The 57,671-nt window shown below is 72.5% G+C and carries 14 protein-coding genes and 5 pseudogenes (1 of these 19 only partly in view); 13 read left to right on the forward strand and 6 right to left on the reverse strand.

Annotated features, from left to right (window positions below):
- Nucleotides 1-269: 269 nt before the first annotated feature.
- The gene (locus K9S39_RS40950) at nt 270-770 is read right to left on the reverse strand and encodes a metallophosphoesterase family protein (protein ID WP_248868354.1); all 501 of its coding nucleotides are present in this window, start codon (nt 768-770) and stop codon (nt 270-272) included.
- A 368-nt stretch (nt 771-1,138) separates the two neighbouring features.
- Between K9S39_RS40950 and K9S39_RS40955 the strand changes: the two genes are divergently transcribed.
- The gene (locus tag K9S39_RS40955; RefSeq protein WP_248868355.1) at nt 1,139-2,500 is read left to right on the forward strand and encodes a M64 family metallopeptidase; all 1,362 of its coding nucleotides are present in this window, start codon (nt 1,139-1,141) and stop codon (nt 2,498-2,500) included.
- A gap of 459 nt (nt 2,501-2,959) precedes the next feature.
- A complete protein-coding gene (locus K9S39_RS40960; protein WP_248868356.1) occupies nt 2,960-3,649 on the forward strand; it encodes a maleylpyruvate isomerase family mycothiol-dependent enzyme in 690 nt (229 codons plus the stop codon).
- A gap of 71 nt (nt 3,650-3,720) precedes the next feature.
- On the opposite strand, the gene K9S39_RS42235 is transcribed toward K9S39_RS40960, so the two are convergent.
- The 5 genes and pseudogenes from K9S39_RS42235 to K9S39_RS40980 form a co-directional block, all read right to left on the reverse strand.
- Nucleotides 3,721-3,846: a hypothetical protein gene (locus tag K9S39_RS42235; protein ID WP_283113352.1), complete on the reverse strand. Its 126-nt coding sequence runs from the start codon at nt 3,844-3,846 to the stop codon at nt 3,721-3,723.
- Between the two features lie 188 nt (nt 3,847-4,034).
- A pseudogene (locus tag K9S39_RS40965) lies at nt 4,035-4,209 on the reverse strand (IS256 family transposase); the annotation flags it as partial.
- Nucleotides 4,210-4,215: 6 nt separating this feature from the next.
- Nucleotides 4,216-7,146, reverse strand: a complete 2,931-nt coding sequence (locus K9S39_RS40970) for a helix-turn-helix transcriptional regulator (protein ID WP_248868360.1) — start codon at nt 7,144-7,146, stop codon at nt 4,216-4,218.
- A 548-nt stretch (nt 7,147-7,694) separates the two neighbouring features.
- Nucleotides 7,695-9,074, reverse strand: coding sequence for an amidase (locus K9S39_RS40975; RefSeq protein WP_248868361.1), 1,380 nt, complete (start codon nt 9,072-9,074; stop codon nt 7,695-7,697).
- A complete protein-coding gene (locus tag K9S39_RS40980) occupies nt 9,071-9,268 on the reverse strand; it encodes a hypothetical protein (RefSeq protein WP_248868363.1) in 198 nt (65 codons plus the stop codon). The genes K9S39_RS40975 and K9S39_RS40980 overlap by 4 nt, the downstream gene beginning before the upstream one ends.
- A 299-nt stretch (nt 9,269-9,567) precedes the next feature.
- On the opposite strand from K9S39_RS40980, the gene K9S39_RS40985 reads away from it, so the two are divergent.
- The 11 genes and pseudogenes from K9S39_RS40985 to K9S39_RS41040 form a co-directional block, all read left to right on the forward strand.
- Entirely contained in the window at nt 9,568-10,599 is a 1,032-nt protein-coding gene (locus K9S39_RS40985) for an acetylserotonin O-methyltransferase (protein ID WP_248868365.1), read from the forward strand.
- Between the two features lie 4 nt (nt 10,600-10,603).
- A complete protein-coding gene (locus K9S39_RS40990; protein ID WP_248868367.1) occupies nt 10,604-11,398 on the forward strand; it encodes a dienelactone hydrolase family protein in 795 nt (264 codons plus the stop codon).
- A 21-nt stretch (nt 11,399-11,419) separates the two neighbouring features.
- Entirely contained in the window at nt 11,420-14,446 is a 3,027-nt protein-coding gene (locus K9S39_RS40995) for a condensation domain-containing protein (RefSeq protein ID WP_248868368.1), read from the forward strand.
- 62 nt (nt 14,447-14,508) lie between these two features.
- Complete coding sequence (locus K9S39_RS41000) at nt 14,509-23,934, forward strand: type I polyketide synthase (RefSeq protein WP_248868371.1); 9,426 nt, start codon at nt 14,509-14,511, stop codon at nt 23,932-23,934.
- A gap of 19 nt (nt 23,935-23,953) precedes the next feature.
- A complete protein-coding gene (locus K9S39_RS41010; RefSeq protein ID WP_283113359.1) occupies nt 23,954-34,393 on the forward strand; it encodes a type I polyketide synthase in 10,440 nt (3,479 codons plus the stop codon).
- A 143-nt stretch (nt 34,394-34,536) separates the two neighbouring features.
- Nucleotides 34,537-37,032 (forward strand): annotated as a pseudogene (locus K9S39_RS43425) (type I polyketide synthase); the annotation flags it as partial.
- A gap of 183 nt (nt 37,033-37,215) precedes the next feature.
- A pseudogene (locus K9S39_RS43430) lies at nt 37,216-39,240 on the forward strand (type I polyketide synthase); the annotation flags it as partial.
- 210 nt (nt 39,241-39,450) lie between these two features.
- Entirely contained in the window at nt 39,451-40,104 is a 654-nt protein-coding gene (locus tag K9S39_RS43435; RefSeq protein WP_454896521.1) for a phosphopantetheine-binding protein, read from the forward strand.
- A 10-nt stretch (nt 40,105-40,114) separates the two neighbouring features.
- Nucleotides 40,115-44,896 (forward strand): annotated as a pseudogene (locus tag K9S39_RS41020) (SDR family NAD(P)-dependent oxidoreductase); the annotation flags it as partial.
- Between the two features lie 72 nt (nt 44,897-44,968).
- Nucleotides 44,969-50,482: pseudogene (locus K9S39_RS41025) on the forward strand (SDR family NAD(P)-dependent oxidoreductase); the annotation flags it as partial.
- An 80-nt stretch (nt 50,483-50,562) separates the two neighbouring features.
- Nucleotides 50,563-57,671 carry the 5' portion of a type I polyketide synthase gene (locus tag K9S39_RS41040; RefSeq protein ID WP_283113362.1) on the forward strand. It continues 8,011 nt past the right edge of the window, so only the first 7,109 of its 15,120 coding nucleotides appear in the window; the start codon lies at nt 50,563-50,565; its stop codon lies off the right edge, out of view.

Here is a 57,671-nt window from a genome sequence, read left to right on the forward strand (position 1 = left end):
TCGGGGTCAACTGCGAGGTGTTGACGACCCCGAGCTCACCGAGGACGTCAGGGCAACTGCCCGGCCGTAACAGGCGGAGGCGCGTCCGATGCCCCCACCGAAAGCCCCCGTAGGCGTACGCGCAGACGCAGACGCAGACGTCGACCCTGACGATCGTCCTCCGGACGGGGCGGCTGGGGCTGTCGCTGAATGTGTGACACGGCCCGGATCAGTCCGTCCGCGCCCTGCGTCGCGTGTGGGGCTGCCGGAACATTCGACAAGCCCCCACGCTACCCGCGGGGCAGACGATGCAATTCCACCGCTCCGAGCCGGCCCCCGCTGACCTCCGCCGTCATATACGTGCAGTACGACTGTCGTCGGCGGTCGGTCGGCGAACCGGGATTCAGCAGCCGCAGCCGGTCGTCGGCGAGGGAGTCCCAGGGGATATGGCTGTGGCCGAAAACCAGCACATCGAGCCCGGGGAACCGCTCGGCGCAGCGGCGTTCACGCCCCTGCGCAGGCCCGGTCTCGTGCACCACACCGAGCCGCACGCCCTCCAGTTCCGCGTACGCCACCTCCGGCAGCCGAGCCCGCAGTTCCGGTCCGTCGTTGTTCCCGTACACCCCGATCAGCCGCGAAGCCCGAGCCTCCAGCAGTTCCAGTGTGGCGGTGTCAACCCAGTCACCGGCGTGTACGACGATATCGGCGCGCGCCACTTCGTCGAGCAGCTGCTGGGGCAGCGTCTTGGCGCGCTTGGGAAGGTGGGTGTCGGAGATCAGCACAAGTCGCACGAGGCCGACCGTACCCGCCTGACGTCCGAACCTGTCGCGTCCTGTACTCGCCGCGCCGATGCCCTTGGAGGCGCCTGCCGTCTGCGCCGTGGTCCCGACAGCCGCTTCCGGCCAGTCACCGCGCCGCTGCCCATGCTGCCCGTGGCGCCCATCGCGTCCTCGTTCCTCATGCTCAGCCGATCCATACGGACCTCGCACGTCCACCCCTGTCGTGCTCTGAACCCAGTCCCCACCGTCCCGAATTCGTCTGCCCCAGCACCCCCTTGGACACCAACCGTTGCCTGGTGCCTCCGAAGCCTTTACGTTGAGCCGCGCCTGAATCCGACTCAACCGTCGTCGGCGCGACGGGCTTCGGAAGGAAACCCCCCATGGGCAAACACACCCCCATACGAACCGCCTCCACCCCCACCCCCAGACGCCTCTCCATACGTACCGCCATCTCCGCCGGCATAGCCGCCGCGGCACTGCTCGCCACCCCAGCGGCCACCGCGGCCACGGCCCAGGACGCCACCCGCACCCCGGTCCCGCCCCAGCACAACCAACCCACGCAGCAGGTCGAGTACTTCACGGGAGCGGGCACTCACCCCCGACACACCACCGTCCCGGCCCCAGAGCCGCTTTCCCCGTCCGAAAAGGCCGCGATCGCCTCCGATGGCGACGTAACGCCCATCGTCCAGAACGGTCCCGTCGAGACCAAGCTCGACGTCGTCTTCATCGGCGATGGCTACACCGCCGCCCAGCAGGAGGACTTCCACGACGACGTCCGCGCCAAGTGGGCGAAGATCAGCGCGGTCGATCCGTACGCCTCCTACACCACCCTGTTCAACGTCTGGGCCGTCGACGCCGTCTCCAACGACTCCGGCGTCTCCGGCGACCCGACACAGGACGTGGTCCGCGACACCGCTCTCGACTCCGCCTTCTTCTGCAGCGGCATCGAGCGACTGCTCTGCGTCGACACCGGAAAGGTCGAGTCGTACGCCTCCAAGGCCCCGGCCGCCGACCTCGTCGTCGTCCTCTCCAACTCCACCAAGTACGGAGGCGCGGGCTACAACGACATCTCCTCGCAGCTCGGTTACGACGGTATCGCCACCGCCTCCTCCGACAATGACCGGTCCGATCAGATCGCGGTCCATGAGACCGGCCATTCACTGGGCAAGCTCGCCGACGAATACGACTACGGCCAACCGGGCACTTACACCGGCCCCGAGCCCGCCGAGGCCAACATCACCACCTTCTCTGCCGACGAGATGACCGCCCGGCAGCAGAAGTGGTACCGCTGGATCGGCGAGCAGTCACCGGACGGCGGCACGGTCGGCGCGTACGAGGGCGGCGGCTACTACCGGTACGGCCTCAACCGTCCCACCGAAAACTCGCTCATGCGGACGCTCGGCCGCGAGTTCAACCTTCCCGGCCGCGAGGCGATGATCGCGGGCTTCTACCGTTACGCCGACGTGCTGACCAGTCCGGTGGCCACCGACCGCATCCTGACCGGTCAAGACCGCATGCACGTCACAGTGCCCGCCTCCGTACAGGTCACGTGGCTGATCGACGGCCACGAGACCAAGTCCTCCCGTGGCAGGACAACGGTCACACCCCGCACCCTCGGCGTCCCCGCCGACGGCCGCACCCACACGGTCACCGCCAAAGCCATCGACCGCACGCACGCGGTCCGCGACCCGGCATTGCGCAAGCTGCTCTCCGGGTCACTGAAGTGGCGGGTGGCTCGCTAAGCAGTTCTTGGATGAGCAGGGGAGATCGCCGTTGCCAGGCACCGCCCGGCGACGGTGATCACCCGCCGGCAGAAGCGACCACCGCCACCGAGGGCGGCGGTCGCGGCGCGCAGTCCGGTGTCGTCGCGGCCGACTTCCCGTTCCGTGTCACGGCGAGTGATCGAGAGTCTTCGTGGTCACGCCGGGAGCACCCCGTCTCCTAGGGCGGCTGGAGCCGGACCGGTGCCGTGGGCGGCAATGGCACCCTCACGATCGACCACCGCCCGAGGCCCTTCCTGTCCGCTCGGTGACCTGCGACAGCCCGACGCTCCGGCCGGTGGGATTCGTCGGCGGTGCGCAAACTCGTCGTGTCTCCGTGGGTGTTCGCGTTCGGTCGTGCACGTCCAGGGCGTGTACCGGAAGTGGATCAAGGGCTGGGCTGCGACAGCGGTCAACTCGCACATAGCCCCTGATGAACTGGTGCCTAGAGTCTCGCGAGCGCATGCCCGGGTCCTGGCACTGCTCGATCGTCTCGTTGACCGGCACAAGGACGCAGACTCTGCCCTGCCCGGGTGGACCCGCGGGCATGTTCTCAAACACCTTGCGGACAACGCACGTGCCTTCGACAGGCAGGCACGGGCCGCTCTGCAAGGCCAGGTCATCGATATGTACGACGGCGGCCGGAGCGGACGTGACCGGTCCGTCGACGAAGGTGCCACCCGGCCCCTGGCGCAGCTGCGTGCGGAACTGAAGCTGGCCCAGCAGGCTCTGGAAGACACCTGGAGCGGGCTGACGGCAGAGGTCTGGACACGCAGGGTCCGGTTCCGCCATGCCACGGTGCGCGATACCGCGCTGGCACGGTGGCGAGAGGCAGAGATCCACGCCGTCGATCTCATGGCCGGCTACCGCCCCCGCGACTGGCCGCTGGACTTCGCCCTGCACGCTGTGGAGTTCTTGTCCACTCGTGCTCCAGCGGGCACCCGGCTGGTCTTGCAGGCCACCGACCACGAGTTCACCCAGGCCATGGGTACCGGAACGACAGTCGAGGTCTGCGGAGCCGTACGTGACCTCGCGGCCTGGATGGCCGGCCGCACCATCGACGGCCACCTGCACACGAACACTGTCCACCTGCCGGAACTCGGTCCGTGGCCCCCCGACCCGGCAGACTGACCAGACCGCCCACGCGGACCTGAACCGGTGCGGCACCCGCGCGACGAGCAGCGCGGAGCCTGCGGAGCCGCTCAAGGCATGTCGGTCATCGAGTCGGTGAACTGCGCACGTCCTACGGCGACCGCGCCGTCGTCGACGGTGTCTCCTTCACCGTCCAAGAAGGCGAGCGATTGCCGGCCCCACGCTTGAGGCACCATCCCCGAAACCGGGGCCGACTCCTACCGCTTCGTCGGCATTCCGAGCCGTGGCCGGTCTCCGGCGACGGAACCACATGGGGTATGTCAGCGTCCGCCCGGACGTCCCCAAGATCGTGAACGCTGACAGAGGGGCTCGCCCATGACGGGAACGGCTGCCCGCTCCGGGACACGTCGACCTCAACCGGGCCGAGGATCCTCTTCGTCAGCTGCTGCAGCAGCCCGCCCCTCGCCGGACAGTCTGCTGCCGTCAGCTTTCGCACGGTCCACCAGCCGGCTGAGCAGCTGGTCGTCCAGAGCATCCGGCTTCAGCTCGGTCGGCTTGACTTCCTCCACGGCCTCAGCCGAGACGGCCACGTCTGTCATCGGGTGTCATTTCCCGTTCGGAGACCCACCGTTGACCCATACAGACCCACAGAAGGCGGCCGTATGCATACTGTCGTCTGTGTGGGCTCCCAGCGCGAGAGGGCGGGGATCGTTCTGCGCCGTTCGATCACGCACACGCGCGCGAGGGTCCTCCAGATCCGCGAGAAACCGCGGCAGCTCCGAACGCTGCTTCACGTTCAACTTGCGATAGGCGCGGGTCAGATGCTGCTCGACGGTGCTGACCGTGATGAACAGACGGCTCGCGATCTCGCGGTTGGAGCATCCGGTCGCGGCCAGCGCCGCGACCCGCCGCTCGGCGTCGCTCAAGGGTTCCATCCCCTCGGCCTCAACGGTCTGAGGGCTGTCGAGTAGGCCGAGGGTGTGGCGCGCCAGTCGGTGCGGGCGCTCTGCCCCGCACTCCTGGGCGGTTCGCAAGGCCTCCAGGCCCAGCGTCCTGGCTGCGTGGAACGAGCCCAGCTCTTGGTGTACGCGGCTGAATTCGGCCAGAGCGCAGGCGAGTTCCGCCTGTTCGCCGCACGACCTGAGCAGGCCGACCGCCTCGTTCAACAGCGCCGGGCGGTCCTCGATGTCCTCGGTGGCAGCCAGTACCCGCAGCGACATCCCGCGAATGCGAGGGCCGTTTCCGCCCGGCATGGAGAGCTGTTCGAGGACCAGGGCTCGTGCCTCGTCCCTGCGGTTGAGATGGATGTGGGCCTGGGCCAGGTCGCTGCGCCATGGAACGATCTCTGGAAGGTCGAGCGACCACTTCTGCATGAGCTCACCGCACCGGTGGAAGTCCTGGTAGGCATCCTGCGGATTGTTGATCGCCAGATGGTGGTGCCCGCGCGCGTGCAGGTACCGCAGTCCGGACGGGCACTCGAACATGCCGTTCGGCACGGCCTGGCGGAGCAGCCGTTCCCCTTCGTCGTGCCGCCCAAGGCCGGTCAGCGCCAGCAGTTGAACGGAGAAGGGGAGGCCGATCGTCACGCCCCAACTGCGGGTCGACAGCAGACGGAGTGCCTGCTGGGCCAGGTCCACCGCGTCCTGCAGGGCGCCTCGACGCAGGGCTATCGTGGCCTTGGTCGCGGTGAAAAGCCCTTCCCAGGTGGTCGCGCGACGAGCGCGCGCCTCGTTGAGAAAGTACTCGCAGTGGACCTCGGCCTGGTGCGGCCGGCCCACGTGGATGAGCGTGGAGAGTGCGAACTGGACATCACCGAGAGTCGTGTCGGACAGCCGGAGGGCGGCCAGCGCCTGCCCGGCCCATTCGGCCGCTTTGTCGTGCAGGCCGTCGCGCAGGGCCGAGTTCCCGTGGGCGAGTGCGGTGACCCAGCCGGGTGTGGTGACCCAGCCGGGTGTGGTGGCGTTGGGGTCGCTCGCCACGCTGGCCGCGGTCAGTCCCCAGCTCGGCACCTGGATGCCCGTGTGCAACCACTGCTGGAAGTGCTCCAGTGCCGTCTGGTGCGCCGCCTCGTCCGATCCGGGCGCACCGGAGGAGGACTGGAGTCGCGTCAGGAGTTCGCGGGCCTCCTCCGATCGGTTGTGCCAGAAGAAGTAGAGAGCCACAGTGAGCGCGTCCTGCCGCTCCAGGAATCCGTCGCGCACCGCCTTCTTGAGGGGCGTGAGGTGGCGCGCGGCGGCCGAGGGGTCCCGATGCCACGTCTCGCGTGCCAGCGAGAGGGTGAGGGACGCGCGTAGCGGTTCTTGCCGGCATTCGCGTTGTGCCAGTTCGAGGCACTGAAGGGCGAACTCCACCCGGTCATCGGCGCATGCCTGGGTGCCGGCGCTGTGCAGGACGGAGATGGCCCACTGCCCGGGGATCTTGTCGGCGACGATCAGGTGCTGGGAGACCTCGGTGGCGTCCGCGCCGTTGTCGTGCAGCAACTGGGCCGCGTGCAGGTGCATGTCCAGCCGGTCCTCCAGGGGCTGGGTCTCCAGTACGGCGGCTCTTATGGCGGGGTGCCGCAGTCGGCCGTCGCACAGTAGCCGTGACTGGACGAGGGAGCGCACGATCCGTTCGACCCGTGCCGGCCTGATGCCCACGAGTTCCCCCACCAGCGCCGGATCGGCCCTCACACCGAGGACGGCGAGTGCCCGGGTCACGGCGATGGTCCGGTGGCCCCAGCGGTACAGACAGGCGAACACAGCCTGACGGAACGATTCTTCGGTGCGCGGAGTGGGGGGCAGCGCCTGCTCGTCGCCGACCGCGTGCAGCAGACCGTCCTCGACGAGCCCCCTCAGCAGGAGCGGGTTGCCGCCGCAGACTTCGTGGTAGGCGGGTGCGATCCGGGCGGCGGTGGGCTCATCCACATGCTCGGTGAGCACCTCGGCCACCTCGGCCACGGAGAGCGGCTGAACGAGGATGCGGTGGCAGTTGGGCTGGCGCAGCAGCTCCGCCCGGAAGGTGGGGTGGGCGGGTGACGTCACGATCCACTCGCTGATCAGCACGAGCAGCTTCTCGCTCCTGAATCTGCGCAGTAGGTAGAGCAGGATCTGGAGAGAGGGGGCGTCGGCATGGTGTACGTCGTCGATGGCGATGACGATGGTCCGGCCGGCGGCGCGTTCCTGGAGTGCGGAGCACAGCGAGCCGGCGATGCGCGCGGTGGTCTGTCGCATCGGCACGGGCTCCTGGTTCGGCGTGTCCTGGCTGAGCAGCGCGGTCACCTGGCTGTCGGCCCAGGTCCGTAGTTCCCTGTCGTGGACGCCGTGGCACAACTGGCTGAGCACCCCGAAGGGGTGGGTGCGTTCGGCACGGGAGCCGATGGCGGTGAGAACCAGCGCCCCGGAGGAGCTGATCTCTTCGGTGAAGCAGTGCAGCAGGGTCGTCTTGCCGCTCGCCACCGCCCCTTCGACGATTACGATCTGAGCCTTCTGCTGCTCGGACTGTGAATAGAAATCGGTCAGCAATCCTGCTTCGACCTTCCGTCGCGCAAAGCGCATTCGCCTTCCCCTTACGCAGGAAGCGCCGGCGCCATATTTTAGGGATTCTTTGGCTGTGGTTGAGTTTCCCTTTTATTTCTGTGGTGCGGGTGGCGCTCCGTATGTCCTTGTTCGGCAATCTACCTCATTTACCTGGGAGGCGATCCAGTCAATGTGGCCGATTTCATCCTGGGAAGTCCCGAGGGTTTTTCGGCTCGCCGACCGCGGGCGGTTCGTCTTGTGGCGTGGCGGAGTGGCTTGCCGGCAGGGCTGCCAGTGAGCTCGCGTTACGCAATATGAATTCTCGGTAAATCGTTGAGCTCGTCGGCAGCAGGTGCCGGCGTGCGTCCGGCCGGTCGTGCGACGGTGGGAGAAGACGTGGCCAAGCCTTGGGGGCGATACGACCGCGCCTGCGGAGGCCGCGGCAGATCCGGCCGCCGTGACCTGGCCCGGCGGGACGGGCCCGGCGGGACGGGGGAGCCGTTCCTGGGCCGTACGAACGTGGTGAGGCCGGCCCTCGGCGGGGGTCCGAGGGCCGGCCGGCTCTGGTGACGTACTGCCTGGTCGGCTCAGGCTCCACTGGCGGTCGGCAGCGAGTCCGAGGTGGCCTGTGGCCAGGGGCCGCCTGCCAGTGTCTCGATCTCGTGAGCCACGGCGACGAGTGTCTGCTCGTCGTGCGGACGGCCGAGCAACTGGAGGCCGAACGGCACGCCGTCCTGACTGGTCCCGAACGGCAGGCTGACGGCCGGCAGTCCCGTGAGGTTCGCGAGGTGCGTGAAGCGCGTGTAGGCGAAGGGCGTGAGGTCGGTCCGGCCGTCCTCCATCGGCAGCCAGAACTCCCCCCGGGGCACGGCGGCCACGGCCGTCGTCGGCATCAGCACGGCGTCGACGTCCTGCCACGCCTCGCGCCACGCGTGGAGCACCTTGGCACGGAACCGCTGCGCGTCGATGTAGTCCCGGGCGGGCACCAGCGAGCCCTCTTCCAGACGCTGCCGAACTGTCGAGCCGTAGGCGTCGAACTGCTCGGCCATGTAGGGCCGGTGGAAGGAACTCGCCTCGGACATCATGATGATGCGGACCGCGTGGCTGACCAGTTCGGCAAACGGCAGCTCGATCGGCGCCACCTCGACGCCTGTCTTCGTCAGCAGCCGCCGGGCCCGCTCGACGTTGTCGGCCACCTCGCCGGAGACCTGGTTGAACAGCGGCCCGGTGGCCAGGCCCACGCGCCGGCCCGCGAGAGTCGTGCGCGCGGCGTCGGGCAGTGTGGTGCCGGACAGGGCGCCGATGACCGTCGCGCAGTCGCGCACCGACCGGCCGAGCGCTCCGACATGGTCGAGGGACCAGGACAGCGGCACCATCCCGGTGGTGCTGATCGTCCCGTAGGTGGGTTTGAAGCCGACCGCGCCGCAGTGCGCGGCCGGGATGCGTACCGAGCCGCCGGTGTCGCTGCCGAGGGCGACGGGGCTGACGCCCGTGACCACCGCTGCGGCGGCTCCACCGCTGGAACCGCCCGTGTCGCGTTCCGGCGCCCTCGGGTTGGTCGTCGCCGGACAGTCGACGCCCAACCCGAACTCGTCCATCCGGGTGGTGGCGAAGATGACCGCGCCGGCCTCGCGGAGGGCGGCGACGGCGTCGGCGTCCCGCTCGGCCGCCGGGCCCGTCCGCACCGCGGAACCGGCGGACGTGGGCAGGCCGGCGACGTCGTAGAGGGACTTGACGGTGAGCGGAATGCCGTCGAGCCGGCCTCGGCGCTCACCGCGGGCGATCCGCTTCTCGGCCTGCTCCGCAGCCGTGAAGGCGGCGTCGTCGAACCGCGCGGCCAGGACTCCGCACTTCGGGTCGACCTCGTCGGCCCGGTCCAGGAACGCGCGCAGCAGCTCGGTCGGGCTCAGGTCGCCCCGCGTGAGGGCCTCGTCGGCCTGCGTCAGCGTCAGCTCGAAGAGGCTCATGTGCCGCTACCCCAGGAGGGGCTGAAGGAGCCGGCCACGGGGGTGCGTCCGAGGTCCACCCGGCCGAGTTCGGTGGCCGACCACAGGAGCCCGGCCCGCCGCATGTCCAGTGCCTCCCAGCGCTCGCGGGGAATGTCCAGTCTGGCATTCGCCAGCAGTATCGCCAGGCCTTCTTGAGGGTCGTCGTCACTCACCCATTGCTCCTAGCCTCTGGCCTCGGGGAAGGCGTGTTCGCCGATGCCATGACGCTACGATCCGGCGACCGCGCCGACCAAGCGCCACGATCCCCTATTCCTTCCCCTATTCCTTCCATGGCCCCGGCTAGGGGCCGGTAGGGGTTGAGGCCGGGCCCCTCGCTTTCCTTATCGTTCCAAGCACGGTTTCCCCGTCGGGAACCAACCAACTTCAGCGAAGTCTCCCCCGGACCCTTGCATTCGCCAGTAGCGCGCTGAATCTCCGCAAGGACCGAGAACGCCGAAAGGATTCGTACCCCATGGACCTGGACCTGATGCAGCTTTCCGGGATGGGCTGGTTCTCCAAAACCCTTGAGGCGGCAGCCAGGTTGCAGGTGGCCGACGAGCTGGGTGACAGCACGATGACCTATCAGGAAATCGCGGAGCGGGTCGGCGCCGACGCCGACGCCCTGCAGGCGATACTGCGTTCGCTGTCCGCGCTCGGCGTCTTCGCCCACCTCGGCGACGGGAAGTTCGCCAACAGCCCCCTCTCGCACCGGCTGCGCGACGACCACCCGCAGTCGATGCGCCACTACGTCATCCTCGCGGCCGGCCTGTACACCGACACCTTCGGCAACGTCCTGCACACCGCGCGCACCGGTGGGTCGGCCTTCCGCGCCCTGCACGGCACGAACATCTACGGCTACCTCGAAAAGCATCCGGAGGACGCCGACCTCTACGACAACGCGATGGAGGACCTCACCCGGCCGGTCTCCGCCGAACTGGCGCGGACCTACGACTTCTCCGCGGTGCGGTCGGTGATCGACCTCGGTGGCGGCCGGGGGGCCCTGCTCAAGGGCCTCCTGCTGGCGCACCCCCATCTGACCGGCATCGTGGGGGAGCGGGCCGACACCTGCGCGCGCGCCGCGGCCGATCTGCGGCGGATCGGCAGCACGGACCTGCTGGAGCGGCTCTCCTACGTCGAGACCGACATCCTGAGCAAGGTCCCGGGCGGCTACGACCTCTACACGCTCAAGAACGTCCTGCACAACTGGAACCCCGAGTCCTCCGTGCGGATCCTGCGCAACATCCGGGCCGCCCTGACCGGGACGGCCGAGCAGCCGGGGGGCCGGGCCCCCCGCCTGCTGGTCATCGAGCCGCTCATCGAGCAGGAGGCCGACTGGATGCGCGCCCTGTTCCAGATGACCGTCTCCCAGGACGGCACCGAGGGACGCACCGAGGAGGGCCAGATCGCCCAGCTCGAAGAGGCCGGGCTGACGGTGGAGCGGGTCATCCGCCTCGCCACCGGCCACTCCGTGTTCGAGAGCCTCCCCACCACGAGCGAGCGCTGATCCGATGACAGAAGACGGCACGTCCACCTGGCGCCCGCTGCGTTCGGCTCCCGGCGCCGACACCTTGGTGCTGGCCGTGGACTACGCGCTCACCGGACGTCCGGAGGCCACGTTCAGCGACCTCGCATCCGTCCTGCCCTCGTCCTGGGCGGTGTGGGAGACCCGCCAGCCCGACACCGGCCGACCCGACGCCGAGGGCTACCTCGACTTCTGGCTGTCCGACCCGGGGCTCTCCGGTACCAGGGTGGACGCGGTGCTCGGGTACTGCATAGGCGGCGTCTTCGCGGCCGAACTCGCCGAGCGGCTGTCCCGGGCCACCGGCGAGCCCGTTCCGGTCCTGCTGTTCGACCCCGAACCGCCCCTCGTCGACGGCCTGGCGACGGACGCCCGGTCGGCTGTCGAGGGCCTTGGGTCGATGCTCACCGCGGAGCAACTGCGCGACGCTCTCGACCGGCTCGACACGTCCGAGGCCGCAGCCGCCGACGTCCCCGACCTGGCGGGGGAGCTCCGGGGCATCTACACGACGGCGGCCCGCACGGCCTGCCGCTCCTCGGGACTCGACGAGGACATCGCGGACCAGCTGACCTCGGCCTTCGTCAGGTATCTGCAGTACTCCAGCGCGGCCGGCCGCCTCTTCGCCGAACCGGCCTGGAGCCGGGCGACCGTGGTCAGCTCCGCCCAGCCCACCCGGTGGGCCGACTGCGGCGCCGACCGCGTCGACTGCCCCGTACCCCACGCACAGCTCCTGGCCAGTGCCTGCGCCGCCGACGCGGTGGCCGGCGCCGTGGAGCTCTACTGAGTGCCCCCGAGAGGAGCCATCATGCCGACCGCTGAGCAGGACACCAAGCGTGCGTACGACGCGGCCCGTGCGCTCGGCCTGACCCGCAGGCGCCGTCTGGACTCCGCGAGCAAGAAGGAGTCCGCGCTGTGGCTTCTCGACCAACTCGTGCCCGGCGGCGGCGTGAACAACGTACCGACTGCCGTCGCGATCGACGGAGACCTGGACCCCGGGCTGCTGCAGGCGGCCGTCGACGCAGTGATCGCCCGGCATCCGGCGCTGCGCACCGTCTTCCACCACAAGCACATCGGCCTGGTCAAGGAAGTCCTCGAACCGGGCGACCACAAGGTCGTCGTCCAGGACCTCCCGGACGACGACGAGGCGCTGCGGGCGTTCATGGAGGAGCCGTTCGCACTCGACGGCGGCACCCTGGTGCGGGTCGGCCACCGGCGCGCCACGGGCGGTCGGCAGGCGGTCCTCTGCGTCGTCGTCCACCACCTGGTCCACGACGCGGCCTCGGCGCAGATCATGTTCCGCGAGCTGATGGAGGCCTACGACGCCGGCCACCGCGGCCAGACCCCGGTGACCACGGAAGTGCCCGCCTTCACCGAGCCCGCCCCGACCGAGGAAGGCACCCGGTACTGGTTCGAGCGGCTGACCGGATTCGACGCCACCCGGCTGGGTCTGCTCATCGGCGCCCCCGACCCCTGCCGGCCCAGCCTGCGTGGCGGACAGGTCTGGCGGGAGTTCCCCGAGGCCACAGCGCTCGCCGTAGAGGACCTGGCCACCCGGCTGCGGGTCCCGGAATCGGCGATCCTGCTCGCCGCCTACTTCACGCTGCTGGCCCTGCACGGCGCGGGGCCGGACATCGTCGTCGGCTCCCCGCTCAACATGCGTGACCGGGCGCACGCCGGCGCCATCGGCTACCACGTCAACACCGTCCCGGTGCGTGCCAAGGTGCGCTTCGCCGAGCCGTTCTCCGCGCTCGCCGCCCGGGTGGCACAGGCCCACTTCGGCGCCCTCGAACACGGGAGCACCTCCATCGACGACGTCTCCGCCCGGCTGGCCGGCTCCACCTCCAGCTGGCGCAACGGCATCTTCCGGCACATGTTCAACCTGGTGCCGTACGAGCAGGCCGACGACGCCGCCATCGGCGGCCTGCGGGCGCGTCCGCTCACCGCCGAGAACGGCTACAGCAAGTTCGACCTGGAGTTCTTCCTCTCGTACGCGCCCGGCCGGCTGCGGCTGCGCGCGCTGCACTTCGTCGACGTGCTGTCCACCGAGGACGTCGAGTTCCTCGTCGACCGCTACCTCACCGTTCTCGACGCCGTCACGGCCCACCCGGAGGCGACGGTCGGGGAGATCCGCCCGTGGGCGCAACGCGACGAGGAGATCGTCCCGGCCGGTCGCGAGGGCGTGCTCCGGCTTCCCGGCCCCGACCCGCTGGGCCGCTTCGCCGAGGCCTGCCTCCGCCACCCGGCCCGCCCGGCCGTCGTGGACGACCACGGCAGCGTGACGTACCAGGAGCTACGGGCCGCGGCCGGGCACACGGCGACGGTGCTGCGCCAGGCCGGGGCGGAGCCCGGGAGCAGCATCGTGCTCACCGCCCGGCGCGGCCCGCGCGCCGCGGCCGGCCTGTTCGGCGCCTGGCTGGCCGGAACCCAGGTGCACCTGGCCGCCCCCGGAACGCCCGACGCCCCCGAGGGGACGCTCCTGCTCACCGACGACGAGGCCCTCACCGGCCCCCGCGTGCTGCACATCCCGCAGGTGGGCCCCGCCTACGACACCGAGACCGATGCCTCCGCGCCCGCCCCGGACGCCGTCACCCTGCGCACTCCGGACACCGCCGCGGCCGGCGGCGCGCACGCCTCCGTGCTGACCTGGGCCCAGCTCACGGCCGGCATCGCGGAAGCGGAGCGGCTCCTGGGCGACGCCGGGAGCGAGCGGGTGCTGTGGTCGGGGGAGCCGACCCTGGCGACCTCCGTCGTCGAACTCCTGCTGGCCGTGTGCGCGGGCGGCACCGCCTACGCCGCGGACGCCACCACCGCGGCCGACCCGCAGGCCCTGGCCGATGTCGTCGTCGGCCATGACCTGACCGTCCTGCAGGTTCCGGCACCGCGCGCCCGCGCCCTGGCCGAGCGGCTCGGCGAGAAGATCGCCGGCCGGCGGTTCCTGGTGACCGGAGACGCTCCCGCGCCGTCGCTCGCCGAAACCGTGACCCGCGCCGGAGGCACACTCGCCCAGACCCTCGCGCCGGGCGGCCCGGTCGTGTACGCCGCCTCCGCGGAGGACGGCCGGTTCGTCGCCGCCGAGGGCGCCGCCCTGACGGTGGCTTCCAAGGGGGGCCGCGAGTATCCCGCGCTGGTTCTCGGCGAGTTGTGCGTCGTCGGCACCGCGGGCGGCGAGGGCACCCGGGCCCATCGCGTCCGGCATCCGCGGCACGGGGCGATGCACAGGACCGCCGTGCACGGGCGCCGCCTGGCCGACGGCGGCCTTGAACTGACCGGCCGCGCCGCCCCCAAGACCGTGGTCCGGGGTGTGCAGCTCCGCCTCGATCTGGTCGAGGAAGCCCTGTGCGCGACCGGCGCCGTCACGGCCGCGGCGGCCGACGTGGTCCGCGTCGGCGAGGAGGCCCGGCTGGTGCTCGCGGTCACCGACGGCGGCGCGAGCGCGGCGGAGGCGACCGCCGTCCTGCGCCGCCTCGTCCCCGTGCCGCTGGACGCGTTGTGCGTCCATGCCTGCCCGGCAATCCCCACCACCCCGTACGGCACCGTCGACCGGGCAGCCGTCGCCGAACTGGCCCGTGCGGCCGTACGGCAGGACGAGCAGCCGTCCGCCGCCGAGGTCACCGACCCCACGGTGCGCACGCTCGTGGCGCTCTTCGAGGAGACCACCGGCACCAGCGGGCTGCACCCCGCCTCCCACTTCTTCGACAGCGGAGGGCACTCGCTGCTGGGCGCCCGGCTGCTGCAGCGGATCGAGCAGGAACTGGGCGTGACGCTGAAGTTGGCCGACCTGTTCGGCGCGCCCACCCCGGCCGCCCTGGCGCACGAGATCGACCCGCCGTGAAGCACGCGCACGGAAAGCGGACCACGGAGCGATCAGTCCCAGGTGGAAGGAAACGACAGGTCATGACGCGCCCCCTCGCATCGACGAACCGGCACGACGCGGGCACCGACCCGCGTCACCAGGTCGCCGTCATCGGCATGGCCTGCCGCGTCCCGGGCGCCGGATCGGCGGCGGAACTCTGGGAGTTGCTGGCGGGCGGTGGCGACGCGGTCGGCGAGGTCCCCACGGACCGCTGGTCCCCGGACGCGGTCGACGACGGGTCCGCGCCGGGAGCGCGCTTCGGCGGATATCTCGCCGACGTCTCCGGCTTCGACGCCGACTTCTTCCGCATCGCCCCGCGCGAGGCCGCAGGCATGGACCCGCAACAGCGCCTGGCGCTCGAAGCGAGCTGGCACGCCGTGGAGGACGCCGGCATCGACCCGGACACCCTGCGCGACACCCGGACCGGAGTCTTCCTCGGCTGCACCTCCGCCGACTACGCCGTACTGCTCGGCGGCGGCGCCGACACCCACGCGATGAGCGGGCTGAACCGGGGCATCATCGCCAACCGGATCTCGTACTTCCTCGGCCTGCGCGGCCCCAGCATGGTCCTCGACACGGCCCAGTCGTCCTCCCTCGTGGCCGTGGACACCGCGGTGAGCGGGCTGCTCGCGGGGCAGATCGACCTCGCGCTCGCCGGCGGTGTGCAGCTGAACCTCAGCCCGGCGGGCGCCGTCAACGCCGCGCGGATCGGCGCCCTGTCGCCGTCCGGGAAGAGCCGGGCCTTCGACGCGGCGGCCGACGGATTCGCCCGCGGCGAGGGCGTCGGGGTCGTCCTGCTCAAGCGCCTGGACCTGGCGCTGCGCGACGGCGACCCGCTGTACGCGGTGATCCTCGGGTCCGCCGCCAACAACGACGGCGGCGGGCACGGTCTGACCACCCCCGACACCGACGCCCAGATCCGGCTGCTGCGCGCCGCCCACCGCGCCTCCGGAGTCACCGGCGCCGAGGTGCAGTACGTCGAGGCGCACGGCACCGGGACCCGGCTCGGCGACCCCGTCGAGGCGGAGGCGCTCGCCGCCGTCCTCGGCCGCCACCCCGAGCGCACCGGACGCCTCGCCATCGGCTCGGTCAAGACCAACATCGGCCACCTGGAGGCGGCCTCGGGAGTCCTCGGCCTGATCAAGACCGCCCTCTCGATCAGCAAGCGCCGTCTCGTGCCCAGCCTGCACTTCGCGCAGCCCAACCCCGCCATCGACCTCGGGGCGTCCGGGCTGTCGGTAACGGTCGCCGAGGGCCCGTGGCCGCGGCCCGAGGAGCGCTTGGTGGCCGGCGTCACCTCCATCGGCCTGGGCGGCACCAACTGCCACGTCCTCCTCGCCGAGCGCCCCGCCCCGGCCCGGTCGGCGGACGCGGACCCGGCCCCCGGCCGCACCACGGAGGGCGCCGGGAAAGGCCTGCCCGTACCTCTGGTCCTCACCGCCCACAGCCGGCCGTCCCTGCTCGGCCAGGCCGACCGTCTGCTGACCCACCTGCGCACCGCGCAGGACTCCGACCTCGGGGCGACGGCCGCGGAACTCCTCGCCGGACGCGCGGAGTTCGACCACCGGGCGACGGTCCTCGGCGACACGGCAGACGAGGTCCGTGAGGGTCTGGAGGCGCTGCGCGACGGGCTGCCGTCCGCCCGCGTCGTGACCGGGCGGGCCACCGAGGAGCCCGGCGCCGTCGCGTTCCTCTTCAGCGGCCAGGGCAGCCAGCGGGCCGGCATGGGACGCGAACTCGCCGCCCGCCACCCCGGGTTCGCCGCCCACCTGACCGCGGTCTGCGCGGTCATGGACCGCTACAGCGATCTGTCGATGACCGAGCTGTTCCTGGGCTCGGGCGCCGGCAGCGAACTCATCGACCGCACCGACTGCACCCAGGCGGCCCTCTTCGTCGTCGAGGTCGCCCTGTTCCGCACCGTGGCCGACTGGGGCGTCACCCCCGACCGGGTCGCGGGCCACTCCATCGGCGAGCTGGCCGCCGCCTGCTGCGCCGGCATGCTCGGCCTGGACGACGCCTGCCGCCTGGTCGTCGCCCGCGGGACGCTGATGCAGCAGGCCGGGGCGGCCGGCTCGATGGCGTCGGTACAGGCCGACGAGGACGAGGTCCGGACGGCGCTCGCCGAGTACGCCGGGACCGTCGACGTGGCCGCGGTCAACGGCCCCGCCTCCGTCGTCGTCTCCGGCCTCGACGAGACCGTGCGCGAACTGGTCGCGCGCTGGACCCGCGAGGGCCGCAGGGCCCGACTGCTCAACGTCGGCGTCGCCGCGCACTCGCCGCTCCTCGACGCCATGCTCGACGACTTCGCCGCGATCGCGCGCACCGTCGAGAACCGGCCCGCCCGCATCCCGTTCCTGTCCCACCTCACCGGCGAGACGGTCACCGGCGACGCCGTGCTCGACACCGAGTACTGGACCCGGCATGTCCGCGAGGCCGTGCGCTTCGCCGACGGCGTGCACACCCTCCTCCGGCGGGACGACGTGCGCACGCTCGTCGAGGTGGGCCCGGACGCCGTCCTGACCTCCATGGCGGCCGAGGCGGCGAAAGACGCCGGCGCCGTCGTCGTCCCCCTGCTCCGCAAGGGAGCGGAGGAGTCCCGCACCTTCATGAGCGCCCTCGCGGCCCTGTACGTCCGCGGTCTCCCGGTGGACTGGCGCCCAGCGGTGCCGGCCCGCGCCGCCGACCGGCCCCGGCTGCCCGGCTACGCCTTCACCCACACGCCGTACTGGGCGCCCGATGCGCGCATGCCCGGGGCAGCCCCGCAGGCGCGGGAAGCAGCTGAGGAGTCTGCCGATGTACCCGATGTACCCGATGTGCAGCAGGGCGCCGGGCCCGCGCCGCTCTCCGGGGCAGACGCCTCGGCGCTCCAGGAGCGGCTCACCACCCTCGTGCGGGCCACCGCTGCCGCCGTCCTCGGGCACAGCGGTCCCGACGCCATCGACGAGCACAAGAACTTCAAGGAGCTCGGCTTCGACTCGGTGAGCGCCGTCGAACTGGCCAGTCGGCTCTCCGAGGCCACCGGTGTCGCCGTGCCGGCCAACGCCGTCTTCGACCACCCCCGCCCCGCCCTCCTCGTCGACTTCCTCCGCCGCGACCTCGCCGGCGAGCCCGCCGACACCGCGCGCACGACCGTGCGCACGATCGCGCGCACCCCTGACTCCGCAGCCGGGGGTGAGGTTGCGGTGGTGGGTGTGGGGTGCCGGTTTGCGGGTGGTGTGGCGGGTCTTGAGGACCTGTGGGATGTGGTGGTTTCGGGGCGTGAGGCGGTGTCGGGGGTGCCGTTGGATCGTGGGTGGGATGCGGGGGTGTTCGGTGGGGGTGTGGTGTCCGCTGGGTCGTTTCTGGCGGATGCGGGTGGGTTTGACGCGGGGTTCTTCGGGATTTCGCCGCGTGAGGCGTTGGGGATGGATCCGCAGCAGCGGCTGTTGCTGGAGTGCTCGTGGGAGGCCCTGGAGAACGCCGGGATCGTCCCGGCCACGCTCTCCGGCGAACAAGTAGGCGTGTTCATGGGGGAGTTCCCCAGTGAATACGGCCCTGGGCTCTCCCACGGATCCACGGGCGTCTCGGGTTATCTCATGACGGGGACGTCGCCGAGTGTGGCGTCGGGGCGGTTGTCGTATGTGCTGGGTTTGGGTGGGCCGTCGGTGACGGTGGATACGGCGTGCTCGTCGTCGTTGGTGGCGGTGCATTTGGCGGTGGCGTCGTTGCGGCGTGGGGAGTCGTCGTTGGCGTTGGCGGGTGCGGCGACGGTGATGTCGTCGCCGGGGTTGTTTGTGGAGTTTTCGCGGCAGGGGGCGTTGTCGCCGGATGGGCGGTGCCGGGCGTTTTCGGCGGATGCTGCGGGGTTCGGCCTGGCCGAGGGTGCCGCGGTGTTGGTGCTGGAGCGGTTGGAGGACGCGCTGGCGGCGGGGCATCCGGTGTTGGGGGTGGTGCGGGGTAGTGCGGTGAATTCGGATGGGGCGAGTAACGGGCTCACGGCGCCGAATGGTCCGGCGCAGCAGCGGGTGATCCGGGCGGCGCTGGCGGATGCGGGGCTGGCGCCGGGTGATGTGGACGTGGTGGAGGCGCATGGAACGGGGACGCGGCTGGGGGACCCGATCGAGGCGCAGGCGTTGCAGGGAGTGTATGACGCGGGGCGTGAGCGGCCGTTGTGGTTGGGGTCGGTGAAGTCGAATGTGGGGCATGCGCAGGCGGCTGCGGGGATGGCCGGGATCGTCAAGGTGCTGGGCGCGTTCCGGTACGGGTATCTGCCGCCGACCCGGCACGCGGAACGGCCGAGTACGCATGTGGAGTGGGAGGGCTCCTCGCTTCGGCTGCTGACCGAGGGCAGGGACTGGCCGGAGGATGCCGAGCGGGTCCGTCGTGCCGGTGTCTCTTCGTTCGGTATCAGCGGGACCAACGCTCATCTCATTCTTGAACAACCCCCTGCTGCCCCTGCCGTTGCTCCGCCTGAAGGAGAGGAGCCGGAGTCGGTGGCGTGGGTGGTCTCGGCGCGTAGTGGTGAGGCACTGGGGGAGTACGCGGAGCGTTTGGCCGCTCGGCTGGGGGAGTTGGCCGGATCGGGTGTGTCGGTGGGGGATGTGGCGCACACGTTCGCCGTGGAGCGGTCGGTCTTCGAGCACCGGGCGGCGGTGGTGGGCCGGACCTGGGATGAGCTGGTGGCCGGGGTGGACGCGCTGGCCCAGGGACGTGCGCAGGAGGGAGTGGTCGCCGCGCGGGCTGGTCGCCGGTCGGGGACGGTGTTCGTCTTCCCCGGGCAGGGCGGCCAGTGGCCGGGCATGGCGCGGGAGTTGCTGGAGAAGCCGGGGGCGTTCGCCGAGCGCATGGAGGAGTGCCGGCAGATCCTGGCGGACCTGGCGGGGTGGGATCTGTTCGAGGTGCTGGGGGACGCACAGGCGTTGGCGCGCACGGAGGTGGTACAGCCGGCGCTGTGCGCGGTGAACGTGTCCTTGGCGGCGTGGTGGCGGGCGCAGGGCGTGGAGCCCGACGCCGTGGTCGGACACTCCCAAGGAGAGATCGCGGCCGCGTATGTGGCCGGGGCGCTGGGGCTGGAGGATGTGCTGGCGTTGTCGGTGGCGCGGGCCCGTGCGATCACCCGGTTGCCCGGGGGTACGGGCATGGTGACGGTGAACGCCGACGCGCAGCGGCTGGCGCCCTGGCTGAGCGAGGGGCTGGTGGTCGCGGCATTCAACTCGCCCTCAAGCACGGTGGTTTCCGGGCCGGATGGGGAGTTGGAGGCGCTGTTGGCCCGGGCCGAGGGGGAGGGTGTCTGGGCGCGGCGGATCAAGGTGGCGTATGCCTCGCACCATCCCTCGATCGACGCGATCGCCGACGACCTTCTGGCCTGGCAGCCGAAGACCGCGCCCCGTGCGGGTGAGCTCGCCTTCCACTCCACGGTCACCGGTGGCCTCCTCGACACCGCCCGGCTGACCGCGGAGTACTGGCTGGAGAATCTGCGCAGCCCGGTCCGGTTCGCTCCCACGATCGCTGAACTCGCCGCCAGCTGTGACACGTTCATCGAGATCAGCCCGCACCCGACCCTGACCACCAGCCTGGAGCAGATCCTCGAAACCGCCGACCGGGGCGAGGACGCGCTGATCCTGCCCAGCCTGATCAGGGACGCCGACCAGGAACGCACCCTGCTCCTGCACCGGGCCAGCGCCTGGGCCCACGGCCATGCCGCGCCCCTGCCCGCCCCCCGGCACGGCGCCCATGTCGAGCTGCCCCCGCACCCCTTCACCCACACCACCTACTGGCTCAACCCCACCACCGCCACAGCCCCCCACACCCACCCCGTACTTGGTCCGCTGACCTCCCTCGCCGGGACGGACGAGTTCGTGGCGAACGGCGTCGTCGGCCCGCGCACCCATCCGTGGCTCACCGACCACGCGATCGAGGGCGTACCCCTCGTACCAGGGACGCTGCTGCTCGAACTGGCGCAGACAGCCGCCGACGGCGTGGGGGCTTACGGAGTCTCGGAACTGACGCTGCACGCACCCCTGCTGCTGACCGGCGAGCACAGTGTCCAGGTGGCGGTGGGCCCGCTGGAGGAGGGGGCCCGCACGGTCCGGGTGCACGCTCGGCCGGCCGAGCAGGAAGAGCATGCAGAGCAGGAAGGCGCCGCGCCGGCGGAGTGGACGCTGCACGCCTCGGGTGTTCTGGCGCCCCTCGGCGCGCTGCCCGCCACCACGTACCCGCACCCGGCTCCCGGCGCGGGTGCCCTCCAGGCGTCGGTGCTCTACGGCAGCCTGCGGGAGCGGGGCTACGCGTACGGCGAGGCGTTTGCCCTGGTGAGCCGTGCCTGGTCGGACGGGCAGGGGGCCGCGATCGCCGAGATCACCGTGCCGGAGGGGTCCTCGCGCTGGTCGGGGCTGCCCCCGGCCGTGCTGGACGCGGCCCTGCACCCCGCGGTGCTCGGCACGGTCCCCGGCGTGGGCGGCGACGCCTCCGGGACCGGTGCCGTACTGCTGCCGTTCAGCTTCGCCGACGCACGGTTCGCCCCCGCCGCGCACCGTGTGACGGAGGGCGGCGTGCTGCGGGTGCGGCTGGCAGCCGGCGGCGCCCCCCAGTCGGTCTCGGTGACCATCACCGACCAGGACGGCGCCGTGCTCGCCGCGATCGGGGCCCTGGCGCTGCGCCCGGTCGCCCACTCCGCGCTGACCGCGCCCGGCGGAACACCGCCCCTGTACGAGATCCACTGGGACACCCACGAGCCGCCCGCCGTCCCCGCGACATCCGTCACCCCGCTCGGACCGGTGACCACCCCGGTCGTGCGTGTCTTGGCGGCGCAGGACGGTGACGTGCAGCGCGAGGTGATCGACGTGGCCGCGTTCGTGGACCCCGCGGCAGCGGACGCCGCGGCCCTGGCGACGGGCGTGGTCACCGCGGTACTGACGCGGCTCCAGAACTGGCTGGCGGCCCGCGCCGAGGAGGACGAGGCGCGGTTGACCGTGCTGACCCGTGGGGCGCGGGCCCCGCGCACGCCGGCGGAGCTGGCCGCCGCGACCGTGGTGGGCATGGTCCGCAGTGTGCAGGCGGAGCACCCCGGCCGCATCCAGCTCGTCGACATCACGCCGGAGGCCGAGCCGACCGGCGAGGACCTCGCGGCACTGCTTGCCGACGCCGAGGCCGAGCTGGCCTGGGACGGTACCGCCACGGTCCCGCGGCTGCGGGAGCTGACCAGGCCGCCTTCGGGCACCGGGGCCTGGCACCTGACCGCCGGCGGCGGTTCGCTTGACCAGCTGACCGCCGTCGTCACGGACGCCGACACCCGGCCGCTGGCGCCCGGCGAGATCCGGATCGCGGTCCGCTGCGCCGGCGTCAACTTCCGCGACGTGCTGATCGCGCTCGGCATGTACCCCGACCCCGGCGTCATGGGCATCGAGGCCGCGGGCGTGGTGCTGGAGGCGGGCGCGGACGCGCCGTTCGAACCGGGCACCCGGGTCCTGGCGTTCGTCCCGGACGGCGGTGCCTTCGGCCCCGTTCTGACCGTCGACGCACGGCTGGCGGCGGCCTTCCCGGACGAGTGGTCCTTCGAACAGGCGGCGACGGTGCCGGTGGTGTTCGGCACGGCGTACCACGCCCTGGCCGAACTCGCCGGGCTGCGTGGCGGCGAGTGCGTCCTGATCCACGCGGCGACCGGCGGTGTCGGCATGGCCGCCGTCCAACTGGCGCGGCACCTCGGCGCCGAGGTGTACGCCACCGCCGCCCCCGCCAAGCACGACACCCTGCGCGCCATGGGACTCGACGACGACCACATCGCCTCGTCCCGCGATCTCGGCTTCGCCGCGAAGTTCCGCACCGTGACCGGCGGACGCGGGGTCGACGTCGTCCTCAACGCGCTGGCCGACGAGTTCACCGACGCCTCGCTCGACCTCCTCGCCGAGGGCGGGCGTTTCATCGAAATGGGCAAGACGGACCTGCGCGATCCGACTGCCCTCGCCACCACGCGCCCGGCCCTTCGGTACCAGGCGTTCGACCTGACCCGTATCGCGCCCGATCACGTACGGCGGATGCTGGACGGCTTGCTGGACCTGTTCCGCACCGGCGCGCTCCAGCCGCTTCCGGTGGTCGCCGAGCCTGTGCACCGGACTCAGGATGTCTTCCGCACCCTGAGCATGGCGCAGCACACGGGCAAGCGGGCCCTGACCCTGCCCCGCCGGCTCAACCCGGCCGGAACGGTGCTGATCACCGGCGGCACCGGGGCCGTCGCCGACGCGGTCGTCCGGCACCTGGCGGGCCTCCACGGCATACGGCGCTTCGTCCTGATGAGCCGGAACGGTGTCGTGGGCGACGAACTGCGCGCCGCGCTCGACGCGGCGGGAGCGCTGGTCAGCGTGTGCCGCGGCGACGCCACCCGGGTGGCGGACGTCGAGGCCGCCGTCGAGGCCGCGAGCGCCGACCCCGCGTACCCGCTCACCGCCGTGATCCACGCCGCGGGCGCCGTCGACGACGCCCTCGTCGAATCCGTCACCCCCTGCCAACTCGCCGCAGTGCTCGCTCCGAAGGCCGCGGGCGTCATCGCCCTCGACGCCGCGACCCGCGGACTCGACCTGGACGCGTTCTTGCTGTTCTCCTCGGCCACCGCTGCCTTCGGCAACCCGGGCCAGTCGCCCTACACAGCCGCCAACGGCTTCCTGGACGGCTACGCGCACTTCCGCGGCACACGCGGCGAGCCGACGGTGTCGATCGGGTGGAGCCGGTGGGAGCTGAGCAGCGACCTGACACGGCACATGAGCGCGGCCGATGCGCAGCGCATGGCGCGACGCGGAATGGGCGCGCTGGAGCCGGACACCGCGACGGCCCTGTTCGATGCCGCGCTGACCCGCACCGAACCGCATGTCCTCGCCACCGTCGTCGACCGGGCCGCGGTCCGCCGCGCCACCGAGCTGCCGGCCGTGCTCACCGGCATGCGGGCGGCCGCGGTCGTAGCGAAGGCGGCTCGGCTCGGGCTTGCCGACACGCTGGCCGGGCAGGACGCCGAGCAGCAGCGCACGATGGTCCTCGCGCTGATCTACGACACCGCCGCGTCCGTCATCGACTGCCCGCTGTCCGAGGTCCAGCAGCCGACGCTGTCCTTCCGCGGCCAGGGCTTCGACTCGCTCACCGCCATCGAGTTCCGCAACCGCATCGCCGCCGCTACCGGGCTGCGGCTGCCCGCCACTCTGGTCTTCGACTACCCGACACCGCAGGCGGTTACCGAGTTCCTGCTGGAGCGCCTCGCCCCGCAGCCACCGGAAACCGACGCCGCGGGGGACGGCGGAGACGAGGAGGTCCGGCGCCTCCTGGCCGCCGTACCCGTGCGACGGCTGCGTGAGGCGGGGCTGTTGGACCCGCTGCTGGCGCTGGCCGAACCCGCGGGCCCGGCCTCCTCCGACCCGGCGCGCCCCGAGACGTCCGACGAGGACATCGCCGCCATGGACCCCGACGCGCTCATCGCCCTCGCCCTCGACCAAGACCTCAGCTGACGTGCGAGAAGGAGACATCGTGACCACGCAGGAATCCACCAAGTTGGTCGAAGCGCTGCGCGCCGCGCTGCAGGACAACGCCCGCCTGCGAAAGGAGAACCACGACCTCGCCGGGGGTGAGGTTGCGGTGGTGGGTGTGGGGTGCCGGTATGCGGGTGGTGTGGCGGGTCTTGAGGACCTGTGGGATGTGGTGGTTTCGGGGCGTGAGGCGGTGTCGGGGGTGCCGTTGGATCGTGGGTGGGATGCGGGGGTGTTCGGTGGGGGTGTGGTGTCCGCTGGGTCGTTTCTGGCGGATGCGGGTGGGTTTGACGCGGGGTTCTTCGGGATTTCGCGGCGTGAGGCGTTGGGGATGGATCCGCAGCAGCGGCTGTTGCTGGAGTGCTCCTGGGAGGCCTTGGAGAATGCCGCAATCGTGCCCGACAGCCTGGCGGGACGCGACGTGGGCGTGTTCGTCGGCGAAATCGCCGGCGAGTACGGTCCCGCCCTCTCGGATGGACCGGCCGGGGTATCCGGCTACTTGCTGACGGGGTCGACGCCGAGTGTGGCGTCGGGGCGGTTGTCGTATGTGCTGGGTTTGGGTGGGCCGTCGGTGACGGTGGACACGGCGTGCTCGTCGTCGTTGGTGGCGGTGCATTTGGCGGTGGCGTCGTTGCGGCGTGGGGAGTCGTCGTTGGCGTTGGCGGGTGCGGCGACGGTGATGTCGTCGCCGGGGTTGTTTGTGGAGTTTTCGCGGCAGGGGGCGTTGTCGCCGGATGGGCGGTGCCGGGCGTTTTCGGCGGATGCTGCGGGGTTCGGCCTGGCCGAGGGCGCCGCGGTGTTGGTGCTGGAGCGGTTGGAGGACGCGCTGGCGGCGGGGCACCCGGTGTTGGGGGTGGTGCGGGGTAGTGCGGTGAATTCGGATGGGGCGAGTAACGGGCTCACGGCGCCGAATGGTCCGGCGCAGCAGCGGGTGATCCGGGCGGCGCTGGCGGATGCGGGGCTGGCGCCGGGTGATGTGGACGTGGTGGAGGCGCATGGAACGGGGACGCGGCTGGGGGACCCGATCGAGGCGCAGGCGTTGCAGGGAGTGTATGACGCGGGGCGTGAGCGGCCGTTGTGGTTGGGGTCGGTGAAGTCGAATGTGGGGCATGCGCAGGCGGCTGCGGGGATGGCCGGGATCATCAAGGTGCTGGGCGCCTTCCGGCACGGGCAGCTGCCGCCGACCCTGCATGCGCGGACACCGAGTCCGCACATCGATTGGGAGGGGTCTTCGCTCCGTCTGTTGACGGAAGGCCGGGACTGGTCGGACGGCGGGGAGCGGGTGCGTCGGGCGGGGCTGTCCTCGTTCGGTATCAGCGGGACCAATGCCCACCTGATCCTCGAACAGCCTCCAGTTCCCGCTGTGTTGGAGGCGGGGGAGGAGCCCGAGTCGATCTCGGTCGTCTCCAGCCCCTCGTCCGATTCCGCTGCCGTGTCGGAGTCGGTGGCGTGGGTGGTATCGGCGCGTAGCGGCGAGGCGTTGGGGGAGTTCGCGGGGCGTTTGGCGGGCCGGTTGGGGGTGTTGGCCGGGTCGGTGTCGGTGGGGGATGTGGCGCACACGCTCGGGGTGGAGCGGTCGGTCTTCGCTCACCGGGCGGTGGTGGTGGGCCGTGCCTGGGATGAGCTGGTGGCCGGGGTCGAGGCCCTGGCCGAGGGCCGTGAGCACGAGGGCGTGGTGCGGGCGCGGGCCGGGGGCCGGTCGGGCACGGTGTTTGTGTTTCCCGGGCAGGGCGGCCAGTGGCCGGGCATGGCGAGGGAGTTGCTGGAGAAGCCGGGGGCGTTCGCCGAGCGCATGGAGGAGTGCCGACAGATCCTGGCGGACCTGGCGGGGTGGGATCTGTTCGAGGTGCTGGGGGACGCACAGGCGTTGGCGCGCACGGACGTGGTGCAGCCGGCGTTGTGCGCGGTGAATGTGTCCTTGGCGGCGTGGTGGAGGGCCCAAGGGATGGTGCCCGATGCGGTGGTCGGGCATTCCCAAGGGGAGATCGCGGCGGCGTATGTGGCCGGGGCGCTTGGGCTGGAGGATGTGCTGTCGCTGTCGGTGGCACGGTCCCGGGCGATCGGGCGGCTGCCGGCCGGGTCGGGCATGGTCACCGTGAACGCGGACGCGGAGCGCATAACGCCCTGGCTGACCGGCGATCTGGTCATTGCCGCGTTCAACTCCCCTTCCAACACGGTGATATCGGGGCCCGATGGGGAACTGGAAGTGCTGCTGGCCCGGGCCGAGGCCGAGGGCGTGTGGGCGCGGCGGATCGAGGTGGCCTACGCCTCCCACCACCCCTCCGTCGACGCGATCGCGGATGAACTGCTGGCCTGGCAGCCCCAGACCGCGCCCCGCGCGTCCAAGGTCGCCTTCCACTCCACGGTCACCGGCACGGAGCTGGACACCGCCCAGCTCACCGCCCAGTACTGGTTGGAGAATCTGCGCAGCCCGGTCCGCTTCGCGACCACGGTGGCCGAACTGGCCGCGACCTGCGACACGTTCATCGAGATCAGCCCGCACCCGACGCTGACCACCGGCCTGGAGCAGATCCTGGAGGCCGCCGGCCACGGCGAGCAGGCGCTGATCCTGCCCAGCCTGGTGCGGGAGGCGGACGCGGAGCCCACCCTGCTGCTGCACCGGGCCAGCGCCTGGGCCCACGGACACACCGCGCCCCTACCCACACCCCGGCCCGGCCGCCATGTCGAGCTGCCCCCGCACCCCTTCACCCACACCACCTACTGGCTCACCCCCACCACCGCCCCAACCCCCCACACCCACCCCGTACTCGACGACGGGACCCTGATCGCGTCCGCCGACGCGGAAACTCCGGCCACGCTGTTCACGGGTACGGTCGACGACCAGCGTCTGCCATGGGCGGCCGACCACAGCATCGGTGGCACGCCCGTGCTGCCCGCAGTGGCTTTCCTGGACTTCGCCTGGCACGCCGGTGAGCAGGTCGGTGCTCCGTCCGTCGCCGAGCTGGTCCTGCACGCTCCGCTCGCTCTGAGCGGCCCCGCCACGGTGCAGGTTCTGGTGCGCCCGGCCGACACGGAGGACCACTGGAACTTCGAGATCCACTCGGTGCGCGCCGCCGATTCCGCCGGCCCGCCGTTCCTGCGACACGCCAGCGGAGTCCTGACTCCGAGCACCGACAGGGCCGCGTACGACACCTGGGACACCGAGGGCGCGCAGCCGCTTGACGCCGATGCGGCCTACCAGCGGGCGGGGGAACGCGGCTACGAGTACGGACCGGCGTTCACCGCCGTGCGTGCCCTGTGGCGGGCCGAGGACGAGATTCTGGCCGAACTGGCGCTCCCGGCCGAGCTGCACGCGGAGTTCGGCGCCGGCCAGGCCCCTACGGTCGGCATGTTGGACGCCGCGCTGCAGCCGATCGCCTTCGGGCTGTTCGGCGACGAGTCCGGACTTCGTCTGCCTTTCACCTTCACCGACGTGGAACTCGTCGCTCCCGGAGCCGAAGGAGTGCTGCGGACCCGGGTGCGTGCCGTGGGGCCCGATACCTTCACAGTGCTCGTCAGCGACACCCGAGGCCGTCTCGTCGCCCGGATCGGTGAGGTGCGGGTCCGCGAGGCCGAGGTGGCGGAGCTGCGGGCGGCCGTCGACCGGCCGCTGCCGCTGCACGCCGTGCGGTGGCTCCCGGTGACACCGACACCAGGCGAGGCCGCCGATGACCGGCTCCCACGCCTGCTGGACCTGACCGGCGGCGACACAACCACCGACACCAGCACCGACCCGGTGGAGCGGACCCGCGCGCTGCTCGCCGAGGCGCTCGCCGCGGTCCAGGAAGCCGACGGCGAACGGCTGTTGGTCGTCACGCGCCGTGCCGTCGCCGCCGGGACCGAGGACGACGACGCATTCGCCGGGGCCATCGACCCCGCAGGTGCGGCCGTGTGGGGACTGGTCCGGTCCGCGCAGTCCGAGCTGCCGGACCGGCTGATCCTGGCCGACAGCGAGGACGGCACCGTACCTCCGCCCGAGCAGGCGCTCGCACTCGCTCGCGCCGGCTTCGCGCAACTCGCCCACCGTGCGGGCCGCTGGCTGCGCCCGGCCGTCACGGAGCTCACGCCGACACCGGCAACCGCACCTCGCCACGACGCAGGCACGGCCCTACCTCGCCAGAACGCAGATCAGGACGCAGGTACGGCCCTGATCACCGGTGGCACCGGCACCGTCGGCGGGCACATCGCACGGCACCTGGTCGCCGTGCACGGCGTACGGCATCTGTTGCTGGTCAGCCGCAGCGGGCCTGATGCCGAGGGGGCCGCCGGGCTGGCCGCCGAGCTCTCCGGTCTGGGCGCCGAGGTGCGCATCGAGCGTGCCGACGTCGGTGACCGTGCGCGCCTCGCCGAGCTCATCGACTCCGTTGGCGAGGAACATCCCCTCACCACCGTGGTGCACACCGCAGGGATCCTCGACGACGCCACCGTGCAGAACCTCGACGCCGCCCGGATCGACACGGTGCTGGCCCCCAAGGCGGCCGCCGCCCAGCACCTGCACGATCTGACCGAGCACCTGCCGCTGATCTCGTTCGTGCTCCTCTCCTCGCTCGCCGGCCTGCTCGGCACCTCCGGTCAGGCCGGGTACGCGGCAGCCAACTCCTACGTGGACGCCCTCGCGCACAACCGCCACGCAGCCGGGCTGCCTGCCGTCAGTGTCGCGCTCGGGCTATGGGGCGAGACCAGCGCGTTGACCGCGCAGCTGGACGAGGCGGGCCGGCGCAGGCTCACGGAACTCGGGCTGCGGCCGATGCAGAACGAGGCCGCGCTGGGCCTGTTCGACCGCGCGCTCGCCTCCGGCGCCGCCACCGTGGTCGCCGCCGACCTCGACCTGAAGGCCCTCTCCCGCAGCGGCCACCCGCTGGCGCAGCGGCCGCAACCCCGCGTCGAGGCCGGGCGGCAGAACCTGCGCGCCGAACTGCTGGCTCTGGAGCCGCGTCAACAGTTGACTGCACTGACCGAGAGGGTCACCGCGCTGGCCGCCCGGGTGCTGCGCAGCGCGCCCGGCGAGCTCATCGAACCCGACGTCTCGTTCAAGGAGCTGGGCTTTGACTCGCTCACCGCCGTGGAGTTCCGCAACGCGATAGGCACCGAACTGGGATTCCGGCTGCCGCCGACCGTCGTCTTCGACCACCCCACGCCCCGGTCGATGGCCGAAGCCCTGCAGCAGCGGCTGGCGGAGGACTCCGGCGACGGCGACCGGGCCCGGACCCCGACGAGCGAACCCGCGCCGGCCAAGGCCCCCTCCGACGAGCCGCTCGCGATCGTCGGCATGGCCTGCCGCTACCCCGGCGGTGCGGAGAGCCCGGAAGCCCTGTGGCAACTGGTGCTCAACGGCACCGATGCCATTGGTGAGTTCCCTCGCGACCGGGGCTGGAACCTGACGACGCTCTTCAGCGATGACCCGGACCGACCGGGCACGAGCACCACCCGGAACGGTGGATTCCTTTACGACGCCGCCCAGTTCGACGCCGAGTTCTTCGGCATCGCCCCCACCGAGGCCCTCGCCATGGATCCCCAGCAGCGTCTGCTCCTGGAGCTCACCTGGGAGTCGTTCGAGCACGCGGGCGTCGACCCGCAGCAACTGCGCGGCACCGACTGCGGGGTCTACGTCGGACTGATGGCCCAGGACTACGGGGGCAATCTCTCCGGCTCCCGGCACGGGCTCGACGGCTACCTGCTGAGCGGCAACACCCCGAGCGTGGCCTCCGGGCGGCTCGCGTACACCTTCGGCTTCTCGGGACCGGCGGTCACCGTCGACACCGCGTGCTCCTCATCGCTCGTCGCTCTGCACACGGCCGCCGGGGCGCTGCGGGCGGGGGAGTGCCGGATCGCCGTCGTCGGGGCCGCCACCGTGATGTCCAGCCCGCAGACGTTCACCGAGTTCTCCCGGCAGCGCGGCCTGGCCGCCGACGGCCGGTGCAAGGCCTACAGCGCGGCCGCCGACGGCACCGGGTGGTCCGAGGGCGCCGGCGTGGTGCTCGTACAGCGGCTCTCCGACGCGCTGGCCGACGGCAACCCCGTCCTCGCTCTCGTCCGTGGCACGGCCGTGAACCAGGACGGCCAGAGCAATGGGCTGACCGCGCCCAACGGCTCCGCGCAGCGCCGCGTCATCGAACGCACCCTGGCCGCCGCCGGGCTCGGCCCCGCCGAGGTCGACGTGCTGGAGGGCCACGGGACCGGCACCCGGCTGGGCGATCCGATCGAGGCCGGCGCCATCATCGAGGCGTACGGCGTACAGCGGCAACGGCCGCTGCTGCTCGGCTCGTTGAAGTCCAACATCGGCCACACACAAGCTGCTGCCGGACTCGGCGGCGTCATCAAGATGGTGATGGCGATGCGGGCGGGCATCGTGCCGAAGAGCCTGCACATCGACGAACCGTCCCCCCACGTCGCCTGGGACGGCAGCAACGTGAGCCTGCTCACCGAGAATCAGCCGTGGCCCCAGCACGATCGGCAGCGCAGGGTGGCCGTGTCCTCGTTCGGGGCCAGTGGCACCAACGCCCACGTCATCCTGGAGCAGGCCCCCGAGTCGGCCGGCACGAGGCAGGCCCAGGGTGCGCCCGGCACCGAGGACCGTGAGACGGACCGGCCTGCGGAGGCGACAGGGACGGAGGGAGCGGCCACCGTGCTGCCGCTGTCCGCGCGCAGCGACAGCAGCCTGCGGGAACAGGCGGCACGGCTGATCCGCTTCCTGGAGGCCCATCCGGACGCCCCGCTCGGCGACATCACTTGGACGCTGACCCGGCACCGGGCCCAGCACCGCCTGCGGGCCGTGGTGACCAGTCGCGGTCTGCCCGAACTGCGCTCCGGTCTTGCCGCCGTCGCGGCCGGGCAGGATGTGCCGGGCGTGTTCACCGGCACTGCGGCCGAGGGCCGGCTCGCCTTCCTGTTCACCGGCCAGGGGTCCCAGCGCGCGCAGATGGGTGCCGACCTCATGGCCGCCTCTCCGGTCTTCGCCCGGGCGCTGCGCGAGTCGTGCGAGGCGTTCGACGGACTGCTCGACGCCCCGCTGCTGGACGTGATCATGCAGCCGGACGATCCCCGGTTGCACCGTACGCTCTTCGCCCAGCCCGCCCTGTTCGCGCTGGAGCGCGCCCTGTTCGTCCTGGCCTCCGCCGCCGGTCTGGTGCCGGACGCGGTCGCCGGACACTCCCTGGGCGAGCTGACGGCAGCTCATGTTGCGGGTGTGTTCGATCTCGCCGCCGCCGCCCGCCTCATCGCGGCCCGTGCCGCGGCCATGGACAGCGCGGCCGCCCGGGGAGGCATGGCGAGTGTGCGGGAGTCCGAGGCGGAGGTTGCCGAGCGGATACGCGACTACGACGGCCGACTGTCGATTGCGGCGGTCAACGGCCCGGCCTCGGTCGTGGTCTCCGGAGACCTGGACGCCGTGGAGGACCTGCTGCGGAACCTCGCCGACGAGGGCGTACGGACCAAGCGGCTCAAGGTGTCGCACGCCTTCCACTCGGCCCACATGGACGCCGTGCTGGACGAGTTCCGGAAGGCCGCGCGGTCCGTCACCTACCACGAGCCGAGGATCCCGCTGGTCTCGAACGCCTCGGGCTCCTTCGCCGGCGCCGCCGACCTCACCGACCCGGAGTACTGGGTGCGGCACGTGCGCGGCACCGTCCGCTTCGGCGACGCGATCGACACGCTGGCTGCCTCCGGCCACCGCCACCTGCTGGAGCTGGGCCCCGACGGTGCGCTGACCGGCATGGTGGAGGAGCGGGGCGAGTCCGTCACCGCGGTCGCCGCACTGTCGGCCAAGCACCCCGAACTCGCCTCGCTCGTGGACGCGTTGGCAGCCGTGCACGTGGCCGGGCGGACCGTCGACTGGACCGCGCTGACCGGTACCGGAAACCGGATCGACCTGCCGACGTACGGGTTCACCCGGCAGCACTACTGGGCGAGCGCCGAACCGGACACTCCCTCGGCGGGGCCGCTCCTGGACCAGGTCGTCGAAGTGGCCTCCACCGACACGGTGGTCGGCCAGGTCACGGTGGACGCGCAGCGGCAGCCGTGGCTGAACGACCATCTGATTCACGGCAGTTGCGTGCTTCCCGGTACCTATGTGGCTGCCCTGGTGTCGAGCGTCGGCCAGGAGGCGGGCTGCCCCGTCGTGGAGGAACTCACCCTCCACACGCCCGCCGTCTGCGCCGACCGGCTGGACGTGCAGGTCGCCGTCACTGCAGGGCAGGACGCGGGACGGCGGAAGTTCACGGTGAGCGTCCGGGACCGTGCGGGCGGCCCGTGGTCGTCGAGCGCCGAGGGCACCGTCCGCCCGGACACGCTGAGCGGCGCGCAGGAAGAGACGGCTCCTGCCCTCGGCGCGGACGCAGCCGCCGTGCCTGCGGAGGCGATCGTGGACGGTTACGCGCGGCTTGCCGGGCGCGGCTACCACTACGGTCCCGCGTTCCGCGCACTGCGGACGGTCCGCACGGCCGAGGGCCGTACCGAGGCCGAACTCGTGGTTCCTGAGGGCACGGTGAGCTGGCCGGTGCTGGCGCCCGCGCTCCTGGACGCCGCGCTGCACCCGGTCATCCTCGGCCTGCTGCCCGGCCTACCGGCCGACGACGACACGCTGTGGGCGCCGTTCACCTGGGAGAACGTCCGCCTTGCCGGGGCGACCCCGGCCCCCGGCAGCGTCCTGCACGCCCGGCTCGACGCCGATGCCCGACCCGGCGAAGTCCCCGCCGTCTCCGCCGAGATCACCACGGAGACGGGCGAACACCTCGCCACCGTCGGACGGGTCACCCTGCGCGCTCTGCGCCCCGACCAGCTCGCCGCCTCGCACGGGGCGGCCCGGTGGGAGATCCGCGCCGAAGCAGTCGACACACCCCCGCTCGCCGGCTCTGCCGCGGTACACGCCGTCGGATTCGACTCCCCCCTGTCCGGTGGCAACGGCGAGGAGATCACCCTCGTCGACGCCAGGGCCGCCGCCAGCGGCGACGACCCGGTGCGCGCCACACACGAGGCAGTCCGCACCGCGTCGGCCGCCCTGCGCGAGGCGCTGCGGGCACAGCTGCCGGTCGTGGTGCTGGTGCCTGATCCGGAGGCCGACGGCGCGCTCGCCGGTTCGGCCGTGGCCGGTCTGGCCAGGGCCGCGCAGGCCGAGCACCCCGGCCGGATCGTGCTGCTCGCGGCCGACGACGACGCGGCCTCCCTCGCTCAGCTGCCGGCCGCCGTCACCGTGCGGGACGGGCGCGAATGGCTGCTCCGCCGTGGCCGCTGGTACCGCCCCGTCCTGCACCGGTCCGCCCCGCCCACCGCTGTTGGACCGGTGTGGCCGGACCCGCAGGAGCTGCTGCTGATCACCGGCGCCGGCGGTGGCATCGGACGACAGGTGGCCCGGTGGGCCGTGGCCGAATGGGGCGCCCGCAACCTGCTGCTGTTGTCCCGACGGGGCGAGGGCGACCCTGTCCTGCGCGAACTGGCCGAGGAACTGCGTACGGGCGGCGCGACCGTCGAGGTGGTCGCCTGTGACCTGACCGAACAGGACGCGGTGCAGTCCGTGTTCGCGGCCCACCCGGTCCGGGGAGTGCTGCACACGGCGGGAGTGCTGGCCGACTCGACGCTCGACGCCATGACTGACGACCAGCTGCATCGCGTCCTCGCCGCCAAGGCCGACGCAGCGTGGCATCTGCACCGCGCCGCCGGCGAAAACCTGCGCACCTTCGTCCTGTTCTCCTCCCTCGCCGGCGCCTTCGGCTCGGCGGGACAGGCCAACTACAGCTCCGCCAACGCCTTCCTGGACGCCCTGGCCCGGCACCGCGCGGACCGAGGGCTGCCCGCCACCAGCATCCAGTGGGGACTGTGGGGCGGCTCCGATGGCATGGCCGGCACGCTGTCGCAACAGGAGTTGGCGAGCCTGGCCGAGGACGGCATCCTCCCCATGGAACCGCACCGGGCACTGGCCGCCCTCGACACCGTCCTCGCCGACGAACCGGCCCCCACCGTGGTCGTCGCCGCGCTCAACCCGTCCGCCGCGAGCGATCCGCGGACCGCGCCCGCTCCCATCGCGCCGCTCCTGCGGACCGCCGCAGACCATCCGGACGACGTGCCCCAACTCGACCTGGGGGCCTATCTGCCCGCCGAGCGCCCCGGCGTGGTGCTCGACCTGGTCCGGCGCACCGCGGCAAGGGTGCTCGGGCACACCAGCATTTCCGCCGTCCCCGCCGACCGCGGATTCCTCGACCTCGGCTTCGACTCCCTAGCCGCGGTCAAACTGCGCAACCAGCTCGCGCAGAGCTGCGCCGTGGCCCTGCCCAACACGGTGGTCTTCGACTGCCCGACGCCGGCCGAGCTCGCCGCCTATGTGACGGCCGAACTCGACGTATCGGAGCAGTCCGACGAGGACTCCGAGAGCGGCGGCCCCCCGGGCCTGGCCGAGGCCAGCGACGAAGAACTGTTCGCCATCGTCGACGGAGGGGCAACCCGGTCATGAGCACTACCGAAGAAACACTCCGCGGCTACCTGCGCAAGGCGGCCGAGGAACTCCAGCAGACCCGCGAGGAACTGGCCCGGGAGCGCGAGCGGCAGCACGAGCCGATCGCCGTCATCGGCATGGCCTGCCGCTATCCGGGCGGGGTGCGCACGCCCGCCGAGCTGTTCCGGCTGGCCGAGGGCGGCGTCGACGCGATGGGCGGGTTCCCGCAGGACCGCGGCTGGCCACTGGACCGGCTCTACGACCCGGACCCCGACCACCCCGGCACCACGTACACGACCCAGGGCGGCTTCCTGTACGACGCCCACCACTTCGACGCCGAGTTCTTCGACATCAGCCCGCGCGAGGCGCTGGCCATGGACCCCCAGCAGCGGCTGCTGCTGGAAATCACCTGGGAGGCGCTGGAACGCGCCGGGATCGAACCCGGCGCGCTGCGCGGCAGCGACACGGGCGCGTTCACCGGGGTCATGTACAACGACTACGCCTCACGACTGAACCCAGTGCCCACCGGATACGAAGGGTTCGTCGGCAACGGGAGCGCGGCGAGCATCGCCTCCGGGCGGGTGGCGCACACCTTCGGCTGGCACGGCCCGGTGGCCTCGGTGGACACCGCCTGCTCCTCGTCGCTGGTGACCGCTCACCTGGCCGTGCAGGCGCTGCGGCGCGGCGAGTGCGGCCTTGCGGTGGCCGGCGGGGTCACGGTGATGTCCACGCCCACCTCGTTCACCGAGCTCGCCCGGCAGCGCGGCCTGTCCCCCTCCGGCCGCTGCCGCGCCTTCGCCGAGGACGCCGACGGCACCGCGTGGGGCGAGGGAGCCGGTGTGGTGCTCCTGGAACGCCTCGGCGACGCCCGCGCGCACGGGCACCCGGTCCTCGCGGTGATCGCCGGCAGCGCCGTCAACTCCGACGGAGCCAGCTCCTCGGTCACCGCGCCCAACGGCCGCGCCCAACAGCGGCTGATCCGCGCCGCGCTGGCCGACGCGGGCCTGGACAGCGCGGACATCGACGCCGTCGAGACCCACGGCACCGGCACGCCGCTCGGCGACCCCATAGAGGCCCAGGCGCTCCTGGCCACCTACGGCGCCGAACGGGACAGCGGCCGACCGCTGTGGATCGCGTCGTTGAAGTCGAACATCGGCCACACCCAGGCAGCGGCGGGCGTCGCCGGGCTGATCAAGACGATCGAGTCCATGCGTGCGGGCGTGCTGCCGCCCACCCTGCACGCGGACCGGCCCAGCACCCGGATCGACTGGAGCGCCGAGACGGTGCGTCTGGTCCACTCCGCCCGTCCCTGGCCGGCCAGGGACGGCGTGCGGCGCGCCGCGGTATCGGCCTTCGGCATCGGCGGCACCAACGCCCACGTGGTCCTGGAACAACGTGACGAGCCCCCCGTACGGCTGGAAGAAGCCCAGCCCGGGACAGCGCCCTTGGTAGCGGAGCAGACCGCCGACACCCCGCTCGTCCTGCCCCTGTCGGCCCGGAGCGCCGAGCAGTTGGGCACGTACGCGGAACACGTCGGTGCCGCGCTCGCCGCTCCCAGCGCCGACGGGGCGGAGCTCGCCGCCGTCTACCGCGCGCGCAGCCGCTTCGCCCACCGCGCCGTGCTCCTCGGCCACGCCGCCGACCTGACCGACGCCTGCACCGCGCTGGCCACGGGCCGCCGCGCCGACAACGTCCTCACCGGCGTCGTCGACGAGACGCCCAGGACAGTCTTCGTCCTTCCCGGCCAGGGCGCCCAGTGGCGCGGCATGGCCGGCGAGTTGCTGCGCACCAGTCCCGCCTTCGCCGCCGCCTTCGCCGAGTGCGAGGAGGCCCTGCAGCCGCACCTTGACTGGGACCTGCGCGAGGTGCTGACCGCCCCCGGGCCCGCTGCAGTCTTCGAGCGGGCCGAAGTCGTCCAGCCGGCCCTGTTCGCCATGATGGTCTCGCTCGCACGCCTGTGGCAGGCCCATGGCGTGCACCCCGACGCAGTCATAGGCCACTCACAGGGCGAGGTCGCCGCCGCCTGTGTGGCCGGAGCGCTGAGCCTGCCCGACGCCGCCCTGGTGGTGTGCCGGCGAAGCGCCGCCGTGCGCGGCCTGTCCGGTGCCATGTCCTTGGTTGCCCTGGGCGAGACGGAGGTCGCCGAGCGTCTGCCGGACACCCTGACCGTGGCGGCCGTCAACGGGCCCCGCTCGGTGATCGTTTCCGGCCCCGCCCAGGACGTCCGCGCCTTCACCGCGAGCCTGCAGGACGACGACGTGTGGGTGAAGGCCCTCCCCGCCGTCTACGCCTCACACAACCCGGAGGTGGCGGGGCTGCGCGACCGGCTGTGCGCGGACCTGGCCGGAATCACCCCGCTCACGCCGCGGATCCCGATGTACTCCACCCTCGACCTGCGCTGGATCCGCGACGCCGAACTGGGCCCCGAGTACTGGTACCGGAACCTGCGCCACCCCGTGCGGTTCGCGCAGGCCGTGCAGCAGGTGGCCGGGGAACGCAGCTCCCTCTTCGTCGAGTGCAGCCCGCACCCCGTGCTCACCATGGCCACCGAGGACAACATCGCCGACAGCGCCGCCCCGGCCCATGTGATCGGCACGCTCCAGCGCGGCGACGGCGGCCCGGACCGCTTCGCCCGCGCCCTCGCCGCCGCGTTCGTGCACGGCGCCGACGTCGACTGGACGCCCGCCGGCGAACCCCGCGCAACCGGCGTCCCCGGACCGGCCGCCGTGACCACCCCGACGGCCCCGACGTATCCCTTCGCCCGCAAGCCCTACTGGCTGCACGCCACCCCCGCGGCGGGCGCCGCCGGGCCGCTGCCCGACCCGGGGCATCCGCTGCTCAGGGCCGCCGTACGCCGCCCCGACGGCAGCGGCATCGACTTCTACGCCCGGCTCGACACCACCACCGTGCCCTGGCTCGCGGACCACCGCGTCCTGGACGCGGACGTGCTGCCCGGCGTCGCAGTCCTCGACGCTCTCGGCCACGCCGGCCGCCGTACGGGATGCGGCGCCCCCGCCGAGACCGTGCTGCATCGCCCGGTCGTGATCGACCGTCCGCTGCTGCTGCGCGTCGCCGTGGACGTGCCCGGGGGACAGGCCACGGTCCACGTCACCCCCGCCGACGCCGAACTCCGCGACGGCACCGAGGAGATCCACGTCGCCACCGCGACCCTCGCCGCCGCCCCGTCCGACCGGCGGACCGCCACCATCGCGGTCCCGTCCGCCGACGAGTCCCTGGAGGACGCGGCCGCTTGGTACGAGCAGATGCGCGCCGCGGGCTTCGACTACGGCCCGGCGTTCTCCCGGCTGACCGGATTCCGGCGGGAGACGGCCGACGGGGACGATGTCGTCTACGCCCGGGTGTCCGGCGACACCGCCGCCGGAGACCTCCCGGCCCTGGACGCCGTCCTGCACGGCGCGTGCGCGTCCGGCCTGATCGACCTGGTCGGTGCGGACGGCACCACCGCCCATCTCCCGCACCGCTGGGAGGACGCCGACCTGCCCGCCTCGCTGCCCTCCGCCTTCTGGGCCGTGCTGCGCCCGGTCGCGGATCCGGACGGACCCGCGGTGGAGGTGCTGCTCGCCGACGACGACGGCGCCGCCCTCGGCGGTATCGGGGCCGTACGGGCCCGCCCGGTGCCGACCGCCGCGTTGCGCGGCCGCACCCGCTGCCACACGGTCGCCTGGGAGCCGGCGCCCGCCGCGCCGTCGGCCGGACGCGTGGTCGTCGTCGGCGACGCCGGCCTCGCCGCCGCCCTTGAAGAGCGCGGCGTCACGGCCGACCCCGTCGCCGACTGGACCGCACTCGACGCCGCCCCCGGCCTGGTGGCGGACGGCACCCCGGTGCTGGTGCCGCTCGCCGCACCGGAGGCCACCGACCCGGCCGCTGCCGCGCTCGCCGCTACCGAGGCCGGCCTGGAGGCCGTCCGGCGCTGGCTCTCGGGCCCCCACCCCGGACGGCTGACCCTGCTGACCACCGAGGCGCTCGCCGTCGGCGAGCCGGCCGGCGCCGGCCTAGGGCCTGTGCCGGACGCCGCGGGGGTGGGGGTACCTCCCGGTCATGGGGGTCCCCCCGCTCGAGCGAAGCCGAGAGTGGGGGAGGGACTTCCGACACAGGCCCTAGCCCACGCCGGGATCACCGGCCTGCTGCGCAGCGCCCGCGCCGAGGAACCCGGCCGCTTCCAGCACATCGACGTGCCCGGCTCCGGCGCCGACCTCGGGCTGATCGCCGCCGCCCTCGGCAGCGCCGAGCCCGAACTGGCCCTGCGCGCAGGCGAGTTGCTGATGCCCAGGCTCCGCCCGCTCACCGCCCCGGCCACGCCTGCTGAATGGGACCCCGACGGGACAGTCCTGATCACCGGGGGCACCGGCACCCTCGGCGCACTGGTCGCCGAGCACCTCGTCAGCACCGGCCGGACCCGCCACCTGCTGTTGCTCAGCCGCTCCGGCGAGCGCGCCGCGAACGCCGGCGACTTGGCCGAGCGGCTGCACGCGGCGGGGGCCCGGGTACGGATCGTGGCCTGCGACGCCGCCGACCGGGACCAACTGGCCGCTGCCGTCGACGGGATCGACGCCGCGCACCCGCTCACCGCGGTCGTGCACGCCGCGGGGGTCCTCGACGACGCGCTGCTCGGCGACCTCGACGCCGCCCGGCTGCGCACGGTATTCGCCCCGAAGGTGCCGGCCGCGTTCCACCTGCACGACCTCACCGCGCACCTGCCGCTGCGCGCGTTCGTCGTTTTCTCCTCCGCGGCCGGCACCCTCGGAGGCTCCGGACAGGCCAACTACGCCGCCGCCAACACCGCCCTGGACCGCCTGGTGGCCGAGCGGGCCGCACAAGGACTGCCCGCGGCGTCCGCCGCGTTCGGGCTGTGGGAGCGGGTGAGTGGCATGACGGGCGCCATGGACGACGCCGCGCGGCTGCGGGTGCGGCGCGGCGGCCTGGTCTCGCTCACCGACGCCGCCGGGCTGGACGCCTTCGACCAGGTTGTCGACGGGTCCGAACCCCTCATCCTGGCAACGGAGTTCGACCTCGCGGCGCTGCGTGCCCAGGCGGCCGCCGGTCAACTCCCGCCCATGGCACAGACCCTGATCCCCGCGTCCTCGGCACCGGCCCGTGCCGCCGAGGACGACGCGGGTCGGCTGCAGGCCCGGCTCGCCGGGGCCGATCCCGCCGAGGCGGCACGCATCGTCACCTCGTTCGTGCTGGGCCACCTCTCGGAGGTCCTCGGGCACACCGACAGTTCCGCGATCCCGTCGACCGGCTCGTTCAAGGAACTGGGCCTGACCTCCATCAACGCCGTCGAGCTGCGCAACCGCCTCGCGGCCGGAACCGGCCTGTCCCTGCCCGCCGGCCTGGTCTTCGACCACCCCAACCCCAAGGCGCTGGCCGCGCATCTGGCGGAGCGGATGGCCGGGGCCGGGCAGCACGGCCGCGGCGATCCGCTGGCACCGGCCCTGGAGGCGGTGCGGGCCCTGGGCGAGCGGCTCGCCCGGCTCGCCCCGCATGCGGCGGACTCCGCCGACGGCGGCCGGGCCGTCCAGGAGGCGCTGGGGACGCTGGCCGGACAGTGGCGCGACAGTACGGGCCGCACAACGGGGACGGCGCCGGTGGACAGCCTCGACGGTGCCACCGACGACGAGATTTTCGGCCTGATCGACAACGAACTCGGAATGGTCATGGGCCAGGAATCACCGGCCCCTGACGCGCTGGAGGCAGCAGATGAGTAACGAAGAGCGTCTGAGGCAGTACTTGAAGAAGGTCACCACCGAGCTGCAGCACGCACGCCGCCGGGTCGGGGAGCTGGAGAGCGCCCGCTCCGAGCCCGTCGCCGTCGTCGGCATGGCCTGCCGGTTCCCCGGCGGCATAGCCACCCCCGAGGACTACTGGGCGGCGCTGCGCCGCGGCGCCGACCTCGTCTCCGGCCTGCCCGGGGACCGCGGCTGGGACCTGGCCGGACTGCACGACCCGGACCCGGATGCGCTGGGCAAGTCGCTCACCGACCAGGGCGGCTTCCTGACCGACGCGACCTGCTTCGACCCCGAGCCGTTCGGCATCAGCCCGCGCGAGGCACTGGCCATGGACCCGCAGCAGCGGCTGATCCTGCAAACCTGCTGGGAGGCCGCCGAACGCGCCGGGATCGACCCCACCTCGCTGCGGGATTCCCAAACGGGCGTCTACATGGGCGTGATGGGGCAGGACTACCTGCCCCGGGCCGACCGTGCCACCGCCGAGGTCGCCGGATACGCCGTCACGGGCGCGGCCTGCAGCGTGGCCTCCGGACGGGTCTCCTACGTCCTCGGCCTGCAGGGGCCGGCCGTGACGGTGGACACCGCGTGCTCCTCCTCGCTGGTCGGCCTGCACCTGGCCATGACCGCCCTGCGCGCCGGCGAATGCGACCTCGCCCTGGCCGGCGGCGCGACCGTGATGTCGTCGCCCGCCACGCTGGTCGAATTCAGCCGGGTCCGCGGCGTCGCCCCCGACGGACGCTGCAAGGCCTTCTCGGCCCACGCCGACGGGGCAGGATTCGGCGAGGGTGCTGCCGTCCTGGCGCTCCAGCGCCTCTCCGACGCGCAGCGCGACGGCCGACCGGTGCTCGCGGTGCTGCGTGGCGGCGCCGTCAACTCCGACGGCGCGAGCAACGGCCTGACCGCACCGAACGGCCCCTCCCAGGCCCGCGTCATCACCGCGGCGCTCGCCGCCGCCGGGGTTCGCGCCGCCGATGTCGACGTGGTGGAGGCGCACGGTACCGGCACTCCCCTGGGCGACCCGATCGAGGCCCGCGCCCTGATCGACGTTTACGGGTCCTCCCGGCTCGACGTTTACGGGTCCTCCCGGCCCACGGGGAACGGCCTGCTGATCGGCTCGGTGAAGTCCAATGTCGGCCACACCCAGGCCGCCTCGGGTGCTGCCGGCCTGATGAAGCTCATCCTCGCCCTCCGGCACGAGGAGCTGCCCCGGACGCTGCACGCCGAGGAGCCCACCCCGGAGATCGACTGGGAGGGCTCCGGGGTCCGCCTGGCGACCGCCAACACCCCCTGGCCCCGGGGCGAACGGGTCCGCCGAGCGGCGGTGTCCTCCTTCGGCGTCAGCGGTACCAACGCTCACCTGATCGTTGAGGAGGCTCCTCTCGTTGAGGAGGCCCCTGAGCCCACCGAGCCTCTTGAGCACCCGGCGCCCGAATCCGCAGCTCCCGTCGCCGACCAGCTCCCCGGCGCGGCCGAGCCGGTGACCGCGCTGGTGCTGTCCGCCGCGAGCACGGACGCGGTACGGCACGTGGCCGCCGACGTGACCCCGCTCGCCTCCGACACCGCCGTCGACCCGGCGGCCCTCGGTGCGACCCTCGCCACGGCCCGGGCCGGACTGCCCGAGCGCGCCGTCGTCATCGGCCGAGGCCGTGACGAACTGCTCGCGGGCCTCGCCGCCGTCACCGACGGACTGCCCTCGCACTCCGTACGGCACAACCGGGCGCTCGGCACCCGGCAGCCCGTCTTCGTCTTCCCCGGACAAGGCGCCCAGTGGCCCGGCATGGCGGCCGGCCTGCTGGAGCAGAGCGCCGCGTTCCGCGCCGAGTTCACCGCGTGCTCCGAGGCCCTGGAGCCGTTCACCGGCTGGTCGCTGCTGCGGATGCTGGCCGAGGACGACCCCTCGGAACTGGCCCGCGTCGACGTCGTCCAGCCCGCGCTGTGGGCGACCTACGTCGCGCTGGCCGCCGTATGGCGCGCGCATGGCGTGACGCCCGCCGCGGTGATCGGGCACAGCCAGGGCGAGATCGCCGCCGCCCACGTCGCCGGCGCGCTGACCCGCTCCGACGCGGCCCGTGTGGTCGCCCTGCGCAGCCAGGCGATCCGGGGCCTCGGCGCCCGCGGCGGCATGGCCTCGGTGGCGCTGCCGCTGTCCGCGGCGCGTGAACTGATCGCCGAGCACGGGCCCGCGGTGGAAGTCGCCGCCGTCAACGGGCCGGCCAACACGGTGCTGACCGGCGATGCGGACGCACTCGACGAGATCGTCCGTCGGGCCGTCGAGAAGCGGGTGCGAGCCAAGCGCATCGACGTCGACTACGCGTCCCACTGCGCCCATGTCGACGCCCTCCGGGAGGAGATCCTCGACGTGCTCGCGCCGATACGCGCCCGCAAACCCGCAATTCCCATGTATTCCACGGTCGATCTGGACTGGATCCGCGAAGGCACCGTCGACGCCGAGTACTGGTTCCGCAACCTGCGCCAGACCGTCCGCTTCGCCGAGGGCGTGACCACCCTGATCACCGAAGGGTTCGGGGCGTTCATCGAGGTCAGCCCGCACCCCGTGGCGACGCCCGGGATCACCGAGACCATCGAGGCGGTGGGTGGGTCCGCCGTCGCCCTCGGCACCCTGCGCAGGGAGGAGGGCGGCTACGAGCGGTTCATCGCGTCGCTGGCCGTGGCGTACACCCACGGGGTGCCCGTCGACTGGACCCCCGTGTGGACCGGCGGACCGCACCCGCGCGTCGCCCTGCCCACCTACCCCTTCGCCCGCACCCGCCACTGGCTCGACGAGGCCGTCCGCGAGGGGCTGCACGCTGCCCCCCGCGCCGAGAACTACCGCATCGCGTGGGAGCCCCGCCCCGACGGCGCACGGGACGTGCCCGCCGCCGGACGCTGGGTGCTCCTCGTTCCGGCCGACGGAACGGCACTCGCCGCCCGGCTGGCCGACGCGGTCCGCCGACGCGGCCTGACGGTCGACGAGTTCGTCGTGCCCGAAGACCTCACCCGCGAGCAGTTGCGCGCCCTGCTCGACCACGGGCGGCTGGCCGAGGCCGACATCGTCGTGTCGCTGTTGTCCCGGGACGGGCGCACCGCCCCCTCGACCCCGCAGACACAGCATGGCCTGGCCACCACCGTCCGCGCCGTCCAGGCCCTGGCCGACATCGGCAGCACCGTGCCGCTGTGGCTGCTCACCACGGGAGCCCAGCACGTCGGCGACGTCCCGGCCACCGCCCCCTTCGCCGCGCAGACCTGGGGCTTCGGCAAGGTCGTCGCCATGGAGCACCCTGAACTGTGGGGCGGCCTGATCGACTTGCCGGCACCCGACCGGATCGACGACGCCGATCTGGACACCGCGGTGTCCGCGATCGCGCCGGTCGACGACGAGGACCAGATGGCGATCCGCAGCGGCCGGGCGCTGGTACGCCGGATCGAGCAGTGGGCACCGGCTTCCGGCGCCGACTGGCGGCCGGAAGGGACCGTCCTGGTCACCGGCGGCACCGGCGCGCTCGGTACCCACACCGCCCGCTGGCTCGCCGGCCGGGGCGCTGACCGCATCGTGCTGACCGGCCGACGCGGCACCGCCACCCCGGGCATGCCCGAACTGGTCGCCGAACTCGGCGACCAGGGCGTCACGGTGGACGTCGTGGCGTGCGACATCGCCGACCGCGACGCCGTGCGGGACCTGCTCGACGGCTACCGCGCCCAAGGCGCGCCCGTCCGCACCGTCCTGCACGCCGCGGGCACCGGCGAGCTGGTGTCGGTGCTCGACGTGGACCTGGACGATTTCGCAGGCATCCTCCGGGCCAAGGTGCTCGGCGCCCGGAACCTTGTCGCCCTCCTCGACCCCGAGGACGTGCACGCGCTGGTCTTCTACTCGTCCATCGCCGGGGTGTGGGGCAGCGGGGACCACAGCTCGTACGCCGCCGCCAACGCGTTCCTCGACGCCTACGCCCAGCAACTTGCCGCCGCGGGCTGGCCGGCCGCCTCGGTGGCCTGGGGCGTGTGGCAGCCCTCCGACGTCGAAGGCAACGGCGGCATGTCCTCGCATGTCGACACCACCGCCCTGCGCCGCCGCGGCGTGAAGACCATGCGCGCCGACTCCGCCCTCGACCGCATGGGCGCCGCGCTCGCCGCGCACACCCCGCACGCCGTGATCGCCGACATCGACTGGGACCGCTTCCTCGACGTGGTCTCCGGATCCGGGCAGCGCCCGCTGTTCGCCCGCCTCGCCAGGGACGACGATCCCGTACAAGACCGTGCCGGTACGGGGGACTTCACCAGGGAGCTCGACGGGCTGGCCGGCCCGGAGCGCCGGCAGCGGCTGCTGGAGCTGGTGTGCGCCGTCACCGCCGCCGCCCTCGGCCACACCGACGCCGGCGTCATCGACCCGGACGTCGCATTCAAGGACCACGGCATCACCTCGATCACCGCGGTCGAACTGCGCAACCGGCTCGCTCGGCGCACCGGACTGACGCTGCCCGCTTCCCTCGTCTACGACCATCCCAGCCCCGCCGCCGTCGCTGCCGTCCTCGACGCCGCCCTGGGCGGCACCGACGACACCCCGGCGGCCGATCCGCAGACCCTGCTCGACGCCCTCGAGCAGCAGCTCGGCACCGCAGTGGGCGCACCGGACGCCCGCACCGGCATCGCGCGCCGGCTCCGGCAACTGCTGCGCCAGATCGAGACACCCGCGGGGACCGAGCCGGGCGCGGTGCTCACCGAGGAGTCCTCCGCCCAGGACGTCGTGAACTTCATCGAACAGGAACTCGACATCTGACCGCTCCTCCCGCCCGCTCCGCCCCGCCGCGCACCGCTCTCGCAAGGAGATCCGCACATGCTCGAACAAGACAAGCTCCTCGGGTACCTCAAGCGGGTGTCGGCCGAGCTGCAACGCACCCGGACCGAGCTGGACGCCGTCCGCGACGCCGCTCACGAGCCGATCGCCGTCGTCGGTATCGGCTGCCGCTACCCCGGCGGCGCCCGCACCCCGGAGGCGCTGTGGCGGATCTTCGCCGACGGCCGGGACGTCATCGGCGCCTTCCCCACCGACCGTGGCTGGGACCTGGCGGACTTCTTCGACTCCGATCCCGACGTTGAGGGCCGCAGCTACGCCCGCGAAGGCGGGTTCCTCGCGGACGCGGGCCACTTCGACCCCGAGTTCTTCGGGATCAGCCCGCGCGAGGCGCTGGCCATGGACCCGCAGCAGCGGCTGCTGCTGGAGACTGCGTGGGAGGCGATCGAGTCCGGCGGGGTCGACCCTTTCGGCCTCAAGGGCAGCCGCACCGGCGTCTTCGTCGGGGCGATGGCCCAGTGCTACGACCGCCAGACCGACCAGCCCCCGGCCGGCCTCGAAGGGCTGCTGCTGCTCGGCGGCGTCACCAGCGTCGCCTCCGGCCGCATCGCGTACACCCTCGGCCTTGAGGGCCCCGCGCTGACCGTCGACACCGCCTGCTCGTCCTCTCTCGTCAGCCTGCACCTGGCCTGCCAGTCGCTGCGCAGCGGCGCCAGCGACCTCGCCCTGGCCGGCGGCGCCGCCGTGATGTCGCTGCCGGACGCATTCTCCGGCTTCTCCCGGCAGCGCGTCCTGGCCAAGGACGGCCGCTGCAAGGCATTCTCGGCGGACGCCGACGGTATGGGCATGGCCGAGGGCGTCGGCATGCTGTTCCTGTGCCGCGCCGCCGACGCCCGCCGGCGCGGCCTGGAGACCCTCGCGCTGATCAGGGGCAGCTCCGTCAACTCGGACGGCGCCAGCAATGGCCTCACCGCCCCCAACGGCCCCTCGCAGGTCCGGGTGATCCGCGACGCGCTGCGCGACGCCGGCCTGCCCTCCGGAGCCGTCGACGCCGTCGAGACCCACGGCACCGGAACCGAACTCGGCGACCCCATCGAGGCGCAGGCGCTCCTGGAGAGCTACGGCTCCGGGCGCGCCGCCGACCGTCCGCTGTGGCTCGGCTCCGCCAAGTCCAACATCGGGCACAGCCAGGCCGCCGCCGGAGTCGTTGGCGTGATCAAGATGATCATGGCGATGCGGCACCGCACCCTCCCGCGCACCCTGCACATCGACCGGCCCACCGGACACGTCGACTGGACCGGCCCCCTGCAACTGCTCGACCGGCCGCGCCCCTGGGAGCCGGCCACCGACGGCGAGGGGCCCGCGCCGCGCCGGGCCGCCGTCTCCGCGTTCGGCATCAGCGGCACCAACGCTCACGTGATCCTGGAAGAGGCCGCGGCCGACGCTGCACCGCCCGCATCCCAGGAGCCCGCCGCGGGCACCGTCGCCTGGCCCCTGTCCGCCCGTACAGCGGCCGGCGTGCGGGCGCAGGCCGGCCGGCTGGCCACCTGGGCGCGCGAACACCCCGAGGCCGACGCCCGGCAGGTTGCCCACGCGCTGGCCCGCCGCCCGCGGTTCAACCACCGCGCCGTCACCGTCGGCGGCTCGCTCGAAGACGTCGCCGCCGCACTCTCCCGCCTCACCGCCGGAGAGACGGGGCCCACCACCGTCCTGGGTACGGCCCGCCAAGAGCCCCGGGTCACTTTCCTGTTCTCCGGGCAGGGCGCCCAGCGCGTCGGCGCCGGCCGCACGTTGTACGAGCGCTTCCCGGCCTTCCGCGCCGCCCTCGACGAGGTGGCCGCGGAGTGCGACCAGCACCTCGAAACCCCGCTGCTCGACGTGCTGTTCGCCGACCCCGACACCCCGGCCGCCGCGCTGATCGACCGCACCGACTACACCCAGCCCTGCCTGTTCGCCGTGGAGACCGCCCTGTACCGCCTGGTCCGGTCGTTCGGCATCGCACCGGCCCACCTGCTCGGGCACTCGATCGGCGAGATCACCGCCGCCCACGCGGCGGGCGTGCTGGACCTGCCCGACGCCACACGTCTCGTGTGCGCCCGCGGACGCCTCATGGAGTCGGTGGCCACCGAAGGGACGATGTACGCGCTGCGCGCAGGCGAGGAAGACGTCGCCGCGCTGCTGGCCGACCGGGACGACGTCGCGATCGCCGCGGTCAACGGCCCGCGGACCGTGGCCCTTTCAGGGGAGCGCTCCGCGGTGGCCGCGGTGGCCGCGCAGGCCCGGGACCGGGGCATCCGGGCCCGCGAGCTCAACGTCAGCCATGCCTTCCACTCGCCGCTGATGGACCCCATCCTGGAAGAGTTCACCGCCGTCGCCGCCGGCCTCACCTTCCGGCCGCCCGAGACACCGGTGATATCCAACGTCACCGGCGCCGTCGCCACCGCGGAGGACCTCACCTCCCCCCGGTACTGGACCCGCCACCTGCGGGAGGCGGTGCGCTTCCACGACGGGCTGATGCAGGCGCGCGCCGCGGGCGTCGACGTGCTGCTGGAACTCGGCCCCGACGCACCACTGACCGGCCTGGCCTCGGCCGCCCTGGACGAGGCCAGGCCGGCAGCCACCCCGGAGGACGCCGGTCCGCTCACCGCCGCCGCCCTGCGGCGCGACCTGCCCGAGGACACGTCCATCCTGCTGCTCGTGGGCACCGCCCACGCCGCGGGCGTTCCCGTCGACTGGGACGCCGTACTGCCCGGAGACGCGACCCCGGTATTCGGGCTTCCCACCTACCCGTTCGCCGGACAGCGCTACTGGCTGCCCGCCGGCCACGCCGGCGGCGCCGAACCGCAGGACCTGGGCCTCGACCCCGTCGCGCACCCGCTGCTCGGTGCCGCGCTGCGGCTGCCCGGCACCGCAACCACCGTCCTCACCGGCCGGATCTCCACCCGGACCCACCCCTGGCTCGCGGACCATGTCATCCTCGGCCAGGCCATCGTCCCGGCCACCGCGGTGCTGGAGCTCGCCAGAGCCGCCGGTACGGTCCTCGCCGCAGACCACGTCATCGAGTCTCTCAGCGTCGAGCACCCCCTCGTCCTGCCGGAGCGGGACGCCGTCGACCTGACGGTCGTGGCCGAACCCGGCACGGGACCCGGCACGGACGAACGCACCTGGACGGTGACCCTCACCTCCCGTCACAGCCAGGAAACCGAGGAACGGCGGCACGCCGTCGCCGTACTCCGCGCGGAGACCGTCGCACCCCACGCCGACTTCGCCGAACTGCGCGACTGGGACCTCACCGACGCGACCCCCGCCGATGTCGCCGGTCACTACACCCGCATGGCCAACGTCGGTCTGGACTACGGTCCTGCCTTCCGCGCCCTGCGCGAGGCGTGGACCCGCGGGACCGACGTCCTCGGCGTCGTCGCACTGGAACCCGCCACCGGCACCGACGGATACGGCACCCACCCGGCCCTTCTCGACTCCGTACTCCAGGCCACCGGACTGACCGTGACGGACGACGCACCGCAGGTCCGTGTCCCGTTCCACTTCTCCGGAGCAGCGCAGCACGGCCCGGCCGGCACCCGGCACCGTTTCCTGATCCGGTACGCGGACGACGGAACCGCCCGCGTCCTGGTCGCCACAGAGGACGGCACACCGGTCGTCTCGGTTGCCGGCCTCACCCTGCGCCCCGTGGACCACGCCCAGTTCACCGACTCCTCCTGGCGAGTCAGGCCGCTGCTGTACGAGATCACCTGGCAGCCGGCCCCCGAGCCCGCGGCCGCCCTGCCGCTGCGCATCGCCACCGTCGGCCCCGTATCCCCTGGTCTCGTACGCGCCTGGGACGCCGCAGGACACACCGTCGACCCCCGGCCCTCGCTCACGGACATCGCCGACGCCGACCGCGTCGTCCTCGCACCACCGATCGCACCGGGCGAGCCGCTCGACGCCGGCCGCGCCCGGGACGCCACCGCCGAGGCCTTGCGCGCCGTGCAGGAGTGGCTCACCATCGACCGCTCCGGACAGCTGTGGATCGTCACGCCCGATGCCGCCGACCCGGCCGTCGCGGGGGTGCACGGACTGCTGCGCAGCGCGGAAACCGAACACCCCGGGCGCTTCACCGTCGTCGGCACCGACGGCGCCGAGGCTTCCGACACCGCCCTGGCCCGCGCCGTCGCCGCGGGCAGCGCCGAGCGTGAAATCGCGGTGCGCCAGGGCGCGTTGCTCGTGCCCCGGCTCACCAAGGCCGCCCTCCCCGCCCCGCCCGACGAGGGCCGGTCCCTCGACGGCACCGTCCTGATCAGCGGTGGCACCGGCTCCATCGGCTCCCTGGTGGCCCGGCACATCGCCGAGCGGTACCGGCCCGAGCGGATCGTCCTCACCAGCCGGCGTGGCTCCGCGGCACCCGGCGCCGAGGACCTGGTCGACGACCTGGGGATCGCCGGATGCGACGTGGACCTGGTCGCCTGCGATCTGGCCGCCCCGGACGCCGTCGACACACTCCGGCACGCGATCGGCGACCCGGCGGCCCTGTCCGCAATCGTGCATGTGGCGGGCACGACCGCCGACGCGCTCCTGACCGACCTCGACACCGCGGACATCGCGGCCGTGTTCGACTCCAAGGTGCACGGCGCGGCCGCCCTGTGCGCCCTGGGCGCCGAGGCCCCCGACGCGCGGATCGTGCTGTTCTCCTCGGCGGCCGGCACCCTCGGCAACGCCGGCCAGGCCAACTACGCGGCCGCCAACAGCGTCCTCGACGCCTTCGCCGACAGCCTCTCCGCGCAGGGCCGCAACGCCACCTCACTCGCCTGGGGCCTGTGGGAGCAGCACGGCGGCATGACGGACGCGGTCTCCGGCGCCGACCTCGCCCGCTTCGCGCGCACCGGCGTCCTACCGATCGGCCCGGCCGCCGCGATGGCCGTCCTCGACCTGGCGTCGGCCGCCGACCGTGCCCGCCTCGTGCCTCTCTCGCTGGACACCGGGGCCCTCGCCGCGACAGGCACCGTGCCCGCCGTACTGTCCGTCCTGGTTCCCCCCGCGACCGTTGCCGCGACGGAACACGCGGACGACACCGACGAGTTCCGCACGTCCCTCGCCCGCCTGTCCGGCGAGGAACGACAGGAGGCGCTCACCGACGAGGTGCGCGCACGGGTCGCCACGATCCTCGGCTACGACGACCCGGAACAGGTGCCCGTCGGGCGCGGCCTGCTGGAGCTCGGCATGACCTCGCTCACCGCGGTCGACCTGCGCAACTGGCTCTCCCGGCGCACCGGCCTCTCCCTGCCCGCAACGCTGGTATTCGACTACCCGACGGCCGGTGAGGTGGCCGCCTTCCTGCATCAGGAACTCCCCGACACCGGAGCCGCTGCCGGGCAGGAACCGCTCGACGAAGTCGAACGGCTCATCGCCCGGCCCGGCGACCCCGCCCACCGCGAAGCCCTCCTGAACCGCATGCGCGCACTGCTGCGCGCCTACGACACGGACCACTACGACACGGACCATGCGAACGACGACATCGCCGACGCCACCGCAGACGAGATCTTCGGGCTGCTCGACAGCGAGCTCAAGGACTCCTGACCGACAGGGCCACCCCCACCCCTTCAGCACCGACAGGACCACCCCACCCCTCAGTTGAGAGAAGAGCGAGGGTTTTCACCATGGCTGACGAGACCAAGTACCTGGACTACCTCAAGCGCGCGACTTCCGACCTGAGGGCGGCCAAGCGACGCCTTCACGAGTACGAGGAACGAGCCAGCGAGCCGATCGCCATTGTGGGTGTGGGGTGCCGTTTCCCGGGTGGTGTGGTGTCGCCGGAGGGGTTGTGGGAGCTGGTCGCGTCGGGCACGGACGCGGTGTCGGGTTTCCCGTCCGACCGTGGCTGGGATGTCTCGGAGCTCTTCGACGAGGATCCGGAGGCGGTGGGCAGGTCGTACGCCCGCGAAGGCGGTTTCGTGCGGGATGCCGGCCTGTTCGATGCGGACTTCTTCGGGATCAATCGGCGTGAGGCGCTGGCGATGGATCCGCAGCAGCGGTTGCTGCTGGAGTGCTCGTGGGAGGCGGTCGAGCGGGCGGGGATGGATCCGCTGGGGCTGCGCGGGAGCAGGACCGGTGTCTACACCGGCCTGATGCACCACGACTACAGCCCTGCCATCGACGCCGTCCCCGCCGAGATGGAGGGCTACGTCGGCAACGGCAGCCTCGGCAGTGTGGCGTCGGGCCGTGTGGCCTACACGCTGGGCCTGGAAGGCCCCGCCGTCACCGTGGATACAGCATGCTCGTCGTCGCTGGTGGCGGTGCACATGGCGGTCAACGCGCTGCGGGCGGGGGAGTGCTCGCTGGCGTTGGCCGGTGGCGCCACGATCATGTCCACACCTGGCCCGTTCATCGAGTCCAGCCGCCAGCGCGGCATGTCGCCCGACGGCCGCTGCAAGTCCTACTCGGACTCCGCCGACGGCATGGGCTGGGGCGAGGGCGTGGGTGTGCTGGTACTGGAGCGGTTGTCGGATGCGGTGGCCGCGGGGCGTCGGGTGCTGGCGGTGGTGCGCGGGTGCGCGGTCAACCAGGACGGCGCATCGTCGACGCTGACAGCACCCCGAGGCCCGGCTCAGCGGGCGGTAGTTGAGCGCGCGCTTGCGGCTGCGGGGGTTGAGCCGGCTGATGTGGGTGTGGTCGAGGGACATGGGACGGGGACCCGGCTGGGGGACCCGATGGAGGTCTCGGCACTGCAGGCGGTGTACGGGCGTCGTCGCGGTGAGGGGGAGGGGCCGTTGTGGCTGGGTTCGGTGAAGTCGAACGTCGGCCATGCGCAGGCTGCTGCCGGGGTGGCCGGGATCATCAAGATGGTCGGGGCGTTTGCGCATGACGTGTTGCCGGCGACGCTGCATGCGGCGCAGCCGTCTTCTGCGGTGGAGTGGGATGGCGGCGGTGTGGAGCTGTTGCGGGAGGCACGGCCATGGGAACGGGATCCGCAGCGTCCGCGTCGGGCGGGTGTGTCCTCGTTCGGCATCAGCGGCACCAACGCGCACGTGATTCTGGAGGAGCCGCCGGTACCGGCCGAGCCGGTGGCGGACGGTGCTGACGACGCTGCGGGTTCTGTTGTGTGGCGGATGTCGGCGAAGTCGCCCGGGGCGTTGCGTACGCAGGCTGCCCGCATGGGCGAGTACGTCGCGGCTTCCTCGGACGCCGAGAGTGCGGCGGGGCTTCTGCGGATCGGCGCCGCGTTGGATGGCCGGAGCCGTTTCGCGCATCGGGCGACGATCGTTGCGACGCTGGGTGAGAACGCTGCCGAGGCGAAGGCTGGCGTCGTGCGGGCGTTGGAGACGCTGGCTGTCGACGAGGGTCTGGCGTTGGACGGGCCTGTCTCGTCGCGGACGCTGGATGCGGGCACCGGGTTGGTCACGGGTGGTGCTCGGGCTGGTTCGGGTGTGGTGTGGCAGTTCTCCGGTCAGGGGACGTTGCGGCCGGAGGGGCTGGGGCGGCTGTGGGAGGTTCCTGGGCTGGCGCCGCACTTGGACGCGGCCGTGGCGGTCATGGACGAGTTCGCCGGCTTCCCGGCGCGGGAGGTGCTGGCCGGTGAGGCCGGGGATCTGTCGCGGACGGGGTATGCGCAGGTGGCGCTGTTCGTGGTGCAGGTGGCGTTGGTGAACTGGCTGCGTGAGCGGGACCAGCGCCCGGATGCGGTGATGGGGCATTCGGTAGGTGAGCTCGCGGCGATGTGGGCGGCCGGGATGCTGGAGCTGCCGGATGCGGCGGCGCTGGTGGCCGAGCGGGCCCGTCTGATGGAGGCTCTGCCGGACGGCGGCGCGATGATCGCCGTCCACGCCACCCGTGAGGAGGTCGAAGCCCAGCTGGCCGATGCCCCCCGGTCAGCGATTGCGGCGGTCAACGGGCCGGAGAGCACGGTGGTTTCGGGTCCGGAGGACGAGGTGTCGGCGGTGGCCGAGGTCTTCCGCAGTCAGGGGCGCAAGACGAGTCGGCTGCGGGTCTCGCATGCATTCCACTCCCCATTGATGGAGCCGGCCGCGGCACAATTCCGCAGGTTCGCCGAGCAGTTCAGCTTCCGTGAGCCGAGCGTGTCGTTCTACTCCACCCAGACCGGTGCCCAGGCCACCACCGTGGACGCGGAGTACGTGGCGACGCACATCACCAACCCGGTGCTCTACCACCAGGCACTGACCGCCGCCGGGGAGCAGACGGACATGTTCGTGGAGGTGGGTCCGGACACCACCTTGACCGCCCTGGCCCGCACGGCCCGCCCGCAGGCGGCGGCACTTCCCCTGCTGACCTCCGCCCCGGACACGACCCCGGCCCACACCCTCACCCTCGCTCTGCACACCCTCACCCATGACCAGACGCCTGAGCCGTCTCCAGCCGGTTCGACGGATGCCGCGACCCCGTACGCCGAGCTGCCGACCTACCCCTTCCAGCGCACGCACTACTGGCTGACGCCTGCCCAGAGGGCGCACGCGAGTTTGCCGGCGGCTGATCACCCGTTGCTGGACGGGACGACGGAGTTGCCGGGCAGTGGGGCGGTGCTGTTCACGGGTCGGGTGAGTGTGGGTGCGCATCCGTGGCTTGCGGAGCATCGGGTGCATGGCCGGGTGCTGGTGCCGGGAACGGCGTTGGTGGAGCTGGCAGCCTGGGTAGGCGCAGGGCTCGAAGTGCCGGTCGTGGACGAGCTGGTGGTCAAGGCTCCGGTGGTCCTGGACGACGACGAGGCGCTGGTGCTCCAGGTACTCGTGGGCGCCGTAGCGGAGTCCGGCACGCGCACCCTCACTGTCCACAGCCACCCTGCCTCCGGCAGCGACCCCGTCGAGTGGACCGAGCACCTGACCGGAGTGCTGGCGCCGGAAGCGGAGACCGCACCGAAGAAGTGGGAGGCCCGCCCGGGATCCACCACCCCGATGGACGGTCTGTACGAGCAGATTGCCGACTTCGGGCTGGAGTACGGTCCGTTGTTCCGTGGGCTGCGGTCGGTGGGGCGGGACGGCCGGACGGTGGTCGGCCGGGTGGAGATGGACGAGGCATACGAGAACGCCGCCGGGTTCGCCTTGCATCCCGCGCTGTTCGACGCAGCCCTGCACACCATCGCCGCCACCGCCGAGCACGACAGCGGGGACGAGCCCCAGGAGATCCGACTCCCCTTTGCCTGGAAGGGCGTCCGTATCCACGGCGCCGCGGAGCGCGCCGTCCGAGTCCTGGTTCGGCAGCTGTCGCCGCAGTCGTACGGCCTGCAGCTGGTGTCGACGGAAGGCGAACTGGTCGTGTCCGTCGATGAGTTGACGGTCGCGGAGGTGTCCCCGCAGCAGATAGCGGCCGCTGGTGCACACAGAGCGGGGCAGCCCCTGCTGGTCCCCGTCTGGCGGCCCGCGGCCCTGACGGCCCCGGCCGAGACCGACCATTGGTCGAGCGTGGGCTTCGACGACGACCTCGGGTTCGGCTCCGCGGATTCGCTGGAGGCGGCGGTCGAGGCCGGCGCCGGGGCGGTGGTGTACAAACTTGAGTCCGCTGCGGGGGATGGGGCGTCGTGGCCGTCGGCCGGTGTGGTGCATCAGGCGGTCGGTGCGGCGCTGGATGTGGTGTGCCGTTGGCTGGCGGTGGCGTCGGAGGACCAGCGGCTGGTGGTGGTGTCGCGGTGGGCGGCCGGTGTGGAGGGCGACCCGGTCGTGGACGCGGCGTCGTCGGCGGCGTTGGGGTTGTTGCGCAGTGCGCAGGCGGAGCATCCGGGCCGTATCGCGCTCGTGGACATGGATGACGATCCTCGCTCCTGGCAGGCGCTGACGCGTGTGCCGTTCGCCGCCGAGCCGCAGACCGCGATACGCGAAGGCACCCTGAAGGTCGCCCGCATCACCCCGAGCCAGGAGCAACGGGCGCTGGAACCAAACCCCTTCGGTTCGGGTGCGGTGGTGGTCACCGGTGCCGGGGGCCAGTTGGGGCGGGTGATCGCACGCCACCTGGTGGTGACGCATGGCGTGCGCGACCTACTGCTGCTGAGCCGCTCCGGCGCGGCATCGGCGTCGATGACCGGCCTGTGGGAAGAACTCGCGGAGCTGGGTGCTCAGGTGGCGGTCGCCGCATGTGATGTGGCCGACCGAGATGAGGTGCACTCGGCCTTGTCCGGCTACGACGGTGACATCACCGGAGTGGTGCATGCGGCGGGTGTGCTGGATGATGGGTTCGTTGAGTCGCTGACGGCGGAGCGGGTGTCGGCGGTGCTGCGCCCGAAGGTGGACGCCGTGCTCAACCTGCACGACGTCGCCACCGAACTCGGTCTCAACCTGACGAACTTCGTCGTCTTCTCCTCCGCCGCGTCCCTTCTCGGCTCGCCGGGCCAGGGGAGTTATGCGGCGGCGAATGCCTTCCTGAACGAGTTTGCGCGGGTCCGGTCGGCTACGGGAGTGCCGACGCTGGCGTTGGACTGGGGCCTGTGGGAGGCGTCCGGGGACGACGCGGGTATGACTTCCGGGCTGTCGGCGGGGGACCTGGCGCGGCTGCGCCGGTCGGGCTTTGTCCCGCTCGCGGTGGAGGACGGGCTGGGTCTGTTCGACCGGGCGCTGGCGGGCGGGGCTCCGGTGGCGGTGCCGATCGGGCTGGACCGGCCGGCGTTGGCCAAGTCACCGGAAGTGCCGGCCCTACTACGGGAGTTGGTACCGGTCTCAGCGCGCGCCGGAGTCCGGGGCGGTCAAGGGGACAAGGGATTTGTGCAGCGGCTGCGGGGCCTGGACGCGGTGGAGCGGCGCGAGCGGGTACAGGAGCTGGTGATTGGTACGGCCACGGGGGTGCTGGGCCGCTCGGTGGATGCGGCGATCGACGCGGACACGTCGTTCTCGGGTCTGGGCTTCGACTCGCTGGCCGCGCTGGAGTTGCGCAACCGGCTGGGCGGGGCGGTCGGTCAGACGCTCCCGGCATCGTTGATCTTCGACTATCCCGACGCCCGCAGTCTGACCGACTTCCTCCTCGAACTCCTCGTTGCCGAGGAACCTTCAGCTCCCGTGCAGGCGACGCCCGCCGAGACCGCGGCGGCCGACGAGCCGATCGCCATTGTGGGTGTGGGGTGCCGTTTCCCGGGTGGTGTGGTGTCGCCGGAGGGGTTGTGGGAGCTGGTCGCGTCGGGCACGGACGCGGTGTCGGGTTTCCCGTCGGACCGTGGCTGGGATGTCTCGGAGCTCTTCGATGACGACCCGGAGGCGGTGGGCAGGTCGTATGCGCGTGCGGGCGGTTTCGTGCACGGCGCGGGCTTGTTCGATGCGGACTTCTTCGGGATCAATCGGCGTGAGGCGCTGGCGATGGATCCGCAGCAGCGGTTGCTGCTGGAGTGCTCGTGGGAGGCGGTCGAGCGGGCGGGGATGGATCCGCTGGGGCTGCGCGGGAGCAGGACCGGTGTCTACACCGGCCTGATGTACCACGACTACGGCACGCGGATCCCGGAGTACCCCGCAGATCTCGAAGGCTTCGTCGGCACGGGTGTTGCGGGCAGTGTGGCGTCGGGCCGTGTGGCCTACACGCTGGGCCTGGAAGGACCGGCGTTGACGGTGGATACGGCGTGCTCGTCGTCGCTGGTTGCGGTGCACATGGCGGTCAATGCGCTGCGATCGGGCGAGTGCTCGCTCGCGCTGGCGGGCGGCGCCACGATTATGTCCACCCCTGGTGCGTTCATCGAGTTCTCGCGGCAGCGGGGGCTGTCGCCGGATGGCCGGTGCAAGGCGTTCTCGGAGGAGGCCGATGGTGTCGGCTGGGGCGAGGGCGTGGGCGTACTGATGCTGGAGCGGTTGTCGGATGCGGTGGCCGCTGGTCGCCGGGTGCTGGCGGTGGTACGCGGGTGCGCCGTGAACCAGGACGGTGCGTCGTCGACGCTGACGGCACCCCGAGGTCCGGCGCAGCGGGCGGTGGTCGAGCGGGCGCTCGCAGCCGCCGGTGTCGAGCCCGGTGACGTAGACGTCGTTGAGGGACACGGAACAGGCACCCGGCTGGGGGACCCGATGGAGGTCTCTGCGCTGCAGGCGGTGTATGGGCGTCGCGATGGTGCGGGGCAGGGGCCGTTGTGGCTGGGTTCGGTGAAGTCGAACATCGGGCATGCGCAGGCTGCTGCCGGGGTGGCCGGCATCATCAAGATGGTCGGTGCGTTTGCGCATGACGTGCTGCCGCCAACGCTGCATGCGGGACAGCCGTCTTCTGCGGTGGAGTGGGATGGCGGCGGTGTCGAGCTGTTGCGGGAGGCGCGGCCGTGGGAGCCGGATCCGCAGCGTCCGCGCCGCGCAGGCGTCTCGTCCTTCGGCATCAGCGGCACCAACGCACACCTCATCCTCGAAGAACCCCCGCGGCCCGTTGAGTTGTTGGCCGAGGGCGATGCCGACGAGGGCGATCCCCTTGTGTGGCGGTTGTCGGCGAAGTCTTCGGTGGCTTTGCGCGCGCAGGCTGCCCGTATGGCCGACTTCTTGGCAGACACCTCCGACGCGGAGGGCCTGTCCGGTCTGCGTGGGATCGGCGCGGCGTTGGAGCGGCGGACGTCGTTCGGGCATCGGGCGACGATCGTCGCGACGCCGGGTGAGGATGCCACCGAGGTGCGGTCCGGTCTTGTGCGGGCGTTGGAGACGCTGGCCTTTGACGAGGGTCTGGCGCTGGAGGGGCCTGCTTCGGCGCGGACGCTGGATGCGGGCACCGGGTTGGTCACGGGTGGTGCTCGGGCTGGTTCGGGTGCGGTGTGGCAGTTCTCCGGTCAGGGGACGCTGCGACCGGAGGGCCTGGGCCGGCTCTGGGAGGTCCCGGA

Source organism: Streptomyces halobius (genome assembly GCF_023277745.1).
Lineage (GTDB): Bacteria > Actinomycetota > Actinomycetes > Streptomycetales > Streptomycetaceae > Streptomyces > Streptomyces halobius.

Coding starts and splice junctions, on each gene's coding strand:
- K9S39_RS40955 (WP_248868355.1), top strand. CDS start 1,139: ATGGGCAAACACACCCCCATACGAACCGCCTCCACCCCCACCCCCAGA.
- K9S39_RS42235 (WP_283113352.1), bottom strand. CDS start 3,846: ATGGTGCCTCAAGCGTGGGGCCGGCAATCGCTCGCCTTCTTGGACGGT.
- K9S39_RS40970 (WP_248868360.1), bottom strand. CDS start 7,146: ATGCGCTTTGCGCGACGGAAGGTCGAAGCAGGATTGCTGACCGATTTC.
- K9S39_RS40975 (WP_248868361.1), bottom strand. CDS start 9,074: ATGAGCCTCTTCGAGCTGACGCTGACGCAGGCCGACGAGGCCCTCACG.
- K9S39_RS40985 (WP_248868365.1), top strand. CDS start 9,568: ATGGACCTGGACCTGATGCAGCTTTCCGGGATGGGCTGGTTCTCCAAA.
- K9S39_RS40990 (WP_248868367.1), top strand. CDS start 10,604: ATGACAGAAGACGGCACGTCCACCTGGCGCCCGCTGCGTTCGGCTCCC.
- K9S39_RS40995 (WP_248868368.1), top strand. CDS start 11,420: ATGCCGACCGCTGAGCAGGACACCAAGCGTGCGTACGACGCGGCCCGT.
- K9S39_RS41000 (WP_248868371.1), top strand. CDS start 14,509: ATGACGCGCCCCCTCGCATCGACGAACCGGCACGACGCGGGCACCGAC.
- K9S39_RS43435 (WP_454896521.1), top strand. CDS start 39,451: ATGGCACAGACCCTGATCCCCGCGTCCTCGGCACCGGCCCGTGCCGCC.